General features: G+C 69.3%; 52 protein-coding genes and 10 pseudogenes. 31 read left to right on the top strand and 31 right to left on the bottom strand.

All coding sequences use genetic code 11. The features are described 5' to 3' along the window. Positions 1–49: 49 nt before the first annotated feature. The gene (locus tag QRN89_RS35710; protein ID WP_356948684.1) at positions 50–343 is read right to left on the bottom strand and encodes a TetR/AcrR family transcriptional regulator; all 294 of its coding nucleotides are present in this window, start codon (positions 341–343) and stop codon (positions 50–52) included. 289 nt (positions 344–632) lie between these two features. Between QRN89_RS35710 and QRN89_RS34645 the strand changes: the two genes are divergently transcribed. From QRN89_RS34645 to QRN89_RS35910, 3 genes and pseudogenes are all read left to right on the top strand, one after another. Then, on the top strand, positions 633–1,082 hold the full coding sequence (locus QRN89_RS34645) for a Het-E N-terminal domain-containing protein (protein ID WP_290353362.1): 450 nt from the start codon (positions 633–635) through the stop codon (positions 1,080–1,082). A 5-nt stretch (positions 1,083–1,087) separates the two neighbouring features. Continuing rightward, entirely contained in the window at positions 1,088–3,967 is a 2,880-nt protein-coding gene (locus QRN89_RS34650) for a tetratricopeptide repeat protein (RefSeq protein WP_290353363.1), read from the top strand. 114 nt (positions 3,968–4,081) lie between these two features. After that, a pseudogene (locus QRN89_RS35910) lies at positions 4,082–4,422 on the top strand (transposase); the annotation flags it as partial. A gap of 20 nt (positions 4,423–4,442) precedes the next feature. On the opposite strand, the pseudogene QRN89_RS34660 reads toward QRN89_RS35910, so the two are convergent. Then, positions 4,443–4,865, bottom strand: a pseudogene (locus QRN89_RS34660) (transposase); the annotation flags it as partial. 41 nt (positions 4,866–4,906) lie between these two features. Between QRN89_RS34660 and QRN89_RS34665 the strand changes: the two are divergent. Next, a pseudogene (locus QRN89_RS34665) lies at positions 4,907–5,242 on the top strand (transposase); the annotation flags it as partial. Here the strand turns inward: QRN89_RS34665 and QRN89_RS34670 are convergent. Next, positions 5,194–5,871 (bottom strand): hypothetical protein, encoded by a 678-nt coding sequence (locus QRN89_RS34670; RefSeq protein WP_290353364.1) that lies wholly within the window; start codon positions 5,869–5,871, stop codon positions 5,194–5,196. The pseudogene QRN89_RS34665 and the gene QRN89_RS34670 sit on opposite strands and share 49 nt — an antisense overlap. Positions 5,872–6,063: 192 nt before the next feature. Between QRN89_RS34670 and QRN89_RS35915 the strand changes: the two genes are divergently transcribed. The 7 genes and pseudogenes from QRN89_RS35915 to QRN89_RS34700 all read left to right on the top strand — a co-directional run. Continuing rightward, positions 6,064–6,369: a transposase gene (locus QRN89_RS35915; protein ID WP_435833289.1), complete on the top strand. Its 306-nt coding sequence runs from the start codon at positions 6,064–6,066 to the stop codon at positions 6,367–6,369. Then, on the top strand, positions 6,366–7,007 hold the full coding sequence (locus QRN89_RS34675) for an IS3 family transposase (RefSeq protein WP_435833290.1): 642 nt from the start codon (positions 6,366–6,368) through the stop codon (positions 7,005–7,007). Before QRN89_RS35915 ends, QRN89_RS34675 begins: the two co-directional genes overlap by 4 nt. A gap of 15 nt (positions 7,008–7,022) precedes the next feature. Continuing rightward, positions 7,023–7,819, top strand: a protein-coding gene (locus QRN89_RS34680) for an IS5 family transposase (RefSeq protein WP_435833291.1) whose coding sequence is annotated in 2 segments (ribosomal slippage) — positions 7,023–7,353 and positions 7,353–7,819 — 798 coding nt in all. Because the reading frame shifts where the segments join, the coding sequence is not laid out codon by codon here. 51 nt (positions 7,820–7,870) lie between these two features. Continuing rightward, positions 7,871–8,962: pseudogene (locus tag QRN89_RS34685) on the top strand (IS30 family transposase); the annotation flags it as partial. Positions 8,963–9,067: 105 nt separating this feature from the next. Continuing rightward, positions 9,068–9,832: an IS5 family transposase gene (locus QRN89_RS34690; RefSeq protein ID WP_290353365.1), complete on the top strand. Its 765-nt coding sequence runs from the start codon at positions 9,068–9,070 to the stop codon at positions 9,830–9,832. A 100-nt stretch (positions 9,833–9,932) separates the two neighbouring features. Further along, positions 9,933–10,232 (top strand): annotated as a pseudogene (locus QRN89_RS34695) (integrase core domain-containing protein); the annotation flags it as partial. Between the two features lie 33 nt (positions 10,233–10,265). Continuing rightward, a pseudogene (locus QRN89_RS34700) lies at positions 10,266–10,490 on the top strand (transposase); the annotation flags it as partial. An 11-nt stretch (positions 10,491–10,501) separates the two neighbouring features. Here the strand turns inward: QRN89_RS34700 and QRN89_RS34705 are convergent. Further along, positions 10,502–11,298 (bottom strand): IS5 family transposase gene (locus tag QRN89_RS34705; RefSeq protein ID WP_290353974.1). Its coding sequence is split into 2 segments (ribosomal slippage): positions 10,502–10,960 and positions 10,963–11,298, totalling 795 coding nucleotides; the frame shifts between segments, so codons are not numbered across the junction. Between the two features lie 32 nt (positions 11,299–11,330). Between QRN89_RS34705 and QRN89_RS34710 the strand changes: the two genes are divergently transcribed. Then, complete coding sequence (locus QRN89_RS34710) at positions 11,331–11,567, top strand: hypothetical protein (RefSeq protein WP_290353366.1); 237 nt, start codon at positions 11,331–11,333, stop codon at positions 11,565–11,567. A 14-nt stretch (positions 11,568–11,581) separates the two neighbouring features. Here the strand turns inward: QRN89_RS34710 and QRN89_RS34715 are convergent, their stop codons facing one another. Further along, the gene (locus QRN89_RS34715; protein WP_290353367.1) at positions 11,582–11,812 is read right to left on the bottom strand and encodes an alpha/beta fold hydrolase; all 231 of its coding nucleotides are present in this window, start codon (positions 11,810–11,812) and stop codon (positions 11,582–11,584) included. A 250-nt stretch (positions 11,813–12,062) separates the two neighbouring features. Between QRN89_RS34715 and QRN89_RS34720 the strand changes: the two are divergent. Next, positions 12,063–13,039, top strand: a pseudogene (locus QRN89_RS34720) (cytochrome P450); the annotation flags it as partial. Between the two features lie 13 nt (positions 13,040–13,052). Here the strand turns inward: QRN89_RS34720 and QRN89_RS34725 are convergent. Then, positions 13,053–13,688, bottom strand: a complete 636-nt coding sequence (locus QRN89_RS34725) for a TetR/AcrR family transcriptional regulator (protein WP_290353368.1) — start codon at positions 13,686–13,688, stop codon at positions 13,053–13,055. Positions 13,689–13,998: 310 nt separating this feature from the next. On the opposite strand from QRN89_RS34725, the gene QRN89_RS34730 reads away from it, so the two are divergent. Both QRN89_RS34730 and QRN89_RS34735 read left to right on the top strand, forming a co-directional pair. Next, complete coding sequence (locus QRN89_RS34730; RefSeq protein ID WP_290353369.1) at positions 13,999–16,458, top strand: SpoIIE family protein phosphatase; 2,460 nt, start codon at positions 13,999–14,001, stop codon at positions 16,456–16,458. 71 nt (positions 16,459–16,529) lie between these two features. Next, positions 16,530–18,953, top strand: coding sequence for an ATP-binding SpoIIE family protein phosphatase (locus QRN89_RS34735; protein WP_290353371.1), 2,424 nt, complete (start codon positions 16,530–16,532; stop codon positions 18,951–18,953). A gap of 388 nt (positions 18,954–19,341) precedes the next feature. Here QRN89_RS34735 and QRN89_RS34740 read toward each other — a convergent pair whose 3' ends face one another. Continuing rightward, a complete protein-coding gene (locus QRN89_RS34740; protein WP_290353373.1) occupies positions 19,342–19,755 on the bottom strand; it encodes an SRPBCC family protein in 414 nt (137 codons plus the stop codon). A gap of 875 nt (positions 19,756–20,630) precedes the next feature. On the opposite strand from QRN89_RS34740, the gene QRN89_RS34745 reads away from it, so the two are divergent. Continuing rightward, positions 20,631–21,056, top strand: a complete 426-nt coding sequence (locus tag QRN89_RS34745) for an SsgA family sporulation/cell division regulator (protein ID WP_290353376.1) — start codon at positions 20,631–20,633, stop codon at positions 21,054–21,056. A gap of 541 nt (positions 21,057–21,597) precedes the next feature. Here the strand turns inward: QRN89_RS34745 and QRN89_RS34750 are convergent. Continuing rightward, positions 21,598–21,921 (bottom strand): helix-turn-helix transcriptional regulator, encoded by a 324-nt coding sequence (locus QRN89_RS34750; protein ID WP_290353379.1) that lies wholly within the window; start codon positions 21,919–21,921, stop codon positions 21,598–21,600. Positions 21,922–22,143: 222 nt separating this feature from the next. Between QRN89_RS34750 and QRN89_RS34755 the strand changes: the two genes are divergently transcribed. Then, positions 22,144–22,581 carry a universal stress protein gene (locus QRN89_RS34755; RefSeq protein ID WP_290353380.1) on the top strand — a complete coding sequence of 146 codons (438 nt, stop codon included), beginning with the start codon at positions 22,144–22,146 and terminating at the stop codon, positions 22,579–22,581. A 44-nt stretch (positions 22,582–22,625) separates the two neighbouring features. Beyond that, on the top strand, positions 22,626–23,678 hold the full coding sequence (locus QRN89_RS34760) for a TerC family protein (RefSeq protein ID WP_290353382.1): 1,053 nt from the start codon (positions 22,626–22,628) through the stop codon (positions 23,676–23,678). Between the two features lie 456 nt (positions 23,679–24,134). Here the strand turns inward: QRN89_RS34760 and QRN89_RS34765 are convergent, their stop codons facing one another. Beyond that, a complete protein-coding gene (locus QRN89_RS34765) occupies positions 24,135–26,156 on the bottom strand; it encodes a DUF8729 domain-containing protein (protein ID WP_290353384.1) in 2,022 nt (673 codons plus the stop codon). 144 nt (positions 26,157–26,300) lie between these two features. On the opposite strand from QRN89_RS34765, the gene QRN89_RS34770 reads away from it, so the two are divergent. The 3 genes from QRN89_RS34770 (at position 26,301) to QRN89_RS34780 (ending at position 28,390) form a co-directional block, all read left to right on the top strand. After that, on the top strand, positions 26,301–26,831 hold the full coding sequence (locus tag QRN89_RS34770) for a WxL domain-containing protein (RefSeq protein ID WP_290353385.1): 531 nt from the start codon (positions 26,301–26,303) through the stop codon (positions 26,829–26,831). Positions 26,832–26,928: 97 nt separating this feature from the next. Continuing rightward, complete coding sequence (locus QRN89_RS34775) at positions 26,929–27,423, top strand: hypothetical protein (RefSeq protein WP_290353386.1); 495 nt, start codon at positions 26,929–26,931, stop codon at positions 27,421–27,423. Positions 27,424–27,448: 25 nt separating this feature from the next. Further along, a complete protein-coding gene (locus QRN89_RS34780; RefSeq protein ID WP_290353387.1) occupies positions 27,449–28,390 on the top strand; it encodes a peptidase in 942 nt (313 codons plus the stop codon). Positions 28,391–29,104: 714 nt separating this feature from the next. On the opposite strand, the gene QRN89_RS34785 is transcribed toward QRN89_RS34780, so the two are convergent. After that, positions 29,105–29,917, bottom strand: coding sequence for a TspO-related membrane protein (locus QRN89_RS34785; protein ID WP_290353388.1), 813 nt, complete (start codon positions 29,915–29,917; stop codon positions 29,105–29,107). 320 nt (positions 29,918–30,237) lie between these two features. Continuing rightward, positions 30,238–30,474, bottom strand: a pseudogene (gene tnpA, locus QRN89_RS34790) (IS200/IS605 family transposase); the annotation flags it as partial. A 20-nt stretch (positions 30,475–30,494) separates the two neighbouring features. Here tnpA and QRN89_RS34795 point away from each other — a divergent pair. Continuing rightward, a pseudogene (locus tag QRN89_RS34795) lies at positions 30,495–31,322 on the top strand (RNA-guided endonuclease InsQ/TnpB family protein); the annotation flags it as partial. 42 nt (positions 31,323–31,364) lie between these two features. Here the strand turns inward: QRN89_RS34795 and QRN89_RS34800 are convergent. Continuing rightward, positions 31,365–32,003, bottom strand: coding sequence for a response regulator (locus tag QRN89_RS34800; protein ID WP_290353390.1), 639 nt, complete (start codon positions 32,001–32,003; stop codon positions 31,365–31,367). Continuing rightward, entirely contained in the window at positions 32,000–33,217 is a 1,218-nt protein-coding gene (locus QRN89_RS34805; RefSeq protein WP_290353392.1) for a sensor histidine kinase, read from the bottom strand. Before QRN89_RS34805 ends, QRN89_RS34800 begins: the two co-directional genes overlap by 4 nt. A gap of 179 nt (positions 33,218–33,396) precedes the next feature. Here QRN89_RS34805 and QRN89_RS34810 point away from each other — a divergent pair, with 179 nt between their 5' ends. The 3 genes from QRN89_RS34810 (at position 33,397) to QRN89_RS34820 (ending at position 35,596) form a co-directional block, all read left to right on the top strand. Further along, positions 33,397–34,485 (top strand): ABC transporter permease, encoded by a 1,089-nt coding sequence (locus tag QRN89_RS34810; protein WP_290353393.1) that lies wholly within the window; start codon positions 33,397–33,399, stop codon positions 34,483–34,485. Further along, positions 34,482–35,168 carry an ABC transporter ATP-binding protein gene (locus QRN89_RS34815; protein ID WP_290353394.1) on the top strand — a complete coding sequence of 229 codons (687 nt, stop codon included), beginning with the start codon at positions 34,482–34,484 and terminating at the stop codon, positions 35,166–35,168. Before QRN89_RS34810 ends, QRN89_RS34815 begins: the two co-directional genes overlap by 4 nt. A 116-nt stretch (positions 35,169–35,284) precedes the next feature. Further along, positions 35,285–35,596 (top strand): transcriptional regulator, encoded by a 312-nt coding sequence (locus QRN89_RS34820; RefSeq protein WP_290353395.1) that lies wholly within the window; start codon positions 35,285–35,287, stop codon positions 35,594–35,596. A gap of 22 nt (positions 35,597–35,618) precedes the next feature. Here QRN89_RS34820 and QRN89_RS34825 read toward each other — a convergent pair whose 3' ends face one another. The 7 genes from QRN89_RS34825 to QRN89_RS34855 form a co-directional block, all read right to left on the bottom strand. After that, positions 35,619–36,482, bottom strand: a complete 864-nt coding sequence (locus QRN89_RS34825; RefSeq protein WP_093660664.1) for a MurR/RpiR family transcriptional regulator — start codon at positions 36,480–36,482, stop codon at positions 35,619–35,621. Between the two features lie 116 nt (positions 36,483–36,598). Next, positions 36,599–37,891, bottom strand: a complete 1,293-nt coding sequence (locus QRN89_RS34830) for a cyanophycinase (RefSeq protein WP_290353397.1) — start codon at positions 37,889–37,891, stop codon at positions 36,599–36,601. 77 nt (positions 37,892–37,968) lie between these two features. Next, on the bottom strand, positions 37,969–39,201 hold the full coding sequence (locus QRN89_RS34835; protein ID WP_290353399.1) for a M20 family metallopeptidase: 1,233 nt from the start codon (positions 39,199–39,201) through the stop codon (positions 37,969–37,971). After that, positions 39,198–39,950, bottom strand: a complete 753-nt coding sequence (locus QRN89_RS34840; protein ID WP_290353975.1) for an amino acid ABC transporter ATP-binding protein — start codon at positions 39,948–39,950, stop codon at positions 39,198–39,200. The genes QRN89_RS34835 and QRN89_RS34840 overlap by 4 nt, the downstream gene beginning before the upstream one ends. Before the next feature lie 32 nt (positions 39,951–39,982). Continuing rightward, positions 39,983–40,960: an amino acid ABC transporter permease gene (locus tag QRN89_RS34845; RefSeq protein WP_290353400.1), complete on the bottom strand. Its 978-nt coding sequence runs from the start codon at positions 40,958–40,960 to the stop codon at positions 39,983–39,985. A 2-nt stretch (positions 40,961–40,962) separates the two neighbouring features. Continuing rightward, positions 40,963–41,910, bottom strand: coding sequence for an ABC transporter substrate-binding protein (locus QRN89_RS34850; protein ID WP_290353401.1), 948 nt, complete (start codon positions 41,908–41,910; stop codon positions 40,963–40,965). A gap of 383 nt (positions 41,911–42,293) precedes the next feature. Continuing rightward, positions 42,294–42,494, bottom strand: coding sequence for a hypothetical protein (locus tag QRN89_RS34855; protein ID WP_290353403.1), 201 nt, complete (start codon positions 42,492–42,494; stop codon positions 42,294–42,296). 9 nt (positions 42,495–42,503) lie between these two features. Here QRN89_RS34855 and QRN89_RS34860 point away from each other — a divergent pair, with 9 nt between their 5' ends. Further along, the gene (locus QRN89_RS34860) at positions 42,504–42,656 is read left to right on the top strand and encodes a hypothetical protein (protein WP_290353404.1); all 153 of its coding nucleotides are present in this window, start codon (positions 42,504–42,506) and stop codon (positions 42,654–42,656) included. Positions 42,657–42,672: 16 nt separating this feature from the next. Here QRN89_RS34860 and QRN89_RS34865 read toward each other — a convergent pair whose 3' ends face one another. The 3 genes from QRN89_RS34865 to QRN89_RS34875 all read right to left on the bottom strand — a co-directional run bounded on the left by QRN89_RS34865 (position 42,673) and on the right by QRN89_RS34875 (position 44,120). Continuing rightward, positions 42,673–42,876, bottom strand: coding sequence for a hypothetical protein (locus QRN89_RS34865; RefSeq protein WP_290353405.1), 204 nt, complete (start codon positions 42,874–42,876; stop codon positions 42,673–42,675). Between the two features lie 107 nt (positions 42,877–42,983). After that, positions 42,984–43,619, bottom strand: coding sequence for an NAD(P)-dependent oxidoreductase (locus QRN89_RS34870; RefSeq protein ID WP_290353406.1), 636 nt, complete (start codon positions 43,617–43,619; stop codon positions 42,984–42,986). 27 nt (positions 43,620–43,646) lie between these two features. Beyond that, the gene (locus QRN89_RS34875; protein ID WP_290353407.1) at positions 43,647–44,120 is read right to left on the bottom strand and encodes a VOC family protein; all 474 of its coding nucleotides are present in this window, start codon (positions 44,118–44,120) and stop codon (positions 43,647–43,649) included. Between the two features lie 593 nt (positions 44,121–44,713). Here QRN89_RS34875 and QRN89_RS34880 point away from each other — a divergent pair. Then, positions 44,714–47,086 (top strand): glycoside hydrolase family 65 protein, encoded by a 2,373-nt coding sequence (locus QRN89_RS34880; protein ID WP_290353409.1) that lies wholly within the window; start codon positions 44,714–44,716, stop codon positions 47,084–47,086. Positions 47,087–47,333: 247 nt separating this feature from the next. Here the strand turns inward: QRN89_RS34880 and cynS are convergent. Both cynS and QRN89_RS34890 read right to left on the bottom strand, forming a co-directional pair. Then, positions 47,334–47,809 (bottom strand): annotated as a pseudogene (cynS, locus tag QRN89_RS35920) (cyanase). An 84-nt stretch (positions 47,810–47,893) separates the two neighbouring features. After that, entirely contained in the window at positions 47,894–48,517 is a 624-nt protein-coding gene (locus QRN89_RS34890; protein WP_290353411.1) for a DJ-1/PfpI family protein, read from the bottom strand. Positions 48,518–48,606: 89 nt separating this feature from the next. Here QRN89_RS34890 and QRN89_RS34895 point away from each other — a divergent pair, with 89 nt between their 5' ends. Next, positions 48,607–49,944 carry an aminotransferase-like domain-containing protein gene (locus QRN89_RS34895; RefSeq protein ID WP_290353413.1) on the top strand — a complete coding sequence of 446 codons (1,338 nt, stop codon included), beginning with the start codon at positions 48,607–48,609 and terminating at the stop codon, positions 49,942–49,944. Positions 49,945–50,155: 211 nt separating this feature from the next. Here QRN89_RS34895 and QRN89_RS34900 read toward each other — a convergent pair whose 3' ends face one another. The 4 genes from QRN89_RS34900 to QRN89_RS34915 form a co-directional block, all read right to left on the bottom strand. Then, positions 50,156–50,653, bottom strand: coding sequence for an allene oxide cyclase barrel-like domain-containing protein (locus QRN89_RS34900; RefSeq protein WP_290353415.1), 498 nt, complete (start codon positions 50,651–50,653; stop codon positions 50,156–50,158). 624 nt (positions 50,654–51,277) lie between these two features. Further along, positions 51,278–51,550, bottom strand: coding sequence for a DUF3253 domain-containing protein (locus QRN89_RS34905; protein ID WP_290353417.1), 273 nt, complete (start codon positions 51,548–51,550; stop codon positions 51,278–51,280). A 286-nt stretch (positions 51,551–51,836) separates the two neighbouring features. Then, on the bottom strand, positions 51,837–53,075 hold the full coding sequence (locus QRN89_RS34910; RefSeq protein ID WP_290347950.1) for an IS256 family transposase: 1,239 nt from the start codon (positions 53,073–53,075) through the stop codon (positions 51,837–51,839). Positions 53,076–53,238: 163 nt separating this feature from the next. Further along, the gene (locus QRN89_RS34915) at positions 53,239–53,871 is read right to left on the bottom strand and encodes a TetR/AcrR family transcriptional regulator (protein WP_290353419.1); all 633 of its coding nucleotides are present in this window, start codon (positions 53,869–53,871) and stop codon (positions 53,239–53,241) included. A 39-nt stretch (positions 53,872–53,910) separates the two neighbouring features. On the opposite strand from QRN89_RS34915, the gene QRN89_RS34920 reads away from it, so the two are divergent. After that, on the top strand, positions 53,911–54,210 hold the full coding sequence (locus QRN89_RS34920; RefSeq protein ID WP_290353421.1) for an amidase family protein: 300 nt from the start codon (positions 53,911–53,913) through the stop codon (positions 54,208–54,210). Positions 54,211–54,581: 371 nt separating this feature from the next. Here the strand turns inward: QRN89_RS34920 and QRN89_RS34925 are convergent, their stop codons facing one another. Then, a complete protein-coding gene (locus tag QRN89_RS34925) occupies positions 54,582–54,959 on the bottom strand; it encodes a fic family toxin-antitoxin system, toxin component (RefSeq protein WP_290353423.1) in 378 nt (125 codons plus the stop codon). Beyond that, on the bottom strand, positions 54,959–55,198 hold the full coding sequence (locus QRN89_RS34930; protein WP_290353424.1) for a hypothetical protein: 240 nt from the start codon (positions 55,196–55,198) through the stop codon (positions 54,959–54,961). The genes QRN89_RS34925 and QRN89_RS34930 overlap by 1 nt, the downstream gene beginning before the upstream one ends. 524 nt (positions 55,199–55,722) lie before the next feature. Between QRN89_RS34930 and QRN89_RS34935 the strand changes: the two genes are divergently transcribed. Further along, complete coding sequence (locus tag QRN89_RS34935; protein ID WP_290353425.1) at positions 55,723–55,947, top strand: class I SAM-dependent methyltransferase; 225 nt, start codon at positions 55,723–55,725, stop codon at positions 55,945–55,947. Between the two features lie 24 nt (positions 55,948–55,971). Next, positions 55,972–56,268 carry a class I SAM-dependent methyltransferase gene (locus tag QRN89_RS34940; RefSeq protein WP_290353426.1) on the top strand — a complete coding sequence of 99 codons (297 nt, stop codon included), beginning with the start codon at positions 55,972–55,974 and terminating at the stop codon, positions 56,266–56,268. Positions 56,269–56,401 lie beyond the last annotated feature (133 nt).

Consider the following 56,401-nt stretch of genomic DNA (forward strand, 5'->3'; position numbering starts at 1 on the left):
CGATCGGGTCGGCATCCGCGGTACGGGCTCTGGCGAACGCCTGCCGGAGTTAACGGCCTGCTTTTTGTGTCAGGTCGGCGATCAGTGCTCGGCGGTTGGGGAAGTGTCCATAGAGGGTGCGCCGGGCGAGGCCGGCTGCCTGAGAGATGCTGTCGAGACTCGCGTCCGGGTCCTCCCGCAGTTTCCGCCGGGCGGTCGCGAGGATGCGGCAGCCATCTCCTCGCCTCGTTTCAGCCCGCCGCCTCCGCCCAGCCCGCGGCACCCACCCCGGAACAGCCCCCGGCGAACCCCGCGACACCGGAGACGGCCCCCGGCCCCAGGCCCCCGCTCCCCAGATGGACACCCAGCCTCCCGGCGTCAGCGCCTACTACCGGCCGAGGCACTCACCACCATCCTCGCGGCGGTCTTCACTCTCAGCCTCCGCTTCGGACCCGCCCTCGCGAAAACCGACGTCGAAGGCCTCCTGCGCCTGCTCCGCAACACACCCCCCGTCCCGCTGACGCACGTGAGAGGGACAGGAAACTGCTCTCCCTGCCTGAGTGGGCTCCTGAAGCTTGTTCAGTGCCTTGACGGCGTGAGGGGTACAGCGCGCTGACGGGCCGCAGTTTCCTGAACCCCAGGAACGAGCATCCATGAACCTTGTAATGTGCGTCGAAACGGTGGGGAATGCGCAGGGGGAGGACATTATGGATCCGATTTCGGCGGCGATCGTCGGTGCGGTGGCCGCGGGGCTCCTCCAAGGGGCAGGGGACGCCAGCCAGCAGGTGGTGGTTGACGGCTATCGGCGGCTCAAGAACCTGCTGGTCGGCCGGTTCGGCGAAGGCAGCGACGTTGTCGAGGCGGTCGAGGCCGTCGAAACCCGTCCGGACAGTGCCGGCCGACGCGAGGTTCTGGCTGAGGAGGTGGTCCGCAGCGGCGCCGACCGGGACGACGAGATCGCGGCCGCCGCTCGGGACTTGCTTGCGCGTCTCCAGCAGGATCCCGCCGTCGCGTCGTCCGTGCAGCAGGCCATCGGTTCCTACATCGCGCAGGCGGACCGGCACGGTCACGCGGAGGTGAACGTCAACCATCCGAAGGCATAGGGACCGTGGACCGGCAGGTCGGCGCCCAGAGCGCCAGCGGCAGCTACATTGCGCAGGCCGCCGAAGGCGGCACGGCGATCGTCGCCACATACAAGGTGGCGCCCGCGCCCCCGCCTACCGCGGGCGCCGTCGCGGAGGGAGCGCGGATACTCGCGCGGCTGCCGACCCAGGCCGTGCCCGACCCGGCGGCGCTGCCGCCGCAGTCCCGCATGCCCCTCGCCCGCAACCGCCTCTTCACCGGCCGTGCCCCGGAACTGCAGTGGCTGGCCCGTCATCTGGGCCCGCGGGACGGGCAGGTCCCGACCGTCGTCCTCGCCGGACTCGGCGGTGTCGGGAAGAGCCAGATCGCCAGCGAATACGTCCACCGCTACGGCGCCTTCTACACCGGCGGCGTCTTCTGGGTCAGCCTGGCCGATCCGGCGACCGCTCCACACGAGGTCGCGGCATGCGGTGGCACAGAAGGCATGGACCTGCGGTCCGACTTCGCTGCTCTCGCTCCCGCGCAGCAGGTGGCTCTCGTCCGCGGGGCCTGGCAGAGCCCGCTGCCCCGTCTCCTCGTCTTCGACAACTGCGAGGACGAGGAGACGCTGGAGCGCTGGCGGCCGCCGTCGGGCGGATGCCGCGTCCTGGTGACGAGCCGACGCTCGGCGTGGGACCCGACGATGGAACTCGACGTCCGGGAAATCGACGTGCTGCCGCCGGACGACGGGCTCGCCCTGCTATCCCGGTACCGCCCGCCGTCCTCGCTCGCCGAGAGCCGGGCACTGGCCGCCATCGCGGACGAGCTCGGGCAGCTGCCCCTTGCCCTGCACCTGGCCGGCAGCTACGTCAGCCGTTTCAAGGCGGCCATCACTCCCGACGGCTATCTCAGCCAGCTGCGCAGCTCACCAGCGGTCGACCACCGCTCGCTGTCGGCGTCCGGCATCTCACCGACACGGCACATCCAGACCATCGCAGCCATGTTCGCCCTCAGCGTGGACAGGCTCGACGACGAGCCGACGCGGCAGTGCCTCCTGCACGCCGCCTACCTGGCGCCCGGGCAGGGCATCCCCCGACCGTTGCTGCTCAGCTCGCTCGGGCTCGACGACGGCGAGGACGCTGCCATGAATCTGGAGGAGGCGCTGCAACGCCTGGCCGATCTGGGGCTCGTGCAGATGGCCGTCGACGGTGCGCCGAGGCTGCACCGGCTGGTGGCCGCCTTTGTGCAGGACCGGCTGGGAAACCCGGAGAGCCTGCGCCAAGTCGAGTCGGAGGCATGGGTCCATTGCGATGTTCATGCATTCGGCGGCACCCCCGCCATGCGGGCGGTCTTGGAGCCGCACCTGCGCGTGCTGACCGAGCGGGCCCTGCCGCGCCGGGACCTCGTCGCCGTGGCGCTCGCCAACGTCCTCGGTCTCTACCTGAGCCGCCGCGGTGACCGCGACGGCTCGGTGTCGTGGCTTCAGCAGGCTCTGGCCATCAAGGAGGAAATCTTCGGCGTTGACGCGCCGGAGACCGCGAAGGAGCTGAACGACCTCGGTTACGCCTACCTCGGCGGGCCTACCCGGGTCCTGGCGGAGCCTTACCTGGAACGCGCCCGGCGCCTGTGGGATCCGCGTCGGGAGGCCACCAACCTGGCCGCCACGCTGGACAACCTCGGCCAGATGCAGATAGGCAGCGGCCGCTGGGATCTCGCCGAGCCGTACCTGCGCGAGGCCCTCGACATCCGACTGAGGGATCTGGGCCCGGACGCCTACCCGACGAGCGTCACGATGATGAACCTCGCCCAAATCGCCATCGAGCAGGGTGACCTGGCCACCGCCACGGACCTGGCGCGGCAGGCGGTCGACATCCGTGAGTCCCTAGGGGAGCGATGCGATCCCACATCCACCGCGAGGAGCCACATGATGCTGGGCCACATCCTGCATCAGGCGGGCGAAGGCGCCGCGGCCCGGCGACACGACGAAAGAGCGCTGGAGCTGTACCAGACCGCGCTCGGGACCCGGCACCCGCAGACACTGTCTGCCGCCGTCCGCGCCAGCTCCCGCGCCCTCGAGCAAGGTGACCTGACCAGCGCCACCCGGCTCATAGAGATGTCCGGCGCATCCGGCGATACGGTGCACGACGATGACCTGCTGGCCGCAACTTCCGGGACTGACCTGAATAACTTGGGGTTCGCGTTCTGGATGACCGGCGACTACGCGGCGGCTCGCCGCCTGTACGGCATGGCCCTCGGCCGCAGTGACACGCAGGCAACGACGCTGAACAACCTGGGAATGATCAGCGAACGGCTCGGCGAGTACGAGACCGCCGCAGAGCACTACCGCCAAGCGTTGACCCTGCTTGGCGACGAGACAACGTCCCGCTCGAACCCACCCCTGCGAGCTCGCGTGCTCAACAATCTCGGAGTCAGCCTCGCACTCGGCGGCGAGCCCGGCGCGGGCGGCCGATGCCTGCGGGAAGCATTGAACATCCGGCGCGACATCCAAGGCGAACTGGGCCACGACTACGCCGTCACCATACGCAACCTCGGACTGGTCGCACAGCGGGAGGGCCGCCTGGACAAAGCGCAACACCTGTTCGAACACGCCCGCAACCTTCTGAGCAAGACGCAAAACGCGGAATACGGCCGAACGCTGCACCTCCTCGGCGAACTACGCCACACCCGCGGCGACCACGCGGGCGCCGCCGCCGACCTGCGCGCCGCACTTGGCAATAGAACAGCGGCCCTCGGCGCGGAGCACCCGGACACAGCCATGACCATGCAGGCCCTGGCCGCCGTCCTACTCCGGACAGGCCATGCCCAAGAGACAGGCGACCTGCTCCAGAAGGCACTACAGGTGTTCGAGCGCCGCTTTGGTCCCCAGCATCCATGGACGATGGACCTCCGTGCAATGCTCAGCTGATCCACCCGCCGGGAGACATCAATGCTGCTTCAGGACGCCCGGAGCAGCAGCACCCGTTCCAGCCGCCTTTCGCGGCGATGTCCAATGAGGGTCATCGACGGCACCTGGGAACGGGTGTTCACCGCGCTCATCGCACAGGCCGACGCCGAGGAAGACCTCGGCTGGGCCGTCTCGGTCGACTCCACTGTCGTGCGGGCTCACCAGCACGCGGCTGGGGCCCGCAAAAGGGGGCCCCGGCCGGCGAGCCCGATGACAATGCCATCGGCCGGTTTCGCGGCGGACTGACCACGAAGATCCACCTCGCCTCTGATGCCCACTGCCGACCACTGGCCTTCGTGCTCACCGCCGGACAGGCCGGTGGCGCACCCGCCTTCGCTCACGTCATGGCCCGTCTCCGCGTGCCTCGGCAGCGAGGACGTCCCCGTACCAGGCCGGACGTGGTCCTGGCCGACAAGACATCCCACGCGGATAAGCGTCAAGCCGCGGTGGTGGAGTGGTCTTCCAGCGGCTGAGTTGGGAATGCTTTCGCTTCGTCGTAGTGCCGGCCGTGTTGGAGGCAGTGGAAGAGCATTCCGATGAAGCGGTTGAAGAGGTTGCGCTGAGCGGCGACGTGGCGGTCGCCGGCTTCTCTGCGGCGGTCGTAGTGGGCTCTGGCGCCGGGTGATCTGGTGAGAGAGACGAAGGCCCACACGTAGCCGACAGCCGCCAGCCGCTGGTTCTTGACCTTTCGGCTCATGACGACGCAGCTCTTGCCACTGGCCCGGGTGACCGGGGCGCTTCCGGCGTAAGCCTTGAGCGAGCCGGCGTTCGCGAACCGGGTCCGGTCGTCGCCAATCTCGGCCAGGACGCGGGCTCCGGTTAAGGATCCAAGGCCCGGAAAACTGGTGCGAACCCGCGACCATGATCGCGGCCCGCGTACCAGCCTTCGCGTCCCATTAGGCGTACTCCTCCCGCGCGATCCGCGAGCACCTGCGCAAGCGCGGAATTCGGGCGGTCATCCCCGTTCCGGCCGATGAACGCGGCCACCGGCTGCGGCGCGGCAGCCGAGGTGGCAGGCCACCCGCCTTCGACCGCGAGGCGTACAAGCAGCGCAATACCGTCGAGCGGTGCATCAACCGCTTGAAGCAGTGGCGTGGCATAGCCACCCGCTACGAGAAGACCGCAACCATCTACCTGGCCGGACCCTACGTCGCCGGCGTCTTTCTTTGGTCTGCCAGGCCCACGACTCAGGAGCAGGAGCGAGCCGCATCCTCCCAGGCGCCGGGGCTGCGGTAGCGGTTCTTGTGCCCGGCGGCGAGTACGTGGCGCAGTTGGGCAAGGTGCTGGGTGTTCGGGGGGAGATCCAGCTGGTCGAGGAGGGCCAGTGCGGCGGCCGGTTCCAGGTCGCCGTAGACGTCGTGGAAGCTCGCCAGGAGGCCGCGGAAGACGGCCGCGTGCAGGGCGGGAAGCCGCATGGCGGTGCGGTACGTCGGCTCCTTCACCGTCCAGCGCACCGGGCCTGAACATTCCAGAACGCTACGGGCTCGGCGGAGCAGGGCTTCCGATCGCTCGGCCACCACGCGGTCGATGTCGTTACCGAGGACCTCGGCGAAGGCCGTCGCGGAAGTGGTGTGGTCCTCGAACCAGTCCACCCACAGCGAGTAGGTGACGGCCTCGACGTCCCGGTCCGCCTCCAGCCGCTGACGGTAGCCGTCCCACAGCACGTCGGCCGGCAGGGGGCCCTCCGCATCGTCGTTCGCGAACCGGATCTCGCACGTGACCCAGTGGTCGTCGAGGAGGTCCAGCAGCCCGAAGGCCAACCGCAGCTGGTCGGCTGCATCCAGGTCTTCTGCGAACACATCGCCGGCCCAGGACTGCGCCACCTGGTTGGCGGTGAACAACACGTCCGGCTTCTCGTCACTCACCCACCCGTCGCCCACCTGGCGGACGCCCTGATCAGCCAGCCAACGCCGCGCTGCCTCCTCGGCTTGTATCTCCACTCGGGAAGTATGACAAGCCTCGCAAGATCCGAACGAAACGGCGGGCCTTGACCCCGGGTTTTGGACACCGGAGACACTTGGATCTTGATGGTCCGGGAGAACGGAGTCCCTGTGGGGATGAGGCATTACCCCGCCGAGTTCAAGGCGGACGCGGTCGCGTTGTACCGGTCGCGGCCTGGAGCGACGATCAAGTCGGTCGCTGGTGATCTCGGTGTGAACACCGAGACACTGCGGAACTGGATCCGGGCCGCCGACGGGCGCCGCCCTGGCGCCCACTCCGCACCGCCGGCCGCTGCCCGGAATGGCGGTGACGACGTCCAGGCGGAACTGGCCGCGGCACGTAAAAGGATCCGTGAGCTGGAGGAAGAACGCGACATCCTGCGCAAGGCAGCCCGGTATTTCGCGACGGAGACGCGCCGGTGAACCGCTGCCAGTTCGTCCAGGATCACCAGCGCCGGTTCGGCGTGAAGCGGCTCTGCGACATCCTCGGCCTCTCCCGCTCGAGCTTCTACTACTGGCGCCGCACCGCCGCCGCAAGGGCGGCTCGGCAGGTCGCCGAGGCCGAGCTCGCGGCCCGGATACGCACGGTCCATCAGGAATCCGACGGCACCTACGGGGCTCCCAGGATCACCGCCGAACTCCGCGACCAGGGCGAACGGATCAACCGCAAGCGCGTCGCGAGAGTCATGCGGACCATCGGACTCGAGGGAGTGCGTCTGCGCCGCCGACACCGAACCACTGTCCCGGACCCGACCGCGGCCAAGGCCCCCGACCTGATCGGTCGGGACTTCACCGCGACGCAGGTGAACACGAAGTACGTCGGCGACATCACATACCTGCCGGTCAGCGGCGCGAAGCCGCTCTATCTCGCAACCGTCATCGACCTCGCCTCGCGCCGTCTGGCCGGGTGGGCGATCGCCGATCACATGCGAACCGAGCTCGTCACCGACGCCCTGGCGGCAGCAGAGCGAACTCGCGGCAGTCTCGACGGAGCGATCATGCACACCGATCACGGATCGCAAGGCGGATTCAGAGGTCGTCTCATTTGGCCTGTTCGATAGTCTGCGGTCGTGGGGATCGTGGAGCGTCTGGTGCCGGATGAGTTGTGGGAGTTGTTCGAGCGGGTGGTGCCGCCTGCTCCGACGCGGCCGCAGGGTGGCGGCCGACGACGGTACGGGGACCGCGAGGTGCTGGCGGCGATCGTCTTCGTGGCCACGTCGGGCTGTACATGGCGGCAGTTGCCGCCATCGTTCGGCCCGTCCGGGCCGACGGCCCATCGCCGGTTCACCGAGTGGAGCAAGGCGCGGGTGTGGGCCAAGCTCCATCGCCTGGTGCTGGACGAGCTCGGCGCGCGGGGCGAGCTGGATTGGAGCCGGTGTGCGATCGACTCGGTGAACATGCGGGCCCTGAAAGGGGGGACCTGACAGGTCCGAATCCTGTCGACCGGGGCAAGAAGGGTTCGAAAGTACACTTGATCACCGAGCGGACCGGTCTGCCCCTCTCCATCGGCATCTCCGGCGCCAACCTGCACGACAGCCAGGCCCTCGAACCCCTCGTCCGAGGCATCCCGCCGATCCGCTCCCGACGCGGGCCCCGCAGGCGCCGACCGGGCAAGCTCCATGCCGACAAGGGCTACGACTACGACCACCTGCGCCGATGGTTACGCGGACGGGGCATCACCCATCGCATCGCCCGCAAGGGCATCGAGTCGTCCACGCGGCTCGGCCGCCACCGCTGGACCGTCGAACGGACGATGGCCTGGCTCGCCGGCTGCCGCCGCCTCCACCGACGCTACGAGCGCAAGGCCGACCACTTCCTCGCCTTCACCAGCATTGCCTGCACCCTCATCTGCTATCGCAGACTCACCAAATGAGACGACGTCTCAATCCGTCGTCGCAACACCTCATGATCAGCGAGGTGTGGGATGGTTCGTCGTCAGCAGGGAGCCGATCGGGCGATACGGCCAAAGTTGAGGTCTCCGGGGCATCCGAAATTTCAGCGTCATATCGAAGCAGCGTTCTGGGATGAAATCGCCAAAGGTCTCCTCGCGGAGGAAGCGGCCGCGGTTATCGGCGTGGCGCCGGCGGTGGCCACGCGCTGGTTTCGGCAGTGTGGCGGAATGCGACCGTTCGATCCGAAACCGAATTCGGGCAGGTACCTGTCGTTCTCTGAGCGGGAGGAGATCGCGCTCCTCAACGCCCAAGGCAAGGGCGTTCGCGAAATCGCTCGGCAAGTCGGCCGTGATCCGGGGACGATTTCCCGCGAGTTGCGGCGCAACGCGGCCACCAGGGGCGGGAAGCTCGATTACCGGGCTTCGGTCGCGCAATGGAAATCGGACATGGCCGCCCGCCGGCCGAAGACATCGAAGCTGGTCGCCAATCCGCGGTTGCATGCGTACGTCCAGAAGCGGCTTTCCGGACAGATCAGCACGCCCGGCGGCAGGGCGATCGCAGGACCTGCGACAGGCGCGTGGACGGGGCGGAACAAGCCGCACCGCAAGGACCGCGCGTGGGTGCAGGCGTGGAGTCCGGAGCAGATCGCGAACCGGATCAAGTTTGATTTCCCGGATGATGAGTCGATGCGCATCAGCCACGAGGCGATCTACCAGGCACTCTACATTCAGGGCCGCGGGGCGCTGAAGCGAGAGCTGATCTTGTGCCTTCGCACGGGCCGCGCACTGCGTGCCCCGCGCGCTCGTTCGCGCCGCAAGACCTGGGCGCATGTGACGCCCGAAGCGCTGATCAGTGAACGACCTGCCGAAGTCGAGGACCGTGCCGTTCCCGGCCACTGGGAAGGCGACCTGATCATCGGCCTCGAGAGGTCCGCGATCGGCACTGTCGTCGAGCGGTCAACTCGATTCACGATGCTGGTTCACCTGCCGCGCGAGGAAGGCTACCGGCACAAGCACTCGGTCAAGAATGGTCCTGCGCTGGCCGGTTATGGGGCGATCACGATGAAGACCGCCCTCGCCAATACGATGTCGACGCTGCCCGAACAGCTCGCACGGTCACTGAGCCCTTTCCAACTTGTGGCAGCAGCGAGCCAGTTGGGATGACAACGTGGTGAAGCCCCTGGTAGATGGGTTTTCGACCAAGAGAACCGTCTCCACCAGAGGCTTCGCATGCTTGTCTACCCTTCGGGCGTCGACGTGTCCAGCTCTGCCCTGCGCTTTCTGTCCGCCCGTCTGCGGCAGCACCGTCGCGCGATCGGCTCCCGCTGGAGGCGTCTGAACCCCGGCCGCCAGGCCCTGCTCGCACTCGCCCACCTGCGGATGGGAAACACGTATGCCCAGCTCGCGGCCGGATTCGGTATCGGAACCACGACCGCCTACCGGTATGCCACCGAGGCTGTCGAACTCCTGGCAGGCCTCGCGCCCACCCTGGCCGACGCGATCCGGGTCGCGTCGACGAAGGCGTTCGTGATCCTCGACGGCACACTCCTGCCGACCGACCGCATCGCCGCGGACCGGCCCTTCTACTCCGGGAAACACAAGAAACACGGGATGAACCTGCAGGTCCTCACGGATCCCTTCGGCCGGCTGCTGTGGGCCTCGCCGGCCCTGCCCGGCGCCGTCCACGATGTCCGCGCGGCCCGCGAGCACGGCATCGTCGACGCCCTTGCCGCAGCCGACATCAAGTGCTGGGCGGACAAGGCATATCGGGGTGTCGGCGGGACCGTTCGCACCCCCTACTGGGGCCGCTGGGAAACCCTTTCCACCGGTCAGCAGGCCGTCAACCGGTCCCACGCGAAGATTCGCGCACTCGTCGAGCAGGCCATGGCCACCCTCAAATCCTGGCGGCTCCTCCGCAAGCTCCGGTGCTCGACCGCCCGCGTCACCAGCCTCGTCCGGGCCGTCCTCGCCCTGCATCTGGCCAGCTCAGAGTGAGGATGGAAAAGGCTCACTGACCTGGGACTGCGGCAAGGAGATGTCGGCCCATGCGCAATTCAGAGTCGAGACGGGAATCCCCGTGTTCTTCGAATCCGGTCAATATACGAGCAGAGCCTTTGCCGAAGTCTGCAGGTCAGCAGGGGTCCGGCAGAGCATGAGCGCGGTCGGGTCCAGCGCGGACAACGCCGCCGCCGAGTCGTTCAACGCAGCCTTCAAGAGAGAGACCCTCAAAGGCCGGAAGGGCTGGCCCAGCGAGCGCGAGGCGAGACTCGACGCCTTCCGCTGGCTGACGCGATACAACACCCAACGCCGGCATTCCCACCTCGGTCAGAGGTCTCCGGTCGCCTTCGAGAACACCTTCCATCTGACGTCAACTACCCTGGACCGAGCCGCATAGACGTGTTCAAAAGCCGGGGTCAAGGCCCCCGTGGACCTGTTCGCCGCCCTGCACACCGCCACCGGCAAGGTGATCGGAACACTGTCCGCGCAGCACCGGGCCGTCGACTTCCGGGACTTCCTCGACGAGATCGACCGCCAGACCGATCCCGGCCTGGCGGTCCATGTCATCTGCGACAACCTCTCCGCCCACAAGTCCCCGGTGGTGCACAAGTGGCTGCTCGCGCACCCCCGGTTCGAGCTGCACTTCACCCCGACTTAGACGTCGTCTCATTTGGTGAGTCTGCGGTAGCAGATGAGGCTGCAGGCGATGGCGGTGAAGGCCAGGAAGTGGTCGGCCTTGCGTTCGTAGCGGCGGTGCAAACGGCGGCAGCCGCCCAGCCAGGACATCGTGCGCTCGATCGTCCAGCGATGCCGGCCCAGCCGGGTTGAGGACTCGATGCCCTTGCGGGCAATGCGGTGCCGGATGCCTCGTTTGCGTAGCCATCGGCGCAGGTGGTCGTAGTCGTAGCCCTTGTCCGCGTGCAGCTTGGCGGGCCGTCGTCTGCGCGGGCCGCGGCGGGAGCGGATCGGCGGGATGCCGCGCACGATCGGCTCGAGTGCCTGGCTGTCGTGCAGGTTCGCGCCGGAGATCCCGATGGAGAGGGGTAAACCGGTCCGCTCGGTGATCAAGTGGATCTTCGAACCCTTCTTGCCCCGGTCTACAGGATTCGGACCTGTCAGGTCCCCCCTTTCAGGGCCCGCATGTTCACCGAGTCGATCGCGCAGCGCGACCAATCCAGCTCCCCGCGCGCACCCAGCTCGTCGAGGATGAGGCGGTGCAGCTTCGCCCAGACCCGGGCGGCACTCCACTCGGTGAAGCGGCGGTGCGCGGTCGGCCCCGAGGGGCCGAAGACCGGCGGCAGCTGCCGCCAAGTGCAGCCCGTCGTGGCCACGAAGATGATCGCGGCCAGAACCTCGCGATCGCCGTACCGGCGCCGACCGCCGCCCTGGGGCCGCGATGGAGCAGGTGGGACCACCCGCTGAAACAGATCCCACAACTCGTCCGGCACCATGCGCTCGACCATCACCACACGGTGCAGACTACCCAGCACTCCAAATGAGACGACGTCTTACTCGTCCTGGATCAACCAGGTCGAGCGGTGGTTCGCCGAGCGAGCGGCGCTGCCTCGAACGCGGTGTGTTCTGCTCGCTCGACGAGCTCAAGACCGCGATCGAGGACTGGATCAAGAACTGGAACGACAACGCGCGGCCCTTCAAATGGACCAAGACCGCAGACCAGATCGTCGACCGGATCTGCCGCTACTGCGACAGGATCTCCGGACCGGAACACTAGGCGGGGCGCGCCGGTTACCCCCGGGACCTGTTCCAGTGTTCCTCGAGGGCGGTGGCGACCTCAACCGGCTTCTGGATCGGCGTCCAGTGGCTGCTGTCCAGCCTCAGAAAACAGGTGGCGCGTACGGACGCGGCCATCTTCTCGCCGAACTCGACGGGGCAGACCGGGTCGAACGCCCCCCAGAACACCAGGGACGGTGCGGCCAGGTCCGCGAGATTCGGTTCCCACTCCGCACCGACCGTCAATGCGGAACGGTACAGCTTGAGGATGCTGTCGGTCGCCTCGGCCTGCCGGGAACGGGGCCTCGATGTCACGGTCGCCGAATGCGGTCCCGCACCCCTGGTGGGCGCGCTCGGTGGCACTCTGTCGAAGCTCGCGGCCGTCATGCAGTGCAACCACGGCGTGGACCTGCGCACTGGGGTGACAGTCACCGCCCTGTACGGGAACGGCAGCTTCACCGGTGCGGAACTGTCCCGCGGCGAGGTGACCCACAAGCCGCCGTTCCTGCGGCTCGACGACCCCGAGCACCACAGGCTGCGCACCCTGGCCATGCGGCCCTTCGGCCCCCCGCACAGCCCGGGCCGGGTCGACGCGATGCGCGGCGAGATCGACGAGATCACCAAGGAACTGATGAAGTCCTTCGAGGCGGGCCGGCAGATCGACGTGGTCGACGATTTCGCCTACCCGCTGCCCGTCACGGTGATCTGCCGCCTGCTCGGGGTGCCGCCCGAGGGCGAGCCGCTGTTCCGGGCCTGGTCCGATGCTCTGGTGGCAGCCGCCGACGTCAGGCCCGGAGAGGACTCCACCGAGACTGACAAGGCCGGCGATCAGGCGCGGATCGAGATGGGCGGGTACCTGGTGAACCTCGCCGAGCAGCGCCGAGGCCGGCCGGGCGACGACATGCTCTCCGCCTTCGTCAACGAGCCGGATCCGACCCTGCGGCTCAGCCAGGAAGAACTCGCGGAAACCGCCGTGCTACTGCTCATCGCCGGACATGAGACCACGGTCAACCTGATCACCAACGGCGTCCTCACCCTGCTGCGCCAACCCGAGCATCTGGACCAGCTGCGTCGCGATCCCGGCCTGCTGCCGCAAGCGGTGGAGGAGCTGCTGCGCTTCGAGCCCCCGGTCCACATGCGCGAGCGCATCCCGCTCGCCGACATCCACGTCGCCGGCACCACGGTCCCCGAAGGCACGTCCGTCGTTCTGGTGCTGGCATCGGGCAACCGCGACCCCAAGCGGTTTCACGAGCCCGACCGGTTCGACCCCACCCGCCCGGACAACCAGCACCTCGGCTTCGGGAGCGGGATTCACCTGTGCTATGGCGGACCCCTCGCCCGCGTTGAGGCCCTCTCAGCGCTCGGCGCGCTGCTCCCCCACCTCGGCACGGCAGGCCTGGTCCAGGACCCGCGCCTCCCTACCGGCAGAACGCCATGCTTCGTGGACCCCATCATTTGCCGATCCGGCTCTGAGGTTGGTTCCTCGTCACGCTGCAGCGGGAAGAGGCCGCCGGGCGAGGTCACGGGCCTCATCCGGGGAGAGGCCGAGCATGTGCAGAAGCATCTCGGCCATTACCCCTGCAGCCTGGTCGCTGTCCGCCTCGGGCCGGCTGAACCACAGCTCCAGGAGCGCCAGCAGGCTGCCGTTCAGAGCGGTCAAGGCGATCATGGGGTCGGCCACCGTGAATCGGCCCGAGGCAATGCCCTGAGCCACGTCACGCTGCGCACGCGGAGCGAGTCCCCGGCCGGCGCATAGGCGACCGAGCTCGCTGTGGCACAGGATCCGCATGATCTCCGGGTACGAATCGGCCATGCGTGCGCTGAGCCGCAGGCCCCCGGCGACGCGCTCGGCGGGATCGTCGACGCTCTGCAGGCGCTCGTCAACGGCTTGGGAGTACTCCTCAAGTGCATCGGCCACGGCTGCGTCGAACAGGTCCGGCTTGCCTGCGAAGTGGTTGTAGAAGGAGCCGAAGCCAACGTCAGCGCGCTCCGCGATGGCATGGATGCTGGCGCTGGTGTGGCCGGACTCGGCCAGGATCTGCCGCGCGGCGCGGACGAGCGCCTGCCGGGTCTCGGCACGACGGCGTTCGAATCGGTTCCTGCGTGAGGCTGACATCGGCATGCTCCGTGAATAAGAGCAGCATTTCTGATGGATTCATCATCGCACTAGCCGACCCATCGTGTCCACCCCACCTCCCTGCGCGATCAAACTTGATGAATCGATCAGCAGTGGGGGGCTTGACGATGGAGCGACCATATCTGACACTTTCATCAGATATGGGCAAAACGGCCCACCTGGCAGCAGCCGTGCTGGTGAGCCGCTGAACCGGTCCCACGGGGCGATCCTCACCCCGGCCACCACGGCTCAAGATCGACCCTCACGCCGCAGGCCGACGCTCCCTCACACCTCCGCACCGATGGGATGAAACGCGATGACCAACACCGACCGCACGCCGCTCGCCGGGCCGGTGAATCCCCGAGAGATACCCGACGCCGCAATTGCGATGCTCGATGCGGAGGGGATCGTGGTGGGGTGGACGCACGCCGCCGAGCAGCTTGTCGGGTACACGGCCGGGGAAGTGGTGGGCCGCTCCGCCGCATACGTGCTGCCGCCCGCCGAGGAGGCTTCGCGTGCTTCGGCGTTCGCCGAGCGGCGCCATGCCCAGGATGGCTGGTCGGGCACCGTGATGGTCCGCCACCGGGACGGCCACACCATCAGAATGACGCTGCGGATCTCACTCCTGTGGGGTCAGGACGCCGGTACCCGGTGGCTGGTGTCCGTGACCGACATTGGCACCCTGTCCTCGGAGGCGTCCAACGGACCTGTGCGGGAGTCCCTTCTTGCCCACGCACCGGTAGGCATCGCCGTCTACGACCCCGAGCTGCGCTGTACCTGGGTGAACGACGCCATGGAGCGCCACGACGGCACTCCTCGTGGCCGACGGTTCGGACGCAGGCTGCGGGATGCACTGCCCGCCGTCGAAGCCGAGGCCCTCGAGGTGGTGATGCGGCAGGTACTGAACAGCGGCAGCACCATGGTCCACGAGTACCGGGTGTGGTCGTCGGCGGACAGGCGTCGGGAACACGCGTTCTCGGCCTCGTTCTTCTGCCTTCAGGATGCAAGCGGCCAGGCGATGGGGGTGTGCGCCATGAGCGTGGACGTCACCGGCAACCGGCGGGCCCGGGAGCGCCTGGCCATCCTCAGCGAAGCCGGCACACGCATCGGCAGCACCCTTGATTTCATGAAGACCGGTCAGGAACTGGCCGACCTTGCCGTACCCCTGCTGGCCGACATCGCCGTCGTCGACCTGTTGGAGTCGGTTCCGTTCGGACTCGAGCCCTCCGCACGGATCGTCGCCACGAGCGGCCGCCGCCCTGTGCTGCGCCGTGCCGGGGTGGCTTCCGTCGACCTGGGTGTCCTCGAGTTGCCGGCAGTGCGCGAAGAGGTGATCCACGTTCCCCCGGGCTCGTCATTCGGGGCCGCCTTGCGCACGGGCAAATCTCACCTGGAACCGGTGCTGGACACCCACGCCGGCCCATGGGTCGACCACGACCCGACGCGGGCGCAGAAGGTCCGTGACAGCGGCATCCATTCTCTGATGGTCGTGCCCATCCGTGCGCGGCGTTGCGTGCTGGGACTGGCTCTGTTCGGCCGCTCCGCGGAACTGACACCGTTCCAGGACGATGACCTGCTCCTGGCCGAGGAGCTCGTCACCCGGGCCGCGCTCAGCCTGGACAACGCTCTCCAGTACGCTCGCCAACGCACCGCGGCCCTGACGCTTCAACGCGACCTGCTGCCCCACCGTGTACATGGTGGTGCCGCCCTCGACGTGGCCTCGCACTATGTGCCGGCTGACACGGAGCACGGCGTGGGGGGCGACTGGTTCGACGTGATCAAGCTGTCTGGCGCCCGGGTGGCTCTGGTCGTCGGAGATGTGGTCGGACACGGCATCAACGCCGCGGCGACGATGGGCCGACTGCGCACCGCCGTCCGCACGCTCGCGGACATGGAACTGCCTCCCCATGAACTCCTGACGCGCCTCGACGACACGGTCAAGCGGCTGAGCGAGGAAGACGCGGACGCTCCGGACCATGTCCCCGCGGCGGTGGGTGCCACCTGTCTGTATGCCGTATACGACCCGGTCACCCGACGGTGCACGATGGCGCGGGCCGGACATCCGCCGCCTGCGATCATCGACCCGCAGGGCCATGTCGTTTTCCCCGACATGCCCGCCGGAGCCCCGCTCGGCCTCGGCCTCGGTCTGGTCCCCTTCGAGTCCGTGGAACTGGAACTGCCCGAGGGAACACTCCTCGCGCTCTACACCGATGGTCTGGTCGAGGCCCGTGACGACGACATCGACGCGGGCCTGGATCGCCTGGGCGCCGCCCTGGCACAGACCGGTGGATCCCTGGAAGACCTGTGCTCGCAGGTGATCGAGACCTTGCCGGCTCAGCCCCCGGCCGACGATGTCACCTTGCTCCTTGCACGAACTCGCGCACTCGAACCGGCCCAGGTCGCCTCGTGGGACCTCGTGGACGAGCCGACCGCCGTCCGTACCGCCCGGCAGGTGGCCGCCTGTCAGCTCAGCGAATGGGGGCTTGAGCATCTGGTGACCAATGTGGAGCTGATCGTCAGCGAACTCGTCACCAACGCCATCCGCCACGGCGAGGGACCGAGCCGCCTACGGCTCATCCAGCACCAGGTTCTGACCTGCGAAGTGTCCGATGGCAGCACCAGCCACCCACGTCCGCGTCATCCCGACACCCTCGACGAGAACGGCCGCGGTCTCTTCCTCGTCTCGCAGTTGTCCCGTAGGTGGGGCTCACGCTCCGGCGCGGACGGCAAGGTCGTCTGGGCCGAACAGGACCTGCCCTCCACAGCCGCGATGTGACGCGCTGCCGTCGGCCACCACCGCATTCCGATATCTCCAGAGCCGCGAGCTCTCGCAAGGAAGCCATGGACATGCATACAGAAAATGTCAAGAACGCCTGCCCTGCAGATGTCTCCCGAGAAGCGGCAGGCATCTCCGGTTCCGTTCCCAGCGGCTGGTTGCCCGCCTTCTACGGCCTGGCAGCCGCCGTGCTCGACAAGCGAGGCGCGGTGGTGCGGTGGACCGGGACAGCGCAGGACATGACGGGGTTCCCCGCCGAGGAGGTCTGCGGCCGGCCCGTGCGGGAACTGGTGGCCGACCTCCCGGAGGACCTGCGCGGCGCCACGGAGATGCCGGCATCCGGCAGGGTGCGGCTGTGGCACCAGCGCGGCGACACCATCGATGTCACTTTCCGAACCACGAAGGTCGAGGGCTCGGCGGAGGTCCTCGTCCTGGCCGCCCCCACGCACCACGTCGCCGACCACGAGCAGGGCGCAGCGCTCCTGCGCGCGCTGTCCGCACAGAACCGGATCACGATCGCCCTGCACGACACGGATCTCACCACTGTGCAGACGAACGCCACGCCGGACACTCCCGGCGGCCGTCCGGTGCAGCCCGGCACCCGGCTGTGCGACGTGCTGTGCGCCGAGGACGCCGAGAGCCTCGAGGCAGTACTGCGCCAGGTGCTCGAGACGGGTGTCCCGGTGGTCCGCAGGAACCAGCAAGTGAGCTGGCAACACGATCCGGCGCGGCGGCACGTGCTGTCGCTGTCCGCCTTCCGTCTGGAGGACACGCGGGGGCGCCCGACAGGGGTCGCTGCCCTGTACATCGACGGCGCCGATCATCTTCGTGCCCGCCGTCATCTGGATCTCGCCCGCGAGGTGGCCGAGCGGGTGGGAGGATCCCTGGATGTCGTGCGCACTGCGCAGGACCTCGCGGACGTTCTCGCACCCACGTTCGGAGATCTCGCCGCCGTCGACCTTGCTCACCCCGTTTTCGATGGGGAAGAGCCCGTGAAGCGGCTGGGCGGTGGAGACATGGGCAACGCGGCTCTTGCTCCGGCCATCGCGGTGTGGCCGGCCGGCATCAAACGGGGCGATCCCATCCCGCTCCTTCCCGACCACCCCACGGTGCGCAGGTTCCGGCACGGCGAGACGGTCGTCCTCGGCCTCGACGACTTCACCGCCATGGTCGGCGACCCCCAGCTGGTCGAGTATCTCGTCCCGACGGACGCCCATTCGGTGATGGTGGCACCACTGCATGCCCGCGGGCTCACGCTCGGTGCCATATCGGCCTGGCGCTGCGGCCGGTCCGACCCCTTCACCGAGGACGAGGCTGCTCTCATGACGCAGATCGCCTCACGAGGTGCCCTCGCCATCGACAACGCCCGCCGTTACACGCGCGAGCACAGGGCCGCCGCAGGTCTGCAGCAGCTGCTTCTTCCGCCGGCCACGACCGACACTCCGGCAGCCGAGACCGCCGGCGCCTACCTGCCCGCAGGCGGCGGAGCCGAAATCAGCGGCGACTGGTACGACGCCATCGCTCTGCCCTCTCTCCGGCTGGCCCTTGTCGCCGGGGACGTGGTCGGCCACGGCATGCGCGCCAGCGCCACCATGGGCCGCCTGCGCGCCGCCATCCAGACGCTCGCGGACCTGGAACTCGAACCGGACGAGTTGCTCACCCGGATCGCCGACCTGGTCCAGCGCCTCGCGGCCGAAGCACCGCCCGGCGACCACGACATCGTCGGCGGCACATGCCTGTACGCGGTCTACGACCCGGTCACCAGGCGCTGCGCCATGGCCAGTGCCGGGCACCCGCCACCCGTCCTGGTTCGGCCCGACGGGACCGCCGAAGCCGTCAGAATCTCCCCGGGACCACCACTCGCCATCGGCGGCCTGCCGTACGAGACCACCACGATCGACCTGGAGCCGGGCAGCGTCCTCGCCCTCTACACCGACGGCCTGGTCGAACAGCACGACCGCGACATCGGCCAAGGCCTGCGGCACCTGACGGATGCCCTCGCCGCGTCCTGCCGCCCGGATCGTGCTCTGGACGAAACCGGCCAGGCTCTCCTCGCCGGCCTGGTCGACCAGACGCCGCGCGACGACGCGACCCTGCTCCTGGCCCGTACCCGCGCCGTCCCGGCGGAGGACACCGCTCACTGGGAAATCCCGGCCGACCCTGCCGCCGTCTCCAAGGCCCGAGAATGGACAACCGGCCAACTCACCACGTGGGGGCTCAAAGACCTGCTGTTCGCCACCGAACTCATCGTCAGCGAACTGGTCACCAACGCCATCCGCTACGGTCGTCTTCCCATGGACCTCCGCCTGATCCGCCACGACGTCCTGGTGTGCGAGGTCACCGACTCCAGCAGCACACAGCCTCGCCTACGGCGCGCGCACACCACCGACGAGGGAGGGCGCGGCTTGTTCCTTGTCGCCCAACTCGCGGAGCGCTGGGGCTGCCGCCATGGCCAGAACCGCAAGACGATCTGGTCCGAGCAGCTCATCGACTGAGATGTGGCGGAGCGCGAAGGCCCGACATGATGCACGCACCGGGAACCTCGACACAACGTCCCGACAACCGTACGTGTGCAGCAGCAGTCGGCGCTGTTCTCCCCGTCCGTACGTCGCGAGCGTCGCTCCGGGTGACCGCAGCTACGGGGCGGCGCCCGCCGTCTGTCGCCGGCCGGAAGGCAGTCGTCCACCAGTACGGGCGGGCCCGCCTCCTGATGCGAGGCAGGTCGTGACACGTCACCCGTCGGCAGTGTTGACGATCGCAGCACACCTCCCGGCCCGCGCCCACGGCCCGGCCGAGAACGCCGGCGGCCCAGGCTCACGCCAGGCGCCCCATCCGCTCAGCACACTCGCGCAAGGCCGACGGAAACGGCCGCGACGCCCCGACTCACCGTCCAGCGCTCTCCGCCGCCCGCTTGATACCGGTCAGTGCCTCTTTCAGGCCGCGGTGGACCTGCGCGCCCCCCGTGTGCTCGGTGTGCAACTCCACCGTCAGTCGGCAGGTGCCGGCGTCCTCTCCTTCGTCCACGTGCAACCGACCCCGGTAGTCGTGCGGACCGGGGGCGCCCCACTCCAGGCTCTTGCCCTCCTCGACCACATGCAGCCACGCTTCGCTGGTCACGTCCTGCTCCGGGGCGTCGGCGGGCTCGATATGGGCGGTGACGGTGACGTGGTCACCGTCATGGGGGTGGACGGAAGTCAGGCGCGGCATGTAGGAGGGCAGATGCTCCACATCAGACAGATAGGCAAAGAGCCGGTCCGGCGGTACATGCACGGTAATGCTGTCGCTGTATTCACCCATAGCCAACGAGGTCCCCGAAGCGTCGGGACAGCAAACGGATATGCGCACGCTTCGCCCGGAAAGCTCGCTCGTCGCCCGGCTCCGCGTTCTTCCTCGTCGCTGCCACACGTTCGGCCTGAAGACCGCACGACGCCGGCTCCTCGCCCTGCGACCGGAGTGCAGGCCCCTCAGTCGGCGCGTGCCGGCAAGAGTTCGTCCACATAGCACCAGGACCGTGCCTCGTCGGCCTCCACGGAATAGAACGGGTGCCAGTGGCCTCGGCATGCGCCGTTGCGCGTTGGTGGCGAGCTCGGAGACCACGAGGGCGAGTGTCTCCGCGGTCCCGGCAGCCGCAGCGGGGCTCCCGGTGACAAAGGCGCGGGCGACGCCACGGGCGTGAGCGATGGCGGCAGGGCTGTCGCCATCGGCAACGCCACGGCGCTGGGGGCTTGTCGGTCATGCACCCCGCCCGTTGATCGGTGCCGACGGGTCAGCGTCCGTCCGCCAGGCGCGGATTCAATCCGGGAAGCCACTCTTCTCGGTGCGTTCGCAGCAGAAACCCACTCATCGTCTGTAGAGAAAATCCATCGTGGCTGGGATTCACATGGGCTCCTGGCGGCGCCACTGTTCTGCTGGTGCCCCATCGAAGTACCCAGACGGTCCGCATGCCGACCATGGCCGGTTGCGGGCGCGGCCGCCGACAGGCAGCGACCGCAGCGGCGCCGGGCGCAGTTTCCACCCTGATTGGTGGGGGTACCCGCGCCGCTGCCTGGGCTCGGCGTTCTACCGGCCGGGCTCCGCCGGCGGGTACCAGCGGAGCCGGTCGGGTCGGGCACAGTCTCGTGTCCGGTCTGGTGGTCCTGCGCGGGCCGTGTTCGTGGTGAGGGAGCGGTGGTGTGCGGGAAAGGCATGAGGCGGTCTGGTGGACCGAGGTCGTGCAGATGCGGAATGGGGCGCTTCTGCCGATCGTGGCCTCGTTTCATTACACGAGCCGGGACCCGTATGCGGCGCGGATCGTGTTCCATCCGGATCCCGAGCGCCATCGCGGTGTCTCCTGGTACGTGGAGCGTGATCTTCTCGCCACCGGTATGCGGTGTCGCGCCGGTGTTGGTGAGGTGCAGCTCTGGCCCGCACCCGGGCCGCCCGGCGGCGGGCAGGTGATGCTGCAGATCGGTCCTCCCGCTGGGCGCGCGGTCTTCCTGTTGGACGCCGCCGGGCTGAGGGAGTGGCTCGCCATCTCCTACACCCTGGTTCCCCCGGGGTGCGAATCGGACCGGGTGGATTGGCGGCCGTTGGAGCGTCTGTTGTCCGGACAGGCGTAAGCGGCCGGCCGACAAAAGGCGCAGCGGCCGGGGGCCAGGGGTCTGCAGGTGAGGGCCCTGCCCCGTGCGGCCGGGCAGAAAGGCTGTCTGACGGCTCTGGGCAGCGGCGTGGGTGGTGGGGAGCGGGTGGGGTCCGCGTCGGCTGCGGGACGGGCGCACACCTTCTGCTTCGCCGTGGGATTCCCGGTGTTCCGTGCGGCCTGGGGTGCGGTGGCGGGGGTCGCGGTCAGGCCGGTGGGAGCGCGCTTTCCGTCTTCTCCTGGGCTGCGTCGATGACGGCGGAGCCGGGTTTCGGTGTCGATAGTGCCGGACCGGCGGGGCATTTTCGCGGGGGAGTGGGCCCCGCGTTCTTCGGTCTCGGACTTGCCCCGTACGAGGCACGAGCAGCATGACGGCACGCCGACGTCGAAGGCGCGTGGTCGGCACCCGCTGGAGGGAGGGCAAGCGGGCCGGGTGGTCGTCGGTTCACCCAGCCCGGGTTGTCCGGGCAGGGAGCCGCCACGCCCGAGCGCGGTTTCTTTCAGGCGTGAGTTGTTCGCGTTCAGGCCGGTTCGGGGGCGGGGGTGTCTTCGCGGTGGAGGAAGGCGGTGAGGAGGTCCCCGACGGGGTGGTCGGCTTCGTTGGGGTGGCGCAGGGCGACGGTGGGGTCGACGGTGTAGTGGTTGCGGCGGCCTACCCGGGTCCGGGTGAGGTACCCGGCTGCCTCCAGGTCGGCGACGATGATCTGCACGGCGCGTTCGGTGATGCCGATCCCGGCAGCGAGGTCGCGCAGCCGTACCTCCGGGTCGCGGGCGATCCGCAGCAGCACTCGTGCGTGGTTGGTGAGGAACGTCCATTGGTCGCCGCGTGCCGGTGAGGTACTCATGACCTTCATCATACGAACCTGGCTTCGCATTTCAACGCTTCCAGCGAAAAGATATTAGCGAAAAACTTTTCGCGTAACTCTTGACGGGTGTCGGGGGTGGGGGTGACGCTTGAGGGGATTCCTCCCGGTACAAGGAAGGCGGGTAGCCCCATGACACGATCGCTTTCTCCCTCCCCGCGCGGTGGCGCCCCCCTCCCCGCTCGGGCGGGCCTTGTGCGGCCGGTGGCTGCGGTGCTGACAGACCGGGTGGACGATGTGGCGGTGGCCGAGGCCGCGGCGCGCATTGCGCTGGCCCGGCGCGTGCCGCTGCTCCTGATCGCCGTGATGCCCCCGCACCTGCGTCGCTCGGGCCTGGGGCCGGCCGCCGCGCCGGTACAGGCTGTTCTGGGCCGGGTCATGCCGAGGGTGGGCCCGCTCCGTGTGGGCTACATCCCCGAGGTCTTCCATCTGCCCGCCCAGAACGGCTCGCGTCTGACAGCCGCGAAAGAGCTGCTGGCGCTGGTCACCCTTCACCGCGCTCCGGAGGTGGTGGCTTCCCGCCGCGGCCCCGAGGGCCTGGACGCTTTCGCCCTGATTGAGGCCGCGGCCCTGCGCGGCGGCCCCTACGTCCACGCGGTCGCGCCCCCCACGTGGACCTCACCGCGCCGTATGGCGCAGTGATCCGCCGATAGTGAGAACAGTCCTGGAGAGGAAACCGTTCAGCGATGAATGATCTGTCGTTCGCCGTCCCGTTGTGGGTGTGGGCCGCCGTCACCGTGGGCATCGGTGTGATGCTCGCCGTCGACTTGATCGCGCACCGCGACAACCACGTCATCGGCTTCCGCGAGGCCGCGATCTGGAGCAGCATCTGGATCGCCATCGGGCTCGGCTTCGGTGTCATCCTTCTGCTCTGGCAGGGCGGGGAGGTGTCCTCCACCTACTACGCCGGCTACCTGATCGAGAAGGCCCTGTCGATCGACAACGTCTTCGTCTTCGCGCTGGTCTTCTCGTTCTTCGCCGTTCCTGACGCCTACCAGCACAAGGTCCTCTTCTGGGGCGTCATCGGCGCCCTGGCCTTCCGGCTGGTGTTCATCTTCATCGGCGCCGAGCTGCTGCAGGTGTTCTTCTGGACCGCCTACCTCTTCGGCGCGTTCCTGATCTGGACCGGCTGGAAGATGGCCTTCTCCAAGGACGAAGAGGTCCACCCCGACCGGAACCCCGTCGTCCGCCTGGTGAAGAAGATCATCCCCACCGACCCGAAGTTCCACGGCGACAAATTCTTCAGTCACATCAACGGACGTCGAGTGGCCACGCTGCTGTTCGTGGTGCTGGTCGCGATCGAGGCCACCGACCTGATCTTCGCCGTCGACTCCGTCGCGGCCGTCCTCGCGATCACCACCAACACCTTCCTGGTGTGGACCGCCAACGCCTTCGCCGTCCTCGGCCTGCGCAGCCTCTACTTCTGCCTCGCCGGACTCCTGCGCCGCTTCCAGTACCTGCACTACGGCCTCGCGGTCCTGCTGGCCTTCGCCGGCGTCAAGCTCATCCTCTCCGAAACCCCCGTCGGCAAGCTCCCCATCCCCCTCACCCTCGGCGTCATCGCCGTCACCATCACCGTCTCCATCACCTGGTCCCTCATCGCCACCCGCAACCAGCCCGCCGAAGCCGACGGCCAGCCGGCCGAAACCCCGGCCGGTACTGCCGGGGTCCACGACGAGGAGCCCCCCACGCCCCACCAGCCTGCAGCCACGAGCACGCGCGACGAGGGCACGCCATGACCACCCACCAGCACCCACAGTCGGCCGCCACGCCCCCGAGCTCGCCTGAGGCGCACATCCACCACTTCACCCTCCGCGCCGAGGGCAGCGTCCTGGCCCTGTTCAGCGGTTCCCGCGCCGATACGGCGGTGGCCGCCCACGCGGCCAAGATCGCCGCCCGCGCCGGCCCCCCGTCACCGTCGCAGCCGTCGTACGCAGCACCGGCTTCGGCATCAAGGCCGCTGGGCGGCAAGTTCCGCCGCAGTCGAAACGGCGGCAGGGGAACCCCAGTGGCGGAACGCCACGTTGCGGTTGGCGCACGCGGAGGCGCCGTGGGCCCGGGAGTATCCGGCGATCGTGAAGCTGTGGTCGGGCCCCTGCGTCGAGTTCGTGCCCTTTCCGGCATCCGCAAGGTCCCCGCCCACAACCACCTCAGCGAACATCCTGCCGACCGTCACGGCCAACACCGTTGCAGCACTAGCCGGTGACCTTACCGGTGGCGACCAGTGCGAAGTCTGCGTCGGTCGTGGGAGTCTCGACGTGTCCGTCTGCACTGACCTGGCTGGCGATGACCTCGATCGTCCAGGTGCCGGCGGCTGGGGTTTGGACGAACACGTTCTCGACGGTGTCGATCGTGTTCGCCGAGCCTCCCGGCGTGGACCAAACGTCGGCCGCAAGCCCGTTGTTCCCCCAGTACACGGTTCCGTCCGGGGCGGTGAGCTTCAGGGTCAGATCGTTGACGCGCGCCTGGGCCGCCGACGGTGAGCCCATCGGGTCGGTGTAGACCATCGTCGCCTTCAGCGGCTGGCTGCCGTCGGTGGTCAGTGTGTATGTGGCGGTCTGGCCCCCCGTGAGTACGTCCGTCTCGTTGACCAGGATTGGCAGCGCCCAGTCGTTGTCCTCTGCCTGCTGGTACAGGTTGCCGACGCTGGCCGTACCCCAGCCCTGCTTCATGCGGGCCAGATCGTGGGACGTGCCCGTGAAGGCGTACTGGTCGGCCGAGTTGATCAGCAGTGCCTTCGCGGTGGCGGCGTGCGGCCGGGACGCGAAGACGTCGCGGTCCAGACCGGGGCCGCCGTCGAAGACCCCGTCCGCCCACATCTGGAAAATGAGGCCCGCGTAGCCGCACGTGATCGGCGTGGAGGCGCTGGTGCCGCTGAACGTGCCGGTGTACGAGGCGTCGCCGCCGCTCGCGGTGGTGTGGACCGCGTCGTAGTAGTTGGAGAGGTCGGGCTTGATCCGCCCGTCCGCGGCCGGGCCGATGCTCGCCCCGCCGTTCCACGCGTCATCGGCGCGGGAGAGGGTGTCGTAGTGGTAGGTGCCACCGACGGACATCACGTTCTTCGCCCACGCCTGAGGCCGGGCGGAGCGGTTGCCGGTGTTGCCCTGGGACTGGCAGATCAGGATGTCGTGGTCGAAGACGATGTCGTCCATCGCCGCCGACGTGGCGTTGTAGCCGAACGTCAGCGCGCTGCCCCAACTGTTGGACTGGAACACCGCCCGGTACGGGCCCGTCGGGTCGACGAGCTGCCCGGTGTGCTCCCACCGGTCGGACACCAGGCTGTGGGCGGCGAAGATGGGCTGTGCCTGGGGGAGCAGGCCGCGGGCGGTGGCGTTGACACCTGAGGCGAAGATCTGCCCGTATGTCGAGGTGCCGTGGCTCGTGCTGGTGGTGTTGGCGGTGTGCAGGATCGGCGGGTACGCCGCGAACTCCTGGTGCGTGGTGCGCAGTCCGGTGTCCATCACCTCGCCGCGCACGCCTTGCCCGAGGTACCCGAGCGCCGTCTCCACCGCGTTGGCGCCGCCCGCGGCACGGGCGTTGTCCATGTCCACCTGGGGTGCCGTCCACACGTCGAGCGCGAGCACCGGGTCCAGGTGCGCCACGGCAAGTGCCTGCGCCGGCTTGAGGGTTGACTCGATCAACTGCAGGCCCGCCGAGACGGCGTCGACCCGGCCGCCGAGCTCCGTGATCCGTCTGACCACCGCACGCTGGTCGGCGGCGTCCGGTTCCACGAGCGTGACGACATAGCGGCGCGTGCTCGGCTGCACGGCCCCGCCTTCCAGCTTGTCGCCGGCGTCGTACCGTCCGACCCATCGCACGTACGGCAGCGCGGCGACCCGCCCTCGGGCCGCCTTGTCCATGCGCACCACGTACGTCGCGTCGGGAATGTAGGCGCCGAGCCGGGCACCGAGGGCCGCCAGTTCGGCGCGATGGCTGTCGAGCGGCGTGGTGGTGAACTGGACCAGGTACGTGCGGCCGTTCGTCGTCCGCAGGTTTCCCCGCGGCCGGCTGCGCTCCCCCTCCGGCGTGGTCGGATCGAAGGTCCGTGTGCGCAGCCGGACGTGCGTGGGCGGCCGATCCAGGTGGTCGTGGGCGGTGGCGAGCCCGGTGGGTTCGGCGCGGTCGGGGTGGGCCGAGACGGACAGTGCGGGGCTGGCGGATGCGGCCAGGGCCAGGGCGAGGACGGTGTAGACCGCTGTGCGAGCGGGATTACGCATGGGGGCTCCTGGACGGAAATCCACCGCGTGGGTGCGGACGGGCGAAACCGATTGGGGAACGCTAACCGGCCACAGGTGGTCAGAAACCCCCTGAAAGGGTGATGGAGGCTCAAAGCCCTCCGCAACAGGGCCTATAGTCGCGGCGTGCAAATGCTGTGGACCCTCACGGGAGTCGTGGCGGCGGTGGTGCCCGGCGCAGCAGCGCCGGTGTCCGCCCAGGACGTGGCGCGGATCGCCCGACAGCCCCACCTGCTGACGATCACTGTGCCGGCCGGGGTGAGTCTCGGCTCGACCTTCCCCGGCTCCTCCCTCGGTCGACAACTCGGCGAAGTCCGGGTGTCGGACAAGCGAGGCGGCACGAACACGGTCTGGACCGCGACGGTGGTGGCGACCGACTTCACCACGCCGGGCGGCGGCCCCGCCCGGCAGATCTCCAGGAGCCGGTTCTCGTACTGGTCGGGTCAGGCCACCGCGACCGCCGGGTCCGGCACCCGGGTCCCGGGCCAGGCGACCAGCGCGCAGGCGCAGAGTCTCAGCGTCCCGCGGACGGCGTTCGCCAAGACCTCGGGCAACGGGAACAACACCACTGCCTGGCGGCCGACGCTCATCGTCGCCGTGCCGACGACTGCCGTGGGAGGCGCCTATACCGGGACGATCACCCACTCGGTGGCATAGCCAATGGTAAATAACGACTCTTATCCATGTGTCCGCCTATGGTGGCTCTGTGCGCAGAAGACTCTTGACTCCGTGTATCGCCGCCGTCCTGGCCGGCGTGACCTCGCTGCCCGCGGCAGCCCAGCCGTCGGGGGACACGACCGTAACGTTCACCGTGTCCACGTCGAACCTCACGATCGAGGTGCCCGCCTCGGACAACCTGGGGTCCGCGTTCCCGGGGCAGACGATCAGCGGCCAGATGGGCACCGTGACGGTGATGGACCAGCGGGCCGCGGCCAACGCGACGTGGACGGCGTCGGTGGTCTCGACGCAGTTCGACACCGGAACGGACGAGGCCGCCGAGATCATCCTGCCCAACCTGGTGACCTACTGGTCCGGTCAGGCGACCGCCACAAGCGGCAGCGGCACCTTCGTGCCCGGCCAACCCACGCGTGGCGACCGGGTGAGCCTCAACCAGCCTCGCACCGCCTTCTCCAAGACCTCGGGCAGCGGAAACAACAGCGCGAGCTGGAACCCCACCCTGGAAATCACCATCCCGCAGGACGCCGTTGGCGGGCTCTACCACGGTACGGTGACCCATTCTGTGGCGTGACCCCGTAGGTAAACTGCTCCTCTCGATGTCACTGCTCGTCGCATCGGTCGCGCCCGCAGCCGCGGAGGCGCCGCGGCGGGCCTCCGACGACATGAGCATCGGCATCCGACTGGTCGACGCGCCCCTCAGCCGCCGCGACGACGAGCGAGCCCACCGGTACATCATCGATCACGTCAGTCCGGGCGAGAGGATTCGCAGACGGATCGCCGTTACCAATCTCTCGGGCGAGCGACACCGTGTACGGCTCTACCCAGCGGCCGCCGCTGTGGGCAATCACGGCTTCGCCTTCGCCCCCGGACGTGCCGGCAACGAGCTCACCAGGTGGGTGAAGATCGAGGACAGCGAACTCGTCCTGGCGCCCGACGAGACGGCGAAGGTCTGGACCGAGATCACCGTGGCGGGTGATGCGACCCGCGGCGAACACTACGGCGTTCTCTGGGCGGAGGTCAGTCCCGACCACGATCCCACGAAGCAGGTACGCAACGTGGCCCGCGCCGGAGTGCGTCTCTACCTGTCCATCGGGCCCGACGGAGAACCGCCATCGGACTTCCGCATCAAGGACCTGACCGGCGCGCGCACCGCGGACGGCATCCCCGTGGTAACGGCCCGGGTGGAGAACACCGGCGGGCGGGCCCTCGACCTCGCGGGCAAGCTCACGCTGTCGAACGGCCCAGGTGGGCTTTCTGCCGGCCCGTTCAACGTCCGCGCGGACACCCTCGGCCCGGGAGGCTCGACGCTGGCGAGGACCACTCTCCACCGGAGACTCCCAGACGGTGTGTGGACCGCGCGGCTGACACTCGCCAGTGGGCTCGTCAAACGGGAGACCAACGGCCGTATCACCATCGGGTCGCCGCCAAAGCGCGGCGAGAACCCCCGGATGGCCGTACTCACGATCGGCAGCCTCGTTTCGCTTGCCATGGCAGGTCTGCTCACCTACGCATACCGCGCTCGTCATCGCTCCCACTGATCGGCCATCCCGCGATATTTGACTCGGGCCGGACCGAGGACGGGTTCGGGCCGGCGACCGCCCGCCGGGGACAGCCCGGTCAGCGGGACGGGAGCAGAGGCACGCCAGGGCCGCCAGGGCCTCTTTCCCTGCCGACACAAGGCCCCGGCAAGCGTCGCTGAAGTCCAGGAGGGCAGCCGGTCGGAGTGGATGCCGCAGGCCTGCCCGGAGCACGGTGCGGCGCCGGCTCCCGGCAAGTCGCCTTGCCGGGAGCCAGAATCACGCCTGGGGGAGCCACCCGTGGACCCGTGGACCTGTGGACACGCCGCCCTCGACCGCCGAGACCGAGCCGAAGGACCCCGTCCCGGCGAGCCGGACGAGCGGACTCTCACCCGAGGCCCGCGCCGCGGTCGAGGAAGGCATCCCGGCCGAGACCCGCGGATACGCAGGCGGCTCGCACCGCTTCACCACCTGGTGCACAAGCACAAGGCGCAGGGCCCTGCCCGCGCGCGCGGACACTGCTACCGAGTACGTGACGGGGATCTTGCAGCCGTGCTGGGTCAGCACGCGGCAGATCGGCGCGACACCGCCGAAGCGGTCCCGGTGCTCGTCGATGAACGCTCCGAGCGCAGATGTGGCCGGTCGAGCTCGGCCGCAACCTGATCGCGCGAGCAGCCGACAGACTTCGATGCCCAGCCCTCGTGCGCCCCGGTGAAAGCGCAACGCTTCCCGGCCTCATGGCCCTTCCTCCGGGTCGCGGACAGCTCGCTCCCGCCGAGCAACGGCCGTTGCCCCGGCTACGACGACGAATCCGGCGGCCGCGGCGCCGGAAAGCACCGGCTGCCCGGCGCTCGCAGCTCCCAGCATGGCAGTCAGCAGACCCCATCCCGCGGCGAGGGCGTAGGGGAGCAGCCCTCGGGTCCAGCGGAGAATGACCACCGCGGTCGCCGTAGCGCCGGCCAGCACTGCCAACTGCGCCGCTACGCCCGTCGTGCCGGCCACGGGGGCACCGGAACCGGCCGCGGCGGTGGTGAGATTCACCCAGACCGCGATGGTCGACCATCCTGTGTAGACGCCGAGCATCCACCACAGAAGGGCTCTGGGCACAGGCCGCCAGGAGGCGATGGTGACGCGGTGTTCCAGAGCCACTGACATGGCCCGCACAAGGCCGAAGATCATTACGGCGAACACCGCGACCGTTCCCCACACCGGTGCGACCTCCGCGGCCACCAGCCAGCAGCTGAATCCGGTGAAGACCAGGCAGAGCGGGACGGCCAGCTGATTCCGAACGTCGGAGTCCGGGCGACGCTCGGGCAGCGCCCACAACGCGTAGGCGATACAGAGCAGTTCTACCAGCGTCCAGATGGAGAATGCCCAGCCGACCGGGACGATGGGCGGCTCGCCTGGACGGTCGGCCGTCGTGAACTCACCGCCGTACAGCCGGCTGAGGACGGAACTCGCCACCTGCCCGAGCGCAAGGACCAGCATGACGGAGCGCCATGCGGCCACTGGCCCCGCGGAGCGGCCCAGAGAGGAGGCTTGCACCATGGGTCGTCCTTGTGTGAGGTCTCATTGTCGATGTCACCCTGCCCACGGTTCCGGAGACAGACGGAGAACGGATGCAGTGCATGGGGACACCCCTCACCCTCGGGCAAGTGATCGGCTTCAGTGGCTCAGCAGGGTGCAGCGAACGAGTGAACCTGTCGCGCCTTCTGCCTTTGATCTTGGCCAGTGCTCCGGCGTTTACGCCGGGGGTGAAGGCCATCTCAAAATAGGTGTGACCCGTACCGAAGCACGGGTCTGCACTGTTCAGCTCATCCCACGGGGCGTTTTGCCGCTCGATGTACTGCTGTTTTCGACGGTCAGACCCCGCCGCAGCTTCCGGCGAAGTACGAGCCGGACCAAGAGTGCCTGCCCCACAGGTACCGGCGCACGTGCGCGTCGTACTCCTTGCGCAGCAAGCGGGCGGAGACGCCCTTAAGGGAGTTGACCAGCTTGGAGAGCTGGACTTTCGGCGGGTAGTGCACGAGCAGGTGTACGTGATCCTCTTCGCCGTTGAACTGCTTGAGGTCCGCTTCGAAGTCCGTGCAGACCTCTCGCAAGATCTCTTCGCAGCGAAACGAACGGCTGGCACATTGCCTTCCGCGTCCAGACCCTCGAACGCGCCCCCGAGCCCCACCAGGGGCCGGAGGTCGGCATCGACGCCGGGGTGAACATCCCCCTGGCTCTGTCCAACAAGGACCACCAGGACCACGGGCGCTCGCCTCGACTTCCGGATGGCACCGCCGACCGGGACAAGTGGCTGACCCCGAAGGAGAAGGCCAAGCTCCTCAAGCTGGAGCGGCAGGCCGCGCACAGCAAGACGTTCCGCAAGCGCGGGGAGAAGACCTCCAAGCGGTTGCGGCACACCTACGGCCAGATCAAGCAGCTCCGAGCAAGAGCCACGCGACGAGCCGTGGACTGGCAGCACCAGACCACCACCTATCTCGCCCGCACGTACGGCGTGCTGGTGGTCGAACAGCTCAGCATCCTCGGCATGACCAAGAGCCCGGTCCCCAAGCCCGACCCCGACAACGAGGGCGCGTTCCTGCGCAACGGGGCCAAGGCGAAGGCCGGACTCAACCGCTCCATCGCCCAAGAGGCGTGGGGTCGGAGCGTGACCATACTGACGTACAAGACCGCCCGATACGGCGGCCAGCTCGTCAAGGTCCCCGCCCCCCACACCTCCCAGCGATGCTCAGCCTGCGGATTCATCACCCCCGGCAGCCGAGAGAGCCAGGAACTGTTCTCCTGCAAGAACCCCGACTGCGGCTGGACGGCGAACGCCGACTGGAACGCGGCTCGGAACATCTTGCACCTGTACCGGATCGGCCACGTCATCGTGGAGGTCCCGGCCGCCGGAAGGCGCGGTCGCAGGGCGGGTAAAACCGTCAAGCCTGTCGCCGCAAGGTAGACGGGAATCCCCTTCCTGAGCTTGCGAAGGGAGGGGAGAGCTTCAACACCTCCGGATCATGCCGAGTCCGCTGGCGGTAGCGACGGCGGCGGTGCGGGAGTCCACGCCGAGCTTGGTGTAGATGCGAGCCAAATGGGACTTCACGGTTCCCTCGGTGAGATGGAGCCGGTCACCGATGGCCTGGTTGGACAGTCCTTCGGCCACCAGGACCAGGACTTCGGTCTCGCGCCGGGTCAGGGCGGTGCCAGGACTGCGCAGCCGGTTCATCAGCCGGTCCGCGATGGTGGCTGCCAGAGTGGTGCGGCCCGTGGCGGCGGTGCGTACGGCGGCGGCCAGTTCCTCGGGCGGGGCGTCCTTCAGGAGGTAGCCGGTGGCGCCGGCCTCGATGGCGGGCAGGGTGTCGGCGTCGGTGTCGTAGGTGGTGACGATCAGCACGCGGGGGCCGTCCGCTGGGGCGGTGATCCGGGCGGTGGCCTCGGCGCCGTTCATGCCCTTGCCGAACTGCAGGTCCATGAGGACTACGTCGATGTCGCCCTGGGCGGCGCGGGCGACGGCCTCCTCGGCGGTGGCTGCCTCGGCCACCACGGTGAGGCCGGGTTCGGTCTCCAGTACCGCGCGGAGCCCGGCCCGCACTACGGGGTGGTCGTCGGCCAGGAGCAGACGGATGGGGGTGTCGGTCACGGGCGGGCCTTTGCGGGGTCGGCGTCGGGGTCGAGGGGCAGTCGGGCGGCCAGGGTGGTGCCGTGGCCGCGGGTGGATTGGACGGTGAGGGCGCCGCCGAGGGCGTGGACTCGGGCGTGCATGGCGGTCAGTCCGAACCCGCCGGCCTCCGGGTCCGGGGTGGGAAGCCGGTCGGGATCGAAGCCGCGTCCGTCGTCGACGATGTCCACGGCGACATGGTCGTCGTGGTAGCTGAGGGTGACGTCGGCGGTGGCGGCCTCGGCGTGCCGGACGGTGTTGGAGAGGGCGGACTGGGCGATGCGCAGCAGGGCGACCTCGTACGCGGTCGGCAGCGGTCGGGGGTCGCCCGTGAGGTGGAAACGCGCGGTGATCCGGTGGCGGGTGCCGGTGGTGGCGCACAAGCGTTGAAGGGCGCCGGCGAGGGTCGTGCCCACCAGGGCGGGCGGAGCGAGGGCGGCGACGAAACGGCGGGCCTCGGCGAGGTTGTCCACGGCGGCCTGCCGCGCCTGGTCGACGTAGCGAGCGGTGTTCTCCGGCGCGTTCGGCAGGGCGCGTTCGGCGGCGCGCAACAGCAGCTGGATGCTTGAGAGGCCCTGGGCGAGGGTGTCGTGGATCTCGCGGGCCAGGCGTTCACGTTCGGCCAGGACCCCCGCGGCGTGCTGCGCCGTGGCCAGATCGGCGCGCGTGGCGGTGAGCTCTTCGATCAGGCGCCTGCGCTGTTCGCTCTCCCGGTAGAGGGCCTGGTACCCCCACACCACCGCCACCGCCACGGCGGCGCCGAGGGCCGGTCCGATCGCCATCGCGGCGCTGAAGGAGTCCTGGTGCGCGGCGAAGCCGGCGATGGCCACCACCGCCGTGGCCACTACCGCGGCCAGGCCGACGCGGTGGGACAGCAGGTGGAGCTGGAGGAAGTACAGGGGGAACGCCACCCATACCGCGTCGGCGGACAGGGCCAGCAGGACCAGCCAGACGGCGCCCACGGCGGTCAGCCACAGTGCGGCGGCCCGCCGCGAGCGGCGCACTCGGGGCAGCACGGGACCGAGCGCATAGACCAGCGCACACGCCGCGGCCGTGGCGGTGATCAGTCCGGCGTGTGGGCTGTGGTCGGCGACGGCCCGGCCGGCGGCCAGAGCGAGCAGGGCGACAACCAGCACATGCAGGCACCAGGCCAGGGCGCGGGTGGTCGGGGTCAGGGAGGGGGCGGTGGTGTTCACAGTCCTTCCAGGCTAAGGACACGCCCCGGCGGGGGCCTCCATCGAAAGGTACAAGACCCGTGCCGCCTTTCGGCGCGGCAAGAGCTGTCCTGGGCCAGATGACCGTGTGGGGGTCTGACAGCGACGGTGGAGTCGTACCGCTCCCACCCCGAGAATCCCGTGAGAAGGCAGGCCCAGCCGTGTTCGTCGCCTGGAGAGACCTGAAGTTCGCCAAGGGGCGCTTCGCCCTGATGGGCACCGTCATCGTTCTGATCACCCTGCTGGTCGAGCTGCTGTCCGGGCTGACGGCCGGGCTGGGCCACCAGAACGTCTCTGCGATCACCGGCCTGCCCGCAGACAAGATCGCTTTCGGCGAACCCGGCGAGGGCGAGGCGCTGTCGTACTCCAACTCCACCGTCACCGAGAAACAATGGCAGCAGTGGGCCAGTGCGCCCGGTGTGAGGAGCGCCGAGCCGCTGGGCATCACCACCACCAAGGCGAGCGCCGGCAACAAGAGCACCGCCGTCTCCGCCTTCGGCGTGAGGCCCGGTTCCGTCCTCGCCCCGGACAGCAGCAAGATCGACGACCGAACGGTGGTCCTGTCCACCACCGCCGCCGACGCCCTCGATGTGGAGGCGGGCGGCACCTTCACCCTCGCCGGTCAGCCGGTGACCGTCGCCTCAGTGAGCGGGGACGCCTCCTTCAGCCACACCCCGGTGGCCTGGACCAGCCTGAGCCTGTGGCAGAGGACCGCACCCCCCACGGGCGAGACCGGCGGACCTACCGCCACGGTCATCGCGCTGAGCACCACCTCCGGCGGCGATGTGAAAGCCGCTGATGAGGCAGCGGGCACAAAGACGGTCTCCAAGGACGACTCACTGTCCGCGATCGGCTCCTACGCCTCCGAGAACGGCTCCCTGCAGCTGATGCGCGGCTCTCTGTTCGCGATCTCCGCCCTGGTCGTCGGCGCCTTCTTCACCGTGTGGACCATCCAGCGCAGCGGCGACGTCGCCGTTCTGAAGGCCCTGGGCGCCTCCACCGCCAACCTGCTCAAGGACGCGCTCGGCCAGGCCGTCGTCCTGCTGGCCGGCGGCACCCTGGTCGGCACCGTCCTCGCCGCCGTCCTCGGCGCCCTCGTCGTCGCCCCGGCCGTACCGTTTCTCCTCACGCCCGCCACCGTCCTCGTCCCGCCGGCCGTGATGATCACGCTCGGAGCGCTCGGGGCCGCCCTGGCCATCCGACGCATCACCTCCGTCGACCCGCTGACCGCCCTGGGGAGCGCCCGATGAGCCTGCACCTGACCGACGTCACCCTCACCTACCCCGACGGCGAAGCCCGCCTGACCGCCCTGGACAACGTCACCCTGGACGTGCCCAAGGGCACCCTGACCGCCGTCGTCGGCCCTTCCGGCTCCGGCAAGTCCAGCCTGCTCGCAGTCGCCGCCACCCTCATCACCCCCGATGCCGGCACCGTCACCATCGCCGGCACCGCCACCACCGGCATGACCCGCGGCGAGCTCACCGAACTGCGCCGCCACAAGATCGGCATCGTCTTCCAGCAGCCCAACCTGCTGCCCTCCCTCACCGCCGCCGAGCAGCTCCACGTCATGGCCCAGGTCGACGGCCGCAAGCCCCGCAGCGCCCGCGCACGGGCCATGGAACTGCTCGACGCCGTCGGTCTGGCCGACCAGGCCGCACGCCGTCCCCACCAGCTCTCCGGCGGTCAACGCCAGCGCGTCAGCATCGCCCGCGCCCTGATGAACGACCCCACCGTGCTTCTGGTCGACGAACCCACCAGCGCCCTCGATCACGAACGCGGCGCCGCCGTCATCGACCTGATCACCCGCCTCACCCACCAGCAGGCCACCGCCACGGTCCTCGTCACCCACGACCACACCCACCTCACCGCCGTCGACCGCATCGCCCAAGTCCACGACGGGCGGCTGCGCCTCCCCGCCACAACCCGCGAATGAAGGAGAAGCACCTCAGGCGTCACCTGTCGCAGCGGACGGTCACGCGAAGAGGACGTCCCTCACATGCGTTCGCCGTAGGGGTGGACATCCGACCTGGGGGTCGGGCGATGGACGTCATGACCACCTCACCGCCACGCGGCGACCAGTGGACGTTCCTCACCCACCACGCCCGAGTGCTGCCGCGGACCGCCGGCGACCCGGAGGTACGAGTGCGTGACGCCGCCGCCGGGATCGGGCACCGAGCGCGCCGCGGCCTCGAGCAAGTCCTGCGCCGCACGGCCTTGTCGGCACTGCCTGACGACGCGAACGCCGGGGTACTCGGACGTCCAGGGGCGAGCGCCGCGTCGAGGGCTGAAGCCCTGGCCGGCGCCGACGTTCGCGAAGTGCACCGCGCCGAGCCCGTCGGCGAGCTGACCGGGAGGTCCTGAACAGCGACGCGCGCAGGTTCGGTTACACCAGCCCGGTACGGCGGGCGATGTCCTCGGTGTGCCTCATGTGCTGATGGGCCTCGTCGCCGAGCGCCGTGATGAGGCCCGCGACGACGGTCTCGATGACGGCGAGGGTGGGCACGAGGCTGTCGTACGGGGAGGGGGTGGTGACCTGGCTGGGCAGGACGACCTCGGCGTGCGCGCTGGTGGGTGAGAGCCAGGTGTCGGTGAAGACGACGACCTTGCCGCCTCGTTCCTGCGCGAGCTGAGCGAGGGCCGTCTTGTCGCTCTCGTAGCGGCGGTAGTCGAGGACGACGAGGACGTCGCGACGGCCGAGCCGGGCCAGCGCGGCGGCGCGTTCGACGTCACGTTCGGGCAGGATGTGGACGTCGTCGCGCAGTTGCATCAGGTGCAGGCCGAGGTACTGGGCGAGCAGGTGCGTGAACCGGCCGCCGACCAGGGTGATCCGGCGCTTGCGGTCGGACAGCAGCGTGATGGCCCGTTCGAGGTCGTGCGGTGGGGTCTCGGCCATGGTCTGGGCCACGGCGGTGGTGAACAGCCTGCTGCTGCGGGCCATGAGGCCCGCGGCCGAGTCGTCGCCGGGGGCGTCCTCCGTCTCCTCGTACAGGGACAGTGGCGAGGCGTTGCGCTGGTCGAGTTCGGCGCGCAGGGCAGCCTGGAACTCCGGGAAGCCGCTGTAACCGAGGCGGGCGACGAAGCGCAGAACCGTGGGGGCGCTGACGGCGGCGCGTTCGGCGATCGTGGCGACCGTCTCGAAGCCCGCCGCCGGGTAGGCGGCAAGGAGCACCCGCGCGACCTTCCGCTCGGCGGGGCTGAGAGTGCCCAGCTTGAGGCGGATGTCGTCGGCGAGGGTGCCGGAGGTCATGGGGGCTCCTTTCGGACCTTGTGGTGCGCCGGTGCCGAGCCTAATGCCCTAACGGGCGGCTCGGGCCGGCCGGGTGTCCCGGCCGCCCCGAGCCGCCGACGGGGTCGGGAACGCGGTTACCGGGGTGCGATGTCGATGCGCAGTCCGACCAGGGACTGCGCGGTGGTGCCGTCGCTCGTCCAGGCGGTGAAGCCCGGCCGCTTCGTGAAGGTGACCGTGAAGCGGGGAGCGCTCTCGTAGGTGGTGGCGGTGGCAGTGCGCTGGTCGCGGGTGGCGGCGAGTGCTGCGGCGGTGCTGAGGAAGGAGTACGGGACACCGGCCGGGTTGTCGGCCGAGTGGAAGACGTCGTTGTTGGCGGGCACCGGAGACGTGCCGCTCGGGGTCAGCGGGCGCTTGCCGGGAGCCGGGCGGGCGGCCCAGCGGCGGGGGTCGTAGCGGTCGCCGTCGGTGAGGTGGGTGTACCTGGCTCCGGTCAGCGTCCAGCCGTCCCGTGTGGTGCGGGCGCAGGCGTCGCGCAGGTCGAGGATGCCGATGCCGTTGGTGCCGAGTACGGTCATGGACTCGTCGCGGGTGCCCGGCTGGTCGACGACGAGGGCGCTGTTCTCCTGCAGGGCGTAGACCCGGTCGTGACCGGTGTCCGCGGTCAGGCGCAGGGCCCGGCCCTCCCTGCCGTAGGCGCCGGTGTGGGTGTCGACGAGCCCGGAGCGAAGGAAGCCGAAACCGCCCGCGGGAAGGTAGCCGAGCCGGGTGGGGTCGTCGAAGTAGCCGGCCGCGCTGCCGTCCCGCAGGCCCTGGTAGGACTCGCCGCCGGTGACCATGTCGCGCCCGGCGGCGATCTGGGCGCCCGCGGAGGTGCCGGCGACGACGGCGCCGTCGGCGAGCTTGGCGCGGATGGCGGCGAGCACCTTGGAGTCGGTGTGCCGGTCGCCGTGCAGGAGGGTGGTGACGTAGCGGTACTGGTCGCCGCCGCCGAAGAAGAACCCGGTCATGGAGTTGATCTGGTCGACGACGGTGTCGGAGTCGGCGTTGGCGACGTGGTCGAGGTCAACGGGGATCCACTGGGCGTCGGCCGCGCCGTGCTTCTCGAACAGCCCGGCGTAGTAGGCGCCGTTGCAGGCCGAGTTGCTGCACCGGTCGGGGTCGTTCGCGTGCGGGTCCTGGCTCTCGGGCACGGAGGCGGCGGTGAGGACACCGATACGGGCGCGGGAGCCACCGGCCCGCTCGATGATCTCCCCGTACACCTGGGTGTTGTTCTCCTTCAAGGCGCCGCCGATCAGGACCAGGGAGCCCGCCGCCCGGCCGGCGTCGGGGCGCGTGGTCGCCTGGGCGGCCGCCGGAGCGGCGGTGAGGGCGAGGGCGGTGGCGGCGGCGAGGAAGTGGCGCCGACCGGGTCGAGGACGCTCGCGCATGGGGTCTCCTTGAGTGGTCTGGGACGTCGGTGTGGGGCCGGGCCCTCGGCCGGGATGCACGGCCGAGGGCCCGGCGGTCAGGCGTCGCCGTCGCCGAGCGCGGTGATCAGCGAGGCCAGCAGGGCGATGCGCTGGGGCAGGGTCGCGGTGTCGAGCCACTCCTGTGGGCTGTGGTCGGCCCCGCCGACCGGACCGAGGCCGTCCAGGACCGGAACGCCGGTGCCGGCGATCAGGTTGACGTCGCCGACGCCGCCGGTGGCCGTGGCGCCGAGGGTGAACCCGAGCGCGGCGGCCGCCTGCTGGGCGACGGCGAACATCCGGTGCGTCGCCGCGGTCGCCTCCATCGGCGGGCAGTCGTCGAGTTGTTCTACCGTCACGGTGGTGCCGGGCACTGCGGGGCGTGCGGCTGCGTCTTCGATGGCCCGCCTCACGGTGCGGACGTCGGCGGCCGTGGCCGCGCGTACCTCCAGGCGGAGTTCGGCCTCGGGGCAGACGATGTTGGGGCGGTGGCCGGCCCGGACGACGCCGACGTTGACGGTGACGCCGTCCCAGCGCCCGTTGAGGGCCTGCAGAGCCACGACGAGGTGAGCCGCGGCGAGGGCCGCGTTGGCGCCGCGCTCGGGTTCGATGCCGGCGTGGGCGGCGCGGCCGGTGACGGTGAGCCGGAAGTCGGCGACGCCCTTGCGGGCGACCACCAGATCTCCGTTCTCGCGCGCGCACTCCAGGCCGAGGGCGTAGTGCATGTCGCGCGCGACCTCCTCGGTGATCCGCCGGCTGACCGGGGAGCCGATCTCCTCGTCAGGGGTTGCCAGGAACACCAACTCGGCGTACTCCGCCGTCCCTTGCTCCTGGAGCAGTTCAATCGCGGTCAGACCGGCCAGCAACCCGCCCTTGTCGTCGCTGACTCCGGGCCCGTGCGCGTGTGTGCCGTCGAGGGTGAACGGCCGCTCGGCGGCGGTCCCGTCCTCGAACACGGTGTCCATGTGGGCGACGAGCAGGATCCTGCGCCCGCCGTCCGCCTCCGCGAGGCGGCCCGCCTTGCGGGCGACGAGCACGTCGCCTGTGCGGAGGGCGTCAGAGGGCGCGCCGGCGGCGGCAGGCGGCCGGATCCGTTCGACGGCGAATCCTCGTGACGTCAGGCGCGCCTGCACCCAGTCGGCGACCGCGTTGACCCCGTCGGGGCTGTACGAGCCGGAGTCGATGGCCACGAGTTCGGCGAGGTCGTACAGGTAGTGCTGAAGACGGCTGCGGGCCGGGCCGAGCAGGTCGGCGGGGTGGGGGCGGGGCCGCTGCCGGGAGGGGGCGCTCACAGGACCTTCGACAGGAACGCGCGGGTACGTTCCTGTTCGGGGTTGACCAGAAGCTGCCGTGGGTCACCGGCCTCGACGATGACTCCCTCGTCCATGAACACCGCCGTGTCGCCCACTTCGCGGGCGAAGCCGATCTCGTGGGTGACGACGACCATCGTCATCCCCTCGCCGGCCAACTGCCGCATCACGTCGAGGACATCGCCGACGAGTTCCGGGTCGAGGGCGGAGGTCGGCTCGTCGAACAGCATCAGCTTGGGTTTCATCGCGAGGGCGCGGGCGATGGCCACGCGCTGCTGCTGGCCGCCGGAGAGCTCGGAGGGGTAGTGGCCGGCGCGGTCGGCGAGGCCGACCCGCTCCAGCAGCTGCCGCGCCTCCTCGCGGGCCTGTGCCCTGGCCACCCCGGCGACGCGCACAGGTGCCTCGATGACGTTCTCCAGCGCTGTCATGTGCGGGAAGAGGTTGAAACGCTGGAACACCATGCCGATGTCGCGGCGCCGCTCGGCCACTTCCCGTTCCCGCAGTTCGTGCAGCTTTCCGCCGTGCTGGCGGTAGCCGACGAGTTCGCCGTCGACGGTGAGCCGGCCGCCGTCGACCTTCTCGAGGTGGTTGATGCAGCGCAGGAAGGTGGACTTGCCCGAGCCTGACGGACCGAGCAGGCAGCACACGCTGCCGCGCCGGACGGTGAGGTCGATGCCCTTGAGGACCTCCAGCCTGCCGTAGTGCTTGCGCACGCCCTCCGCGTGCACCAGCGGCACGCCCTCGACGTGTTCCGTGGGGGCGCTCACCGGCCCGCCTCCTTGTTCATGACGCGGTTGCCGATGCGCGCGGGCCGGGCCGTTCCGCCGAGCAGGCGCTGCAGGGGGGACACCTGCTGGGCGTGGGCGGTGCCGCGTCCGTAGCGGCGCTCCAGCCAGGCCTGAGGGATTCCGAGCAGGGTCACCAGGGCGAGGTACCACAGGCTTGCGACGACGAGCATGGGAATGACCTGGTAGTTCTGGGCGTACACGTCCTGGATGTTGGACATCAGGTCGTGGGCGGAGATGACCGAGACCAGGGCGGTCATCTTGAGCATGTTGATGGTCTCGTTGCCCATCGGGGGGATGATGACGCGCATCGCCTGGGGCAGCACGATCCGGCGCATGGTGAGGGCGGGACGCATGCCCAGCGAGTGCGCTGCCTCGGTCTGCCCCGTGTCGACGGACTGGATACCGGCGCGCACGATCTCGGAGGCGTAGGCGGCCTCGTTGAGCCCGAGGGCGAGCAGTGCCGCGACGGCCGGGGTCAGCAGGGAGTTCGTCTCGGCCCGGAAGAAGGTGATGTCGGTGAACGGGATGCCGATCATCACGTACTTGTACAGGGCAGCCGCGTACCCCCAGAAGATGATCTGCACGAGCAGCGGAGTCCCGCGGAAGATCCACACGAAGAAGGTGGCGAGCCCGTAGAGGACGGGGCTGGAGGACAGCCGCATGACCGCGATCAGCGTGCCCAGGGCGAGTCCGAGGACCATGGCGGCGGCGGTCAGCCACAGGGTGGTGAACAGGCCGTCGAAGATGAGGTCGGCGAAGAGGTACTGACCAACGATGTCCCAGCGCAGGTTGTCGTTCCCGGCCAGCGAGCCGACCAGTCCGACCAGGGCGGCCAAGGACGCCGCGGCGGCCACCCAGCGGCCGTGGTTGCGCACCGGTACGACGACGAGATCGTCCGCCGTGAGTCCGTGGGCGGGCGCGGCAGTGTCCCGGGATGTCTTCAGCTCGACCATGCTCAGTCGACCGCCGCGTTCTTGGTGGCTTCCTTCACGGCGATGGAGGCGACGCCGTACTTCTCGAAGATCTTGGTCGCGGTGCCGTCGTCTATCAGGGCCTGGAGGGCCATCTGGATCGCGTCGGTCAGTTCGGGCAGCTTCTTGCTGACGGCGATGCCGTTGGGTGAGGCGTTGTAGCCGCCGGGTGCGGCGGGGTCCTCGACGAGGTCGAAGGTCGAGCCGTCGTCGGCGGTCTTGGCGGTCCAGCCGGCGGCCGGCTTGGTCAGCACCTGGGCGACGACCTTGCCGGAGCGCAGGGCGAGTTGGGCGTCGGAGTCCTTGGGGAAGGTCTGGACGTCGATCTGGCCGCCGCCGGCCTTCCTGCACTCGGCCTGGTGGCTCTTGAGCAGGTCGAGCTGGTTTGTGGCGGCCTGCACGGCCACCTTCTTCCCGCACAGGTCGTCCAGGGTGGCGATCTTCTCGGGGTTCCCCTCGGCGACGAGGATGCCGGAGCCGGACTGCGAGTAGTCGACGAAGTCGACGACCTTCTGCCTCTCCTTGTTGTCGGTGATGGCCGACATCGCCGCGTGGAACCTGCCGGCCTGGATGGCCGGGACGATCCCGTCGAACTTCTGCGGGGTGAAGGTGAATGGCACGCCCAGCTTGGCGCCCAGGGCTTGGCCGAGGTCGTAGTCGAGGCCCGTGAGCTCGCTCTCGCCCTCCTTGACGTACATCTCGAAGGGCGGGTACGGCACATCGGTGGCGACCTTGACGGTGCCCGCGTCCTTGATCTCCTCGGGCAGCGCGTCGTGCAGCGCGGGATCCTTCTCGATCTTGACGCCGGCGACGATGACGCTACCGCTCGCGGCCGGTGCGGAGTCGTCGCCACCGGAGCAGGCGGTGAGCGCGGTAAGGGCGGTGGTCACTACGGCGGCGGCCGCCAGGCGGCGGACCGTGTGAGGGTTCATGGGGGATCGGACCTCTCGGATGACGTGGCCGGCGGAGGTGCCGCCGACCGCGCTCCGGAAGTTACAGAAAGCCTTGCGAGTTGGCTAGATGTATCGCGCGTTACGTTCATGTAACGCGCCGTTCGGCGCCCCCGTTCGCTTCCGCATCTGCCTGTTCACCTCGGGTTTCTCCAGAAGCGCCGGGTTCTGCGGAGCGGATGGCGTGATACATCTGCCAGGCTGGAGTGCATGTTTGTACCGTCTGCTAGCACCCTTCGACCCGACTCTCGAGGATTCATGTCCCGACGACCGGGACACCGCGGGCGGCAAAGGGGATCAGGCCGGTGAGCGCGCCCGCTTCTACGGCGAGGTCTTGGCCGCCGAGAAGAAGATCGTTGCTGGCGTCATGCTCGCTGGCGGGCGCAGGCCGGGCTCGACCGCGCCCACGGTGCCGAGACCAGCCGCGTCAACGCCGCCGCGGGAGCCTGGTCTCCCTCGACGACCAGCTGGCCACGCTCCTGCGGGACAGGGCCCCGGATGAGCGAGCCGCTCCGCGGCTGGACCGTGTGGACGGAGAAACCGCCGGCGGGTGTCCTGCTGGACATGCTGCTGGAGTGTCCAAGCAGATGGTCGGCCACCTCGTGGCGTTCGCGACGGCGACCGCCGCCGCACTGGCCCTGCTCGACTGCCAGGTGCCATTCGGTGGGGAACCCGCCGCGGCAGCGTCCCAGCTCGTTTTCACCGGGCTCGGTGAGGACACCGCCTGACGGTTCCTTCTGCAGGTCACCCTGCCTTCGGGCTCCGGCCGCAGTACTGGTGGGCGCGGCAGACCGTGGAGTCGACGCCCCGGTCCCATCTGATCGCGCCCTTCGCGCCGGCCAGGGGCTGGAGCCGGGTGAGGATCCGGTGCCAGGTGCCGTTCCGCTGCCACCGGAGGAACAGGTCGTAGACCCGGCTCCAGGGTCCGCCTCGACAGGGACGTCCCACCGCGACGGACCGGCCGCCCAGCCCCGTAGAGCAGGATGGAGTCCCATCCCCAGGCCCTGACCCGGCCGACGCACGTGGCACAGCCGACCGGGTCCCGTGGCGCGCCGTCAGTACGCGAACGTGATCCGGCTGCGCGGATGCGCGTTGCTCTCCAGTTCCTCCACACAAGCGGCCGCGTAGTCCTCCGCGCTGATACGGCTGCGTCCCTCGGCGTCGACCAGTAGCTCGTCCCCGCCGACGCGGAAGTTGCCGGTCCGCGTCCCCGGAGCGATCTCGGCCGGCGGGGACACGTTGGTCCACTCAAGATCCTCCACGGTGCGGTAGAAGGCGAGAGCATCGCGGTGCGCCAGCGCCACACCGAGAAGATCGGCGGGGAAGACGGGCTGCACGACCAGCTCCTCACCCGGCGCCACCAGCAGACTCCCCGCACCGCCGACCACCAGGAGCCGGGAGATCCCCGCGGCCCGCGTGGCGTCGACCACAGCGCGGTTCAGGGCCACGAAGCGCTCCCGCTGCTCGCCGCCGTCGCCCGACGGCGCCAGCGCCGAGACGACCGCGTCGTGCCCGGCGGCCAGCTCCGCGATACGGCCCGAGTCGGCCGCGTCCGCAGCGGTCGCCGTCACCCCCGGCACCGGAGCCCTGCCGGAGCGACTGACGCACGTCACCTGGTGGCCCCGATCGACTGCCTCGGCGGCGATCCGGCTGCCGATCATGCCGGTGGCGCCCAGCAACACGAACTTCATGTACGACTCCTGTTCGGTGATGTGCCCTCAGCGGCCGGGGAACCGCTCCGTGATCTCCTGCAGCACCCAGCCGTTGCCGTCCGGGTCGGCGAACGAGGCGAAGGAGGAGTAGGTGTTGCCCTCCGGGTGGCGGCCCGCCAGCCGTTCCTGGCCGGGAAGGTTGTGGGTGACGTCCCCGCGCTCGTGACCGTGGAACAGCACGCCGTTCGCGTCGTGGAAGACGTCGCTGATGTCGATGCCCCGGTCGGCGAGCTCGGCCCGGGCCGCGTTGATGTCGGAGACGATGAGGTACAGGCCCTGTACCGAGCCGGGCTCGGCGGCGGTCATCCCCTCCCCGAACATGATCGAGCACCCGGAGCCGGGCGGGGTGAAGTGCACGCAACGGAAGTCGGTGCTGGGACCCGTGTCGAGGTCCAGACGGAAGCCCAGCTTGTCGTAGAAGGCCTTGGCCCGGTCGGTGTCGGAGACGGGCAGCACGAGCACTTCGAGCTTCAGATCCATGAGGGGGTGTCCTTGGGTGTGAGCGGTGGAGCCGTGTCTACCGTGTTCGACCGCCGGTCACACTGCGGCGCGCACATGGCGGTGGCGCGCAACCGCACGTTTGGCTGCCTTGGTCGCGACCGGGGGCCGCTCGGCAAGGGCGAGCCCGGACTGGCCTCCCTCCGGTTCACGCCGCTGACGGCCCACGCCATGCGTTGCTTCCCAGCCGGTCCGACGGGCCGCAGCCTCGCGGGAGCGTCCGCCCCGGACGCCGCCTTCCCGCGTGGCGAGTCGACCGGTGTACGAATCGTCCTGTCCTCCTCTGTTGCGGCGCATCGCAGCCGGGAGGATCGTGGGATACGCGCTCGGGCGAAGAGGCGATCACGCCTTGATGGGCTCGCCGCCGCGGAAGGGCGCGGGAGTCCCGCACCCCGGCACGCTTGCGGACGCTGCCCACGACTTTGGCTCCACGGCCTTGGGTGCGGCCGACTTGCACATCAGGGGCGTGGCGCTTCGACTCAATCGTCGGAGCCGACCGGGCCGGTCAAGGAGACGCCATACCCGCCCACCGCGCCGACGTCGTCGTGCGCATCGCAGAACCGAGGGACCGGGGAATGTTCACAGAGCCCTGCTTCTCCGTGGACCACTGGAGTCTGAAGGAGTCACCGCTCAAACTGGACCTGCTGCCGCAGAGCGAGTCGGTGTTTGCGCTGGCCAACGGCCACCTCGGCTGGCGGGGCAACCTCGACGAGGGCGAGCCGCACGGGATACCCGGCTCGTACCTCAACGGGCTCTACGAGGCGCACACCCTGCCGTACCCAGAAGGAGGATACGGCTATCCGGAGTCCGGTCAGACGGCGATCAACGTCACGAACGGCAAGGTGCTCCGGCTGTTGGTCGGCGACGAACCCTTCGATCTGCGCTACGGCAGGCTCCACAGCCACGAGCGCACACTGGACCTGCGGTCCGGCCTGCTGCTCCGCCACTGCGAATGGACTTCGCCCGCCGGCTCCACCGTGCGTGTGCACTCCACCCGGCTGGTCTCCTTCACCCAGCGTGCGATCGCGGCCGTCGCCTACGAGGTGGAGGCCGTCGACGCCCCGGTGCGCGTCGTCGTCCAGTCGGAACTCATCGCCAACGAACAGCTTCCGGCGGTCTCGGGTGATCCCCGCACAGCGGCAGTCCTGGAGTCGCCCCTCGAGTCCGAGGAGAACCGCACGATGGGCAACCGTCTCCTGCTGGTGCACTCCACTCGCATGAGCAAGCTCCGCATGGCGACCGCGGCCGACCACACCGTCGACGGACCCGCCGGGACGCGAACCAGCAGCGAGAGCACTGCGGACGTCGCACGCCTGACCGTCACCTCCCGACTGGGAGCCGGCGAGAAACTGCGGATCGAGAAGCTGGTCGCCTACGGCTGGTCGGGCACGCGGTCGCTTCCCGCAGTGCGAGACCAGGTCGAAGCGGCGCTCGCGGCGGCGAGCAGCACACGCTGGGACGGCCTGGTGGAGGAACAGCGGGACTACCTGCGGGACTTCTGGGCGCGGTCCGATGTCGAGGTCGACGGCGACGACGAACTTCAGCAGGCCGTCCGATTCGCCCTGTTCCATGTGCTGCAGGCCGGTGCGCGTGCCGAACAGCGTCCCATCCCCGGCAAAGGGCTCACGGGGACGGGGTACGACGGGCACACCTTCTGGGACACCGAGACCTTCGTGCTGCCGCTGCTCACGTACACCTCGCCGGGCGCCGTGGTCGAAGCGCTGCGCTGGCGGCAGAGCACGCTGGCGGCAGCGCGCAACCGCGCACGCCAACTCGGGTTGCGCGGGGCCGCGTTCCCGTGGAGGACCATTGACGGATCGGAATGCAGCGCCTACTGGCCGGCCGGTACCGCGGCCTTCCACATCAACGCCGACATTGCCGATTCGGTCATACGCTATGTCTCCGCGACAGGCGACGAGGACTTCGCCCGCAGCAGCGGTCTGGAACTGCTCGTGGAGACCGCCCGGCTCTGGATGTCGTTGGGCCATCACGACCACCGAGGAGCATTCCACATCGACGGCGTCACCGGGCCGGACGAGTACAGCGCAGTCGTCAACGACAACACCTACACCAACCTCATGGCGGCGAGGAACCTTCGCGGGGCCGCGCACGCAGTCGACCGCTACCCCGACGAGGCGGCGGACCTGAGCGTGGACGACGAGGAAGCCGCAGCATGGCGTGCCGCCGCGGAGTCGATGCATGTCCCCTACAACGCGGACCTGGGAGTGCACGAGCAGCACGCCGGGTCCACCGACCGCCAGCCGTGGGACTTCGCCGCCACCCATCCTGACCAGTACCCCTTGATGTTCAACTTTCCGTACTTCGACATCTATCGGAAGCAGGTCGTGAAGCAGGCCGACCTGGTGCTGGCGATGTGCACCTGCGGCGAGTGCTTCGACGCGGAGCACAAGGCGCGCAACTTCGGATACTACGAATCCTTCACCGTGCGTGACTCCTCCCTTTCCGCCTGCTGCCAGGCGGTGCTTGCAGCGGAGGTAGGCCACGGCCACATGGCTTACGAGTACGCGATCGAAGCGGCGCTCATCGACCTCGACGACCTCCACATGAACACCCGGGACGGGCTGCACATCGCCTCGCTGGCGGGCACCTGGATGGCCCTGGTCGGCGGTTTCGGAGGCATGCGCCACTACGAGGACACCCTGGTGTTCGCCCCGAGGCTGCCCCAAGAACTCAGCCGTCTGGCATTCCACATGAACATCTGGGGCCGAAGCCTGAGGGTGGAGATCACGGGCGGATACGCGACGTACCTCCTGCTCACAGGGGAGCCGATGTCGATGCGTCACCACGGCGAAGTCGTTACGCTCGCAGCCGGCTCCCCCACGAGGTGCCCCATCCCCGACGCACCCGCCCAACCGTCCCCGGACCGGCCGCCGAACTGTCGGCCCGGACGGGGCAGCCCCCGACGGGAGCACCGCCGTCCGGTCTGAATCCCGTCCGCGCGCGGGGATCACCTGGGCCGCAATCACGCTCATGACCAGGCGCATCACCCGCCGGACCTCTCGCAGGATGGGACAGCCCGCGTCCTGCGAGGCCCACCGCGATTGATCGTTCTCGCGTTCACGGTCGGCAACTTCACGCGGACCGTCCCACAATCCACGATCCCGCGAACCCTCCCGCCGGGGCGGCTCGTTCAGCCCTCTCCCCTGACGTGGGGAATGACCCGATGGACCCCGCTTAAGCGGCTCGGTCACTGGGCCAGTTGCAGGGCAGGAACTTCCCGTCGAAGGTGATGACGACGCGGTCGGCCCCGTCGTGGGAGGCGCGCCCGATGTCTAGCTTGAAGTTGATCGCGCTCATGATCCCGTCGCCGAACTGCTCGTGGATCAGTTCTTTCAGGGCCGGACCGTAGACCTGCAGCGCCTCATAGAAGCGGTAGACCGTCGGATCGGCCGGCACCGCGGTGGGCAGCCCGCCGCGGTACGGAACGGCGGCGAGACCGGCACAGCTTCCGCCGGCAGGTCGAGCAGTTCGGCGACCTGACGTGCGCTGTCCTCGGGGAGGGGGTGTTGTCCGAGCAATGCCGCGATGGTCCACACCAGCGGCCGGCCGATCGCGTCAGCCAGCTGCTGCCACGTGAGGCCCTTGGCCACCCTGTGGGCAACGATCCCAGCCGTTACCTCGTCGCGGTTCGTGCGTAGTCCTTCCCTGATAGTCCGGTGGATGTGCGGGCCGCGCGGCCGGCCGGGCTGCCGGAGGCGCGGATTCCTGGCCGGCCGCTGCTCGCGTCTGGTGGGTCAGACGAGCGCCGGGGCCGGGGCGGGCAGGTACGGGGTGATGTTGCGCCAGGCGCGCTCGATGTATTCCTCCTTCTCGCCGACCGGGGCGACGTAGTGCAGCGCGCCTTCGGCGGCGTCCTGGCCCTGGAGGCGGGTGATGATCCAGGCGGCGAGGTAGTGCGAGGCCAGGCATCCGCCGGCGGTGGCGATGTTGTCCTTGGCGTAGAGGGGCTGGTTGAGGACCTCGACACCGGCGGCGACGACCCACGGCTTGGTGATCAGGTCGGTGCAGGCGGGGATGTCGTTGAGCAGGCCGAGCCTGGCCAGCACGAGCGCGCCGGAGCACTGCGCCGCGATGAGCTGGCACGAGGGGTCCAGACCCCGCAGGACGTTCATGATCGCCGGGTCTTCGGTGACCTCGCGGGTGGCGATGCCGCTGCCGATGATGACGGCGTCGGCGGCGCACGCCTCCTCCAGCGTGGACATCTGCTCGATGACCACCCCGTTCATCGACGTCACCTTGGGGCTGGGGGTCGCGATGGTGACGCGCCAGTCGTCGCTCTTGATGCGGTTGAGCACACCGAGCGCGATCAGGGAGTCGAGTTCGTTGAAGCCCTCAAAGGTGAGGATGGCGATGTGCACGACGGCTGTCCTTTCCGGGTGAGTGGGACTCGACGGTAAGAACCCGCGAGCAGGACAGTCAAAGAATTGTCATGGATACAATCCGGTGCATGGCAGCCTCGCGATACAAGAAGCTGGTCGACACGCTCGCAGCCGACATCCGCGCCGGGCGGCTCGCCCCGGGGGTGCGGCTGCCGACCCACCGCGCTCTCGCCGCCCGCGAGGGCATCGCCGTGGTGACCGCGACCCGGGTGTACGCCGAACTGGAAGCGATGGGCCTGGTGAGCCGGGAACAGGGCCGCGGCACGTTCGTGCGGGACATCGCGGTCTCCGCCGGTCACGGCATCGACCAGCAGGCCGTCGCCACAGACGCGGTCGACCTCAGCTTCAACTACCCGTCGCTGCCCGGCCAGGCCGACCTCCTGCGCCAGGCCCTGCGGGAGGTGGCCACCTCCGGCGATCTCGACTCTCTGCTGCGCTACCAGCCGCACCGAGGGCGCCCCCAGGACAGAGCCTCCATCGCACGACACCTCAGACGCCGGGGAATCACCACCGACGCGGATCAGATCCTCATCACCAACGGCGCCCAGCACGGCCTGGCCATCAGCGTCATGGCCACGCTGAGCGCCGGCGACGTCGTCGCGGTCGACGCACTCACCTACCCCGGTTTCAAGGTGCTCGCACACGCCTTCCATCTCGACCTGGAGCCCATCCCCACCACCACCGACGGGCCGGATCTCGACGCCCTGGAGAAACTGTGCGCGACCCGCCCGGTGCGCGTGATCTACACCATGCCCACCCTGCACAACCCCCTGGGCTGGGTCATGCCGGCAACCGACCGCACCCGCCTGATCAGGATCGCCCGACAGCACGGTCCGCTCATCATCGAAGACGCCTCCTACGCCTACCTGGTCGAGGACCCTCCACCGCCGCTGGCCGCAACCGCACCGGACATCACTGTCTACGTCTCGGGACTGTCCAAGAGCATCGCCACCGGCCTGCGGGTCGGCTTCGTCCTCGCCCCGCCGTGCACGATTCCGTCCCTCGAACGCGCCATTCGCGCGACCACCTGGAACACCCCCGCTCTCACCACCGCCATCGCCTGCCGCTGGCTCGACGACGGCACGGTGAACCACCTGGAAGCACAGAAACGAGACGACGCCAAAACGCGCCAGGCACTCGCAAGACAAGAGCTGGCGGGCCTCCCGCTCATCAGCCACCCCTCGTCCTACTTCACCTGGCTGCCGCTGCCCGACGACGCACGCGCCGACCGCCTCACCGCCACCCTCGCGCGCCAGCACATCTCGGTCACCACGGCAGAGCCGTTCACCACCTCGACACACACACCACAGGCGATCCGCCTCGCCCTGGGCTCGACCGACCTGGACAGCCTCCGATCGACACTGCGCACAGTGCGCCGAGTCGCCGTCGAGGACGCCTACGCCTGAACTCCGCCCGCACTTGCTCAATCTCCCCACCCATCCCGCCCCAACGAGTCGGGTCCGGTCGAGCGCCACGGCCACACCCTGTCATGTCGGCCTCAGGAACAGGCATCAAGGAAACCACCGACGGATTGCGGGCGAGGAGGCGATGCAGCCGCGGCTTCGGTCTGTGCCGTGGCAACGGCACGCCGGTCGGCGTGGGCCACCGACAGACCCATCAGCTCTGCAGGTGGACGGTGAAGTGCCGCTCGGTCTCACCTGCGGGGACGGTGCGGATGAAACCCTGGGCGGTGCGGAAGTCGCCCGATCCGCCTGTGATGGCTACGTCCACGGAGGACGGAGCAGGCAGGTGCAGCAACGACTGCGCGGCGAACTGCCCCTCGGGGAGCGCGAAGGTTCCCAGGCACTGGAGGGCGGCCGGACTGACCTGGGTGAAGGTACAGACCGCGCTGTGATCGCCGACCTTCTTGCCGTCACGGTAGAGGTCCTCGTGCACGATGCGTTCGTCACCCACACTGATTCCCGGCTTGCCCAGATCCACCTCGCCGGCCGAGGTCTGCTTGCCGACCAGTTCGAAAGTCTCCACCTGCTGCTTCGCGGCGGGCACACCGGCCGACGCAGACGGTGTGAGCGATGCCCCGCCCGCGAGAGCCACGGCTGCTGTCACAGCTGCGCCCAGGTATCGCGTCCTGCTTGCTTTGATGAGGTTCAGCACCTGACTGCTCCGTTTCACTGGTCGGTGGCGTTGTTGATCACGGGGACGTCGCGGCGGGAAGCCTTGGAGCAAGGGGCCATCGCGGGTGACACTCGACATCAGGCGGTGCAGTTGTCCTCATACCAGGGTCCACTTCGAAAGACCGTTTGCGTAGTTGATCATGGTCGGGCGGCTCGTTCGTGGCCATGAACCGGATGAGCGTCACCGGGCCCCGCTGACGCGAGTGCGGGCAGAGGGCGGACTCAACGAAGGACTACTGGGGGCATTCAGGGGTGGTCTACAAGAGCCGGAACGGAGTTTCCCGGCGTGACCTGCGGGAACGCTACGGCCTTTGGAAGGCGGACCGCACCCCTTCCGCAGCTGCGCCGCCGGTGTGTTCACCTGGGCCTTGCAACGGATCCAGGCGCCGGGCCGGTGCCGCCCGTGACAGAGACTGGCTGGTTCGGATCGATCCCGCCATCGTCCACCACCAGACGCCGCCATCGTCCGAGGGGGGAGGAGTGCCGGGCAGAGGACCCGGACGATCACCTCGGCCGACCCCGAGGAGGGCTGAGCCTGGTAGCCCGCAGGACGTGTCCCATGTGATCTCCGCGGACCGTCTGCGCGATCCTTCCTCTGGGTGCGTCAGCGGGCGCGGCGGATACGAATGGGCCCTTGGGCCTTGCTCGGTTCGACGGGAAGTCCCCCCTGGGTGATCTCCACCATGCCGGCCGTGGCCAGCCGCCGGGCCGCGTGGCGGGCCGGTTCCATGAGTGACCGCCAGCCGTCGTTGCCCTGCGCGTGCATCGCTCGGGCGGCCTCGGAGGGGCAGATCGTCGCCTCCGGGCCGCGGCGCTCCAGCAACTCGAGGATGACGCGTTCCAGGCGCCGAACCGTCTGCCGTCCGCTGTCTGTCACCTGATCAGTGTCGCACCGTTGCGAACTGCGGCCTCTGGGCAACGGTCCCGTATCGGCTCCACCAGCAGGTCCACCAAGGACCGGCGGGCAGGCCACGGGCTCCTCACCGGGAGCCTTGGGCCGTGGTTTGCGATGTGCAGCCCCAGGCGGGACCGTCATCACGATTTGCTGCTCGGTCGCCTGCCGTGGCCCTCCAGACGGCGATGGTCTTCGTCGGTCCACTGCTGTGGCGGTCACGTCCGTTGGAGTGGTGTATCGACGGCCACTCGGCGATCTCGGTTTGAGGCTATGCGGTGAGTTCGGTGGGCAGGAGGGTGTCGTTGTTTTCTGACTCGATCGGGTGGAGTCGGGCCTTGGCCAGCAGGTCGCGGCCCATGTAGCGGCGGGCTTCGGTCCACTCGTCGTTCTGCTCGGCCAGGACCGCCCCGACCAGCCGGATGACGGCTGTGCGGTCGGGGAAGATGCCGACCACGTCTGTGCGGCGGCGGATCTCCTTGTTCAGCCGCTCCTGCGGGTTGTTCGACCAGATCTGTCGCCAGATCTCACGCGGGAAGGCCGTGAAGGCCAGCAGGTCATGCTGGACAGCGTCCAAGTGGGCTGCGGCTTTCGGGAACTTGGCCTCCAGCGCGTCCAGGACGTGCCGCATCTGTGCTTGGACCGCGTCGGTGTCGGGCTGTTCGAAGACGGTCCGCAGCAGCGTGGCCACCCAGGGCTGGGCCGATTTCGGAACCTGGCTCAGCAAGTTCCTCGCATAGTGGGTGCGGCAGCGCTGCCACGACGCGCCGGGCAGAACGGCACCGATGGCGTCGACGAGGCCGGCATGGGCGTCGGAGATGACGAGCTGGACGCCGGTTAGGCCGCGAGCGATGAGTGAGCGCAGGAAGGCGAGCCAGCCGGCGCCGTCTTCGGCGGTGGCGACGTCGATGCCGAGGATCTCGCGGTGTCCGTCGGCGTTGACGCCAACCGCGATCAGCGCGTGGACGTTGATGATGCGGCCGCCTTCCCGGACCTTCTGGGTCAGTGCGTCGACCCAGACGAACGCATACGGCCCGGCGTCCAGGGGCCGGTTGCGGAAGGCGGCGACCTGTTCGTCCAAGTGCTTGGCCATCGCGCTGACCTGGGACTTCGACAGCTGGGTGACACCGAGGGACTCGGCGAGCTTCTCGACCCGGCGGGTGGAGACGCCGAGCAGGTAGGCGGTGGCGACCACCGAGATCAGGGCCTGTTCGGCCCGGCGACGGCGTTCGAGCAGCCAGTGCGGGAAGTAACTGCCCTGCCGCAGCTTGGGGACGGCGAGCTCGACGGTCCCGGCGCGGGTGTCCCACTCGCGCGGGCGATAGCCGTTGCGATGGTTGACGCGTTCCTCGCTGACCTGCCCGTACTCCGCGTTGCAGAGGGCGTCGGCCTCCGCCGACATGAGCGCATCGGCGAACGTCTTCACCATCGCGCGCAGCAGATCGGGACTCGCCGAGGCGAGGTTGTCCTCGGCGAGGGCGTGCAGGGGCAGACTGTCTGGTGCGGTCATCGTGCTGATCTCCTTCGAGGCTTCGACACTTCGAAGATCAGCCGGTGGCCGTTCGTCTATGCGGGCGCCATCCCGATGCCGGAGCAAACCCCCGGATCAGGTCGAACCCGTACACCACTTCCCAGGACGCAACCGCTGTGGGCTCCGTGAACCCGCCGGATGATCATTTGCCGGACAGGCCCGGCGGGAGCTGGGAAACCGCCGTGGTCGACTGGTCGATCAACATTTCGGCAAGTTCTCGGGCGTCCCGGTACGGGAGCGTGTCGTTGAGCGAGGTGGACAGGGCGCGGGCGCCCTCGAAGAGCAAGGCGAGCTGCCGTCCGAGGGATTCGGGCTCGCGCGCGCCTGCCTCGGTGGCGGTCTTGATCAGACGCTCGGTGAACTCTCGCTTGTGACGTTCGACCAGTGCTGCGGCCTCGGGCATCGTCCCGGCCGCTTCGACGGTGGCGTTGTGCAGGGGACAGCCGCGTACGACCTTCGCCGGTGGCGAGTCGGCGAACAGTGCCAGGAGACGCTCGCGCGCGGTGAGGTCGTGGCGCTCCAGAACGGTCTCGATGTGTACGGGCCCTTCCGAGTCTGACTCGACGCGTTGCAAGTAGGCGCTGACCAGTGCCTCCTTGCTCGGAAAGTGCTGGTAGAACGTGCGAGTCGACACGTGCGCCACGTCTGTCAGCTTCGCGATGCCGGTGACGTGTATGCCGTCGCGTGCGAACAGCTCGACCGCGGCGCGCAGGATGCGCTCCCGCGCTCCGCGCCCGCCTCGGGGTGCAGCGGCCGTCGTTTCACTCGTTGCCATGCCCCAAGTATATCGATCGCTTTACCTTCCCCCAGGGTCGTGTTGCACAGCGGCTTCGATGCGCTGCTCTTTCCGACGACGCCCAGCCCCGCGCCGCTGATCGCGCATCGGTCGATGTTCACGGTCGCGGGGGAAGAGGTCCGTGACCTGTTCCTCGCGAAGAACACCGTTCCGGCCAGCGGAGCCGGCCTGCCGGGCATCAGCATCCCCATCGGGCTGACCGGGCACGGCCTGCCCATCGGGCTCGAGATCGATGGCGCGCACGGTCATGACAGGAAGCTCCTCGACCTGGCGCGTCGAGTGGAATCCCTCTTCGACGCCCTGCCCGCGCCCGGGTGAACAACCGCGGCGCCGCATCACCCGGAGTCATCCGGGCGGACGGCAGTCGGTAGTCCGTGACTCGAGCGGCCGCCCCGCGGACAGGCGCTCAGCGACGTGTCGAGGACCGCCCGACTGGAGTCGGTGCGATGTCGGGGCTCGCGGGGTCGCCGTCGGTCGGGGCGTATTGCCAGGCAGGCACAGGCTTTCGTGCTCGTTGAGGTGGCTCCGACCGATGATCACGAGGTCGCCCGTGCCTGTCCTGTTGCCTCTCCCATCCCCGCAATGCCGGTGAAGCAGCGATCCGCCGGACCCCGCCGGATCGCTGCGCTCCCACTTCGCCTCGGTGCCGGACCTGGGTACGGCGGGCCCGTGGTCTCGCACTGCGTGGTTCAGCTGGTGGTGGGCCAGGTCTGCAGGAGTGCGGCGATCTTCTTTGCGGTGCACGCGGGGTCCAGGAGCAGGTCCTTGAGTGCGGCGGCGTCGTGGCGGGTGGGTTTGACGGTGATGCCGGAGGCTTCCAGGTACATGACGCCGGTGGCGGCCGCGACGGCGAGGTTGGAGCGTTCCAGCCATCGGCAGCGGCCCAGGGTGTGGACGAGTGCGGCTGCCCGGGCGTAGGGGCCCCCGTAGACGGGGTGTTCGAACAGCTCGGCCCGGTGGCGGGCGACGGCGGCGACCGGCACGCCGTAGTCCTCGGGTGCGGGGTCGCCGGCTCCGGCTGCTTCGGTGACCTGCAGGATCCAGGGCACGTCGATGCGCAGTTCCATCAGGCGGCGCGCGCTCCCGGCGGGGTCTGCTGGGCGTCCTCGGCTTCGTCGAAGACGTCCTGGTGCTCGGCCAGGAACCGTGCTGCCGCGTCGACGGCGCGGGCGCGCAGTCCGCTGGCGTCGTCCTGCACGAGGCGGGCGAGGTAGTCCCCCACGCTCAGGCCCAGGTCGGCGGCCCGCTTCCTTGCGAGTTCCGCGACGTCTTCGTCCACCCGTGCACCGAGTTGTGTCTTCGCCATCCGGACATGGTAACAGCTGTTACCGAAGGTGGTGGGGGTCTTTGCGTTTCCGCGGGTCTGCGCCAACCGCAACGCGGTTGACGCCGGGACCCCGCCCGGCGACGGTTGCGGGAACGGGAACCCGAGCCCACCCCGGCCGACCCAACCGCAAGACACAGGGACGGCACGCCACGGGGGATGTGGGGGATCGACAGTGCTGATCTCTTGACGCAGGCGGTCCACGATGCGTGCACGCTGCTCGTTGTCCGTTCGCCGTCACGCCCCAGCCCGTCCCCCGGGGTACCGCACCGTCCCAACCCGCACATCGCTCCGTGGCTCGGCGATGCCGTGGGCGCGAGCGCCCCCCCCGCGGCCACACGCGACAAGGGCGGGCGGGGCCGCGCCCCGCCCGCCCGCTGCTGCACACGACGCATCCGCCTCACCACTGTGCGGGGTCTCGGGCCCGGTTCGGCAGATCGGCACCCCATGTCGTCGGTGCATGGTCCCAGTTCGTCGGTGCGCCGTCGTAGTGGACGGGGGAGGGCATGTCGGAGCAGACCGCGGGGCGATTCGGTCTCGGCGAGCCAGGGTCCGGCGTCGTAGAGGTCGACACGGGGCCCGGCGTCGTAGCCATCGGCGAGGTGGCAGGGCTGCGCGTGCTCGACCTCGGCAGCGGGCTCGACCGGAACGCCGCCCGGCCGGCCCTGGGCGCCGAGGTCACCGCCGTGGACGCCTCCCAAGCCCAGCACCGGCGTGCCCTCGCCCGCTAACCGGGCACGCCCGGCCTCCGCCTGGTGTGCGCCGACGCCGTCGCCCATCTGCAGGAAGCGGCTCCCTACGACCGGATCTACTCCGTCGACGACCTGATCTACTCCGTCGGCGGGGTGCCGTACGTGGACCCGCGCCGGCTCCTGCCGGCCGTGGCGCACGGCTTGGCACCCGAAGGGCACCTGGTGTTCAGCGCGAACCACACCAACTCCTACGGCGTCGGCCCCTCGACCGCGGTGCCCCGCGGCCCGAGGCTCTCCGGTTGCCCGGTAGCGACGAATACCACTCCGTGGGCATGTGGGCCCTCGAGCCCCAGCAGTTGAACAGACTTCTGGTCGACTACGGCCTTGCCGTGGAGGCCATCACTGCCATCGACGCCCCGCAGGAGTACCGCGTCGTGTTTCGCACCGTCTGTACTCGGTCCGCCGGCCGGAGCGGGAGGTGAGGCCGACCCGT

It is taken from the genome of Streptomyces sp. HUAS CB01 (assembly GCF_030406905.1).
GTDB classification, from domain to species: Bacteria; Actinomycetota; Actinomycetes; order Streptomycetales; family Streptomycetaceae; genus Streptomyces; species Streptomyces chengbuensis.

Coding starts and splice junctions, on each gene's coding strand:
- QRN89_RS34645 (WP_290353362.1), top strand. CDS start 633: ATGAACCTTGTAATGTGCGTCGAAACGGTGGGGAATGCGCAGGGGGAG.
- QRN89_RS35915 (WP_435833289.1), top strand. CDS start 6,064: ATGAGGCATTACCCCGCCGAGTTCAAGGCGGACGCGGTCGCGTTGTAC.
- QRN89_RS34690 (WP_290353365.1), top strand. CDS start 9,068: ATGCTTGTCTACCCTTCGGGCGTCGACGTGTCCAGCTCTGCCCTGCGC.
- QRN89_RS34710 (WP_290353366.1), top strand. CDS start 11,331: ATGAGACGACGTCTTACTCGTCCTGGATCAACCAGGTCGAGCGGTGGT.
- QRN89_RS34725 (WP_290353368.1), bottom strand. CDS start 13,688: ATGCCGATGTCAGCCTCACGCAGGAACCGATTCGAACGCCGTCGTGCC.
- QRN89_RS34730 (WP_290353369.1), top strand. CDS start 13,999: ATGACCAACACCGACCGCACGCCGCTCGCCGGGCCGGTGAATCCCCGA.
- QRN89_RS34735 (WP_290353371.1), top strand. CDS start 16,530: ATGCATACAGAAAATGTCAAGAACGCCTGCCCTGCAGATGTCTCCCGA.
- QRN89_RS34740 (WP_290353373.1), bottom strand. CDS start 19,755: ATGGGTGAATACAGCGACAGCATTACCGTGCATGTACCGCCGGACCGG.
- QRN89_RS34750 (WP_290353379.1), bottom strand. CDS start 21,921: ATGAGTACCTCACCGGCACGCGGCGACCAATGGACGTTCCTCACCAAC.
- QRN89_RS34760 (WP_290353382.1), top strand. CDS start 22,626: ATGAATGATCTGTCGTTCGCCGTCCCGTTGTGGGTGTGGGCCGCCGTC.
- QRN89_RS34765 (WP_290353384.1), bottom strand. CDS start 26,156: ATGCGTAATCCCGCTCGCACAGCGGTCTACACCGTCCTCGCCCTGGCC.
- QRN89_RS34780 (WP_290353387.1), top strand. CDS start 27,449: ATGTCACTGCTCGTCGCATCGGTCGCGCCCGCAGCCGCGGAGGCGCCG.
- QRN89_RS34785 (WP_290353388.1), bottom strand. CDS start 29,917: ATGGTGCAAGCCTCCTCTCTGGGCCGCTCCGCGGGGCCAGTGGCCGCA.
- QRN89_RS34815 (WP_290353394.1), top strand. CDS start 34,482: ATGAGCCTGCACCTGACCGACGTCACCCTCACCTACCCCGACGGCGAA.
- QRN89_RS34820 (WP_290353395.1), top strand. CDS start 35,285: ATGACCACCTCACCGCCACGCGGCGACCAGTGGACGTTCCTCACCCAC.
- QRN89_RS34825 (WP_093660664.1), bottom strand. CDS start 36,482: ATGACCTCCGGCACCCTCGCCGACGACATCCGCCTCAAGCTGGGCACT.
- QRN89_RS34830 (WP_290353397.1), bottom strand. CDS start 37,891: ATGCGCGAGCGTCCTCGACCCGGTCGGCGCCACTTCCTCGCCGCCGCC.
- QRN89_RS34845 (WP_290353400.1), bottom strand. CDS start 40,960: ATGGTCGAGCTGAAGACATCCCGGGACACTGCCGCGCCCGCCCACGGA.
- QRN89_RS34850 (WP_290353401.1), bottom strand. CDS start 41,910: ATGAACCCTCACACGGTCCGCCGCCTGGCGGCCGCCGCCGTAGTGACC.
- QRN89_RS34855 (WP_290353403.1), bottom strand. CDS start 42,494: ATGTCCAGCAGGACACCCGCCGGCGGTTTCTCCGTCCACACGGTCCAG.
- QRN89_RS34870 (WP_290353406.1), bottom strand. CDS start 43,619: ATGAAGTTCGTGTTGCTGGGCGCCACCGGCATGATCGGCAGCCGGATC.
- QRN89_RS34875 (WP_290353407.1), bottom strand. CDS start 44,120: ATGGATCTGAAGCTCGAAGTGCTCGTGCTGCCCGTCTCCGACACCGAC.
- QRN89_RS34880 (WP_290353409.1), top strand. CDS start 44,714: ATGTTCACAGAGCCCTGCTTCTCCGTGGACCACTGGAGTCTGAAGGAG.
- QRN89_RS34895 (WP_290353413.1), top strand. CDS start 48,607: ATGGCAGCCTCGCGATACAAGAAGCTGGTCGACACGCTCGCAGCCGAC.
- QRN89_RS34910 (WP_290347950.1), bottom strand. CDS start 53,075: ATGACCGCACCAGACAGTCTGCCCCTGCACGCCCTCGCCGAGGACAAC.
- QRN89_RS34915 (WP_290353419.1), bottom strand. CDS start 53,871: ATGGCAACGAGTGAAACGACGGCCGCTGCACCCCGAGGCGGGCGCGGA.
- QRN89_RS34925 (WP_290353423.1), bottom strand. CDS start 54,959: ATGGAACTGCGCATCGACGTGCCCTGGATCCTGCAGGTCACCGAAGCA.
- QRN89_RS34930 (WP_290353424.1), bottom strand. CDS start 55,198: ATGGCGAAGACACAACTCGGTGCACGGGTGGACGAAGACGTCGCGGAA.
- QRN89_RS34935 (WP_290353425.1), top strand. CDS start 55,723: ATGTCGGAGCAGACCGCGGGGCGATTCGGTCTCGGCGAGCCAGGGTCC.